This window comes from Streptomyces olivochromogenes, assembly GCF_001514115.1.
GTDB classification, from domain to species: Bacteria; Actinomycetota; Actinomycetes; order Streptomycetales; family Streptomycetaceae; genus Streptomyces; species Streptomyces olivochromogenes.
On sequence record NZ_KQ948460.1, the window covers coordinates 225,413 to 281,689 of the forward strand.

51 protein-coding genes and 1 pseudogene (1 of these 52 running past the window's edge) are annotated in these 56,277 nt (G+C 71.1%); 16 read left to right on the top strand and 36 right to left on the bottom strand.

Annotation, left to right across the window (positions count from 1 at the left end; translation table 11 throughout):
• Positions 1-149: 149 nt before the first annotated feature.
• Entirely contained in the window at positions 150-671 is a 522-nt protein-coding gene (locus AQJ27_RS26835; RefSeq protein ID WP_067374031.1) for a MarR family winged helix-turn-helix transcriptional regulator, read from the bottom strand.
• Between the two features lie 95 nt (positions 672-766).
• On the opposite strand from AQJ27_RS26835, the gene AQJ27_RS26840 reads away from it, so the two are divergent.
• Positions 767-1,234, top strand: a complete 468-nt coding sequence (locus AQJ27_RS26840) for a cupin domain-containing protein (RefSeq protein WP_067374033.1) — start codon at positions 767-769, stop codon at positions 1,232-1,234.
• A gap of 41 nt (positions 1,235-1,275) precedes the next feature.
• Positions 1,276-2,172 carry an alpha/beta hydrolase gene (locus AQJ27_RS26845; protein WP_067374036.1) on the top strand — a complete coding sequence of 299 codons (897 nt, stop codon included), beginning with the start codon at positions 1,276-1,278 and terminating at the stop codon, positions 2,170-2,172.
• Between the two features lie 13 nt (positions 2,173-2,185).
• On the opposite strand, the gene AQJ27_RS26850 is transcribed toward AQJ27_RS26845, so the two are convergent.
• From AQJ27_RS26850 to AQJ27_RS26860, 3 genes are read right to left on the bottom strand one after another with little or no spacing between them, the layout of a single operon-like run.
• Positions 2,186-2,845, bottom strand: coding sequence for a DUF5063 domain-containing protein (locus tag AQJ27_RS26850; protein WP_067374040.1), 660 nt, complete (start codon positions 2,843-2,845; stop codon positions 2,186-2,188).
• Complete coding sequence (recR, locus tag AQJ27_RS26855) at positions 2,838-3,437, bottom strand: recombination mediator RecR (protein WP_067374043.1); 600 nt, start codon at positions 3,435-3,437, stop codon at positions 2,838-2,840. The genes AQJ27_RS26850 and recR overlap by 8 nt, the downstream gene beginning before the upstream one ends.
• 57 nt (positions 3,438-3,494) lie before the next feature.
• Positions 3,495-3,836, bottom strand: coding sequence for a YbaB/EbfC family nucleoid-associated protein (locus AQJ27_RS26860; protein ID WP_075033091.1), 342 nt, complete (start codon positions 3,834-3,836; stop codon positions 3,495-3,497).
• Positions 3,837-4,152: 316 nt separating this feature from the next.
• Here AQJ27_RS26860 and AQJ27_RS26865 point away from each other — a divergent pair, with 316 nt between their 5' ends.
• Positions 4,153-4,893 carry an SLATT domain-containing protein gene (locus AQJ27_RS26865; RefSeq protein WP_067374046.1) on the top strand — a complete coding sequence of 247 codons (741 nt, stop codon included), beginning with the start codon at positions 4,153-4,155 and terminating at the stop codon, positions 4,891-4,893.
• A 537-nt stretch (positions 4,894-5,430) separates the two neighbouring features.
• Here the strand turns inward: AQJ27_RS26865 and AQJ27_RS26870 are convergent.
• From AQJ27_RS26870 to AQJ27_RS26880, 3 genes are all read right to left on the bottom strand, one after another.
• On the bottom strand, positions 5,431-7,383 hold the full coding sequence (locus AQJ27_RS26870) for a serine/threonine-protein kinase (protein WP_067374049.1): 1,953 nt from the start codon (positions 7,381-7,383) through the stop codon (positions 5,431-5,433).
• Positions 7,384-7,467: 84 nt separating this feature from the next.
• On the bottom strand, positions 7,468-7,956 hold the full coding sequence (locus AQJ27_RS26875) for a MarR family winged helix-turn-helix transcriptional regulator (RefSeq protein WP_067374052.1): 489 nt from the start codon (positions 7,954-7,956) through the stop codon (positions 7,468-7,470).
• Positions 7,953-8,591 (bottom strand): type 1 glutamine amidotransferase family protein, encoded by a 639-nt coding sequence (locus AQJ27_RS26880; protein ID WP_067374054.1) that lies wholly within the window; start codon positions 8,589-8,591, stop codon positions 7,953-7,955. The genes AQJ27_RS26875 and AQJ27_RS26880 overlap by 4 nt, the downstream gene beginning before the upstream one ends.
• Before the next feature lie 177 nt (positions 8,592-8,768).
• Here AQJ27_RS26880 and AQJ27_RS26885 point away from each other — a divergent pair, with 177 nt between their 5' ends.
• From AQJ27_RS26885 to AQJ27_RS26895, 3 genes are all read left to right on the top strand, one after another.
• The gene (locus AQJ27_RS26885; protein ID WP_067374057.1) at positions 8,769-10,124 is read left to right on the top strand and encodes an aspartate aminotransferase family protein; all 1,356 of its coding nucleotides are present in this window, start codon (positions 8,769-8,771) and stop codon (positions 10,122-10,124) included.
• Between the two features lie 247 nt (positions 10,125-10,371).
• A complete protein-coding gene (locus AQJ27_RS26890) occupies positions 10,372-11,067 on the top strand; it encodes a GntR family transcriptional regulator (RefSeq protein ID WP_067374060.1) in 696 nt (231 codons plus the stop codon).
• Between the two features lie 158 nt (positions 11,068-11,225).
• Positions 11,226-11,876: a hypothetical protein gene (locus tag AQJ27_RS26895; RefSeq protein WP_067374063.1), complete on the top strand. Its 651-nt coding sequence runs from the start codon at positions 11,226-11,228 to the stop codon at positions 11,874-11,876.
• 107 nt (positions 11,877-11,983) lie between these two features.
• Here AQJ27_RS26895 and AQJ27_RS26900 read toward each other — a convergent pair whose 3' ends face one another.
• From AQJ27_RS26900 to AQJ27_RS26910, 3 genes are all read right to left on the bottom strand, one after another.
• On the bottom strand, positions 11,984-12,877 hold the full coding sequence (locus tag AQJ27_RS26900; protein ID WP_067374066.1) for an esterase/lipase family protein: 894 nt from the start codon (positions 12,875-12,877) through the stop codon (positions 11,984-11,986).
• A 245-nt stretch (positions 12,878-13,122) separates the two neighbouring features.
• Positions 13,123-14,955, bottom strand: coding sequence for a bifunctional metallophosphatase/5'-nucleotidase (locus AQJ27_RS26905; RefSeq protein WP_067374069.1), 1,833 nt, complete (start codon positions 14,953-14,955; stop codon positions 13,123-13,125).
• Positions 14,956-15,362: 407 nt separating this feature from the next.
• Complete coding sequence (locus tag AQJ27_RS26910; protein ID WP_067374072.1) at positions 15,363-16,646, bottom strand: adenylosuccinate synthase; 1,284 nt, start codon at positions 16,644-16,646, stop codon at positions 15,363-15,365.
• A gap of 191 nt (positions 16,647-16,837) precedes the next feature.
• Here AQJ27_RS26910 and AQJ27_RS26915 point away from each other — a divergent pair, with 191 nt between their 5' ends.
• Complete coding sequence (locus AQJ27_RS26915) at positions 16,838-17,797, top strand: diacylglycerol kinase (RefSeq protein ID WP_067374075.1); 960 nt, start codon at positions 16,838-16,840, stop codon at positions 17,795-17,797.
• 173 nt (positions 17,798-17,970) lie between these two features.
• On the opposite strand, the gene eutC is transcribed toward AQJ27_RS26915, so the two are convergent.
• Positions 17,971-18,735 (bottom strand): ethanolamine ammonia-lyase subunit EutC, encoded by a 765-nt coding sequence (gene eutC, locus AQJ27_RS26920; RefSeq protein WP_067374078.1) that lies wholly within the window; start codon positions 18,733-18,735, stop codon positions 17,971-17,973.
• Positions 18,732-20,126, bottom strand: a complete 1,395-nt coding sequence (locus AQJ27_RS26925) for an ethanolamine ammonia-lyase subunit EutB (protein ID WP_067374081.1) — start codon at positions 20,124-20,126, stop codon at positions 18,732-18,734. The genes eutC and AQJ27_RS26925 overlap by 4 nt, the downstream gene beginning before the upstream one ends.
• Before the next feature lie 217 nt (positions 20,127-20,343).
• On the opposite strand from AQJ27_RS26925, the gene AQJ27_RS26930 reads away from it, so the two are divergent.
• Positions 20,344-21,864 (top strand): APC family permease, encoded by a 1,521-nt coding sequence (locus AQJ27_RS26930; protein WP_067374084.1) that lies wholly within the window; start codon positions 20,344-20,346, stop codon positions 21,862-21,864.
• Positions 21,865-21,920: 56 nt separating this feature from the next.
• Here the strand turns inward: AQJ27_RS26930 and AQJ27_RS26935 are convergent, their stop codons facing one another.
• Complete coding sequence (locus AQJ27_RS26935) at positions 21,921-22,436, bottom strand: GbsR/MarR family transcriptional regulator (RefSeq protein ID WP_067374086.1); 516 nt, start codon at positions 22,434-22,436, stop codon at positions 21,921-21,923.
• Between the two features lie 98 nt (positions 22,437-22,534).
• On the opposite strand from AQJ27_RS26935, the gene AQJ27_RS26940 reads away from it, so the two are divergent.
• From AQJ27_RS26940 to AQJ27_RS26950, 3 genes are all read left to right on the top strand, one after another.
• Positions 22,535-23,488 (top strand): ABC transporter ATP-binding protein, encoded by a 954-nt coding sequence (locus tag AQJ27_RS26940; protein ID WP_067374089.1) that lies wholly within the window; start codon positions 22,535-22,537, stop codon positions 23,486-23,488.
• Positions 23,485-25,110 (top strand): ABC transporter permease, encoded by a 1,626-nt coding sequence (locus AQJ27_RS26945; RefSeq protein ID WP_067374092.1) that lies wholly within the window; start codon positions 23,485-23,487, stop codon positions 25,108-25,110. The genes AQJ27_RS26940 and AQJ27_RS26945 overlap by 4 nt, the downstream gene beginning before the upstream one ends.
• Positions 25,111-25,180: 70 nt before the next feature.
• Complete coding sequence (locus AQJ27_RS26950; protein ID WP_067374094.1) at positions 25,181-25,450, top strand: hypothetical protein; 270 nt, start codon at positions 25,181-25,183, stop codon at positions 25,448-25,450.
• Here AQJ27_RS26950 and AQJ27_RS26955 read toward each other — a convergent pair.
• The 8 genes from AQJ27_RS26955 to AQJ27_RS26990 form a co-directional block, all read right to left on the bottom strand.
• Positions 25,434-26,699: a cytochrome P450 gene (locus AQJ27_RS26955; RefSeq protein ID WP_079065273.1), complete on the bottom strand. Its 1,266-nt coding sequence runs from the start codon at positions 26,697-26,699 to the stop codon at positions 25,434-25,436. The genes AQJ27_RS26950 and AQJ27_RS26955 overlap by 17 nt on opposite strands.
• Positions 26,700-26,825: 126 nt before the next feature.
• Positions 26,826-27,500: a response regulator gene (locus tag AQJ27_RS26960; RefSeq protein WP_067374101.1), complete on the bottom strand. Its 675-nt coding sequence runs from the start codon at positions 27,498-27,500 to the stop codon at positions 26,826-26,828.
• Complete coding sequence (locus tag AQJ27_RS26965; RefSeq protein WP_201264349.1) at positions 27,497-28,846, bottom strand: sensor histidine kinase; 1,350 nt, start codon at positions 28,844-28,846, stop codon at positions 27,497-27,499. The genes AQJ27_RS26960 and AQJ27_RS26965 overlap by 4 nt, the downstream gene beginning before the upstream one ends.
• A gap of 186 nt (positions 28,847-29,032) precedes the next feature.
• Complete coding sequence (locus AQJ27_RS26970) at positions 29,033-29,707, bottom strand: response regulator (RefSeq protein WP_067374104.1); 675 nt, start codon at positions 29,705-29,707, stop codon at positions 29,033-29,035.
• Positions 29,704-31,134: a sensor histidine kinase gene (locus AQJ27_RS26975; RefSeq protein ID WP_067374106.1), complete on the bottom strand. Its 1,431-nt coding sequence runs from the start codon at positions 31,132-31,134 to the stop codon at positions 29,704-29,706. Before AQJ27_RS26975 ends, AQJ27_RS26970 begins: the two co-directional genes overlap by 4 nt.
• A gap of 10 nt (positions 31,135-31,144) precedes the next feature.
• Complete coding sequence (locus tag AQJ27_RS26980) at positions 31,145-32,359, bottom strand: acyltransferase family protein (RefSeq protein WP_067374408.1); 1,215 nt, start codon at positions 32,357-32,359, stop codon at positions 31,145-31,147.
• A 133-nt stretch (positions 32,360-32,492) separates the two neighbouring features.
• Positions 32,493-33,461, bottom strand: a complete 969-nt coding sequence (locus AQJ27_RS26985) for an alpha/beta hydrolase (protein WP_067374414.1) — start codon at positions 33,459-33,461, stop codon at positions 32,493-32,495.
• A gap of 372 nt (positions 33,462-33,833) precedes the next feature.
• Entirely contained in the window at positions 33,834-34,712 is an 879-nt protein-coding gene (locus tag AQJ27_RS26990) for an alpha/beta hydrolase (protein ID WP_067374109.1), read from the bottom strand.
• A gap of 185 nt (positions 34,713-34,897) precedes the next feature.
• Here AQJ27_RS26990 and AQJ27_RS26995 point away from each other — a divergent pair, with 185 nt between their 5' ends.
• A complete protein-coding gene (locus AQJ27_RS26995; protein ID WP_079065275.1) occupies positions 34,898-35,602 on the top strand; it encodes a TetR/AcrR family transcriptional regulator in 705 nt (234 codons plus the stop codon).
• Between the two features lie 783 nt (positions 35,603-36,385).
• Here AQJ27_RS26995 and kynU read toward each other — a convergent pair.
• The 11 genes from kynU to AQJ27_RS27050 form a co-directional block, all read right to left on the bottom strand.
• The gene (kynU, locus tag AQJ27_RS27000; protein WP_079065276.1) at positions 36,386-37,672 is read right to left on the bottom strand and encodes a kynureninase; all 1,287 of its coding nucleotides are present in this window, start codon (positions 37,670-37,672) and stop codon (positions 36,386-36,388) included.
• Positions 37,665-38,513, bottom strand: a complete 849-nt coding sequence (locus AQJ27_RS27005; protein ID WP_067374111.1) for a tryptophan 2,3-dioxygenase family protein — start codon at positions 38,511-38,513, stop codon at positions 37,665-37,667. The genes kynU and AQJ27_RS27005 overlap by 8 nt, the downstream gene beginning before the upstream one ends.
• 217 nt (positions 38,514-38,730) lie before the next feature.
• Positions 38,731-39,144, bottom strand: a complete 414-nt coding sequence (locus tag AQJ27_RS27010) for a DUF3151 domain-containing protein (RefSeq protein WP_067374113.1) — start codon at positions 39,142-39,144, stop codon at positions 38,731-38,733.
• Between the two features lie 133 nt (positions 39,145-39,277).
• Positions 39,278-40,801: an MFS transporter gene (locus AQJ27_RS27015; RefSeq protein ID WP_067374115.1), complete on the bottom strand. Its 1,524-nt coding sequence runs from the start codon at positions 40,799-40,801 to the stop codon at positions 39,278-39,280.
• Between the two features lie 123 nt (positions 40,802-40,924).
• Positions 40,925-41,947 carry a class II fructose-bisphosphate aldolase gene (fbaA, locus tag AQJ27_RS27020; RefSeq protein WP_067374118.1) on the bottom strand — a complete coding sequence of 341 codons (1,023 nt, stop codon included), beginning with the start codon at positions 41,945-41,947 and terminating at the stop codon, positions 40,925-40,927.
• A 184-nt stretch (positions 41,948-42,131) separates the two neighbouring features.
• Positions 42,132-42,680: an orotate phosphoribosyltransferase gene (gene pyrE / locus AQJ27_RS27025; protein WP_067374121.1), complete on the bottom strand. Its 549-nt coding sequence runs from the start codon at positions 42,678-42,680 to the stop codon at positions 42,132-42,134.
• A gap of 10 nt (positions 42,681-42,690) precedes the next feature.
• Positions 42,691-43,479 (bottom strand): aldose epimerase family protein, encoded by a 789-nt coding sequence (locus AQJ27_RS27030; protein ID WP_067374124.1) that lies wholly within the window; start codon positions 43,477-43,479, stop codon positions 42,691-42,693.
• 136 nt (positions 43,480-43,615) lie between these two features.
• Positions 43,616-44,437, bottom strand: coding sequence for an SRPBCC domain-containing protein (locus AQJ27_RS27035; protein ID WP_079065277.1), 822 nt, complete (start codon positions 44,435-44,437; stop codon positions 43,616-43,618).
• 68 nt (positions 44,438-44,505) lie between these two features.
• On the bottom strand, positions 44,506-46,149 hold the full coding sequence (locus tag AQJ27_RS27040) for a polyamine aminopropyltransferase (protein ID WP_067374130.1): 1,644 nt from the start codon (positions 46,147-46,149) through the stop codon (positions 44,506-44,508).
• 121 nt (positions 46,150-46,270) lie between these two features.
• Complete coding sequence (locus AQJ27_RS27045; RefSeq protein WP_067374133.1) at positions 46,271-46,792, bottom strand: DUF2617 family protein; 522 nt, start codon at positions 46,790-46,792, stop codon at positions 46,271-46,273.
• A gap of 400 nt (positions 46,793-47,192) precedes the next feature.
• Positions 47,193-47,516 carry a hypothetical protein gene (locus tag AQJ27_RS27050; protein ID WP_201264348.1) on the bottom strand — a complete coding sequence of 108 codons (324 nt, stop codon included), beginning with the start codon at positions 47,514-47,516 and terminating at the stop codon, positions 47,193-47,195.
• A gap of 292 nt (positions 47,517-47,808) precedes the next feature.
• Here AQJ27_RS27050 and AQJ27_RS27055 point away from each other — a divergent pair, with 292 nt between their 5' ends.
• From AQJ27_RS27055 to AQJ27_RS58845, 4 genes and pseudogenes are all read left to right on the top strand, one after another.
• Positions 47,809-49,860: a PA14 domain-containing protein gene (locus AQJ27_RS27055; protein ID WP_067374136.1), complete on the top strand. Its 2,052-nt coding sequence runs from the start codon at positions 47,809-47,811 to the stop codon at positions 49,858-49,860.
• An 88-nt stretch (positions 49,861-49,948) separates the two neighbouring features.
• Entirely contained in the window at positions 49,949-51,169 is a 1,221-nt protein-coding gene (locus AQJ27_RS27060; protein ID WP_067374138.1) for a pyridoxal phosphate-dependent aminotransferase, read from the top strand.
• Positions 51,170-51,296: 127 nt separating this feature from the next.
• Positions 51,297-51,554, top strand: a complete 258-nt coding sequence (locus AQJ27_RS52560; RefSeq protein ID WP_079065292.1) for a type II toxin-antitoxin system Phd/YefM family antitoxin — start codon at positions 51,297-51,299, stop codon at positions 51,552-51,554.
• Positions 51,533-51,616 (top strand): annotated as a pseudogene (locus AQJ27_RS58845) (Txe/YoeB family addiction module toxin); the annotation flags it as partial. The gene AQJ27_RS52560 and the pseudogene AQJ27_RS58845, both read left to right, overlap by 22 nt.
• A 189-nt stretch (positions 51,617-51,805) precedes the next feature.
• On the opposite strand, the gene AQJ27_RS27070 reads toward AQJ27_RS58845, so the two are convergent.
• From AQJ27_RS27070 to AQJ27_RS27085, 4 genes are all read right to left on the bottom strand, one after another.
• Positions 51,806-52,864, bottom strand: a complete 1,059-nt coding sequence (locus AQJ27_RS27070) for a hypothetical protein (protein WP_244313873.1) — start codon at positions 52,862-52,864, stop codon at positions 51,806-51,808.
• A gap of 8 nt (positions 52,865-52,872) precedes the next feature.
• Complete coding sequence (locus AQJ27_RS27075) at positions 52,873-54,090, bottom strand: FtsX-like permease family protein (protein ID WP_067374144.1); 1,218 nt, start codon at positions 54,088-54,090, stop codon at positions 52,873-52,875.
• On the bottom strand, positions 54,087-54,812 hold the full coding sequence (locus AQJ27_RS27080) for an ABC transporter ATP-binding protein (RefSeq protein ID WP_067374147.1): 726 nt from the start codon (positions 54,810-54,812) through the stop codon (positions 54,087-54,089). Before AQJ27_RS27080 ends, AQJ27_RS27075 begins: the two co-directional genes overlap by 4 nt.
• A gap of 67 nt (positions 54,813-54,879) precedes the next feature.
• Positions 54,880-56,277: the 3' portion of a hypothetical protein gene (locus AQJ27_RS27085; RefSeq protein WP_235613624.1), read on the bottom strand. The gene runs 258 nt beyond the window's last position; 1,398 of the gene's 1,656 nt are visible here — the last part of the coding sequence; the start codon falls outside the window, past its right edge; its stop codon occupies positions 54,880-54,882.

Sequence of the window (56,277 nt, forward strand, 5' to 3'; positions counted from 1 at the left end):
TAAGCGACGGGCTTGCGACGTACCGCCACGGCCCCTCGCGTCGCATTGCGGCCCCGGGTCGCTTTGCGGCCTCGGGTCGCTTTGCGGCTCCGGGTCGCTTTGCGGCTCCGGGTCGCTTTGCGGCCTCGGTTGGTCGGTGGGCGCGGGGGTCAGTCGTGGTGTGTTGTGGGCTTGCGGCGGGGGGTTGCCGAGCGGGGTGGGGTCGTGCGCATGTGGGTGCGGACCCGGCCCAGTACGTCGCTGAGTGCGGTGATGTCGGAGCGGTTCAGGGGCGTGACGAGGAGTCTGCGTACGACCGCCACGTGGCCCGGCATCACCCGGCCCAGGAGCTCCTGGCCCTGTGGGGTGGCGGTGACGTTGACGCTGCGTTCGTCGTCCGCCGAGGGTGCCCTGGTGACCAGTCCCGCCTTGGCCAACTGGGCCACCTGGTAGGTCAGTCCACTGCGGCTGTGGACCAGGCGGTCGGCGATGTCGGTCATCCGCAGCTGCCCCTCGGGGGCCTGCCCGAGCACGGCGAGGATCTGGAACTGGGTGTAGCTGAGGTCGCCCTCGTCGCGCAGCTGCTGGTCGACGGCGTGCTGGAGCAGGCTGCTGACCTCCATCAGGGCGAAGTAGGCGGCCAGTTGCTCGGGATCCAGTCGCTCGGGATCGGGGGGCGGGGTGTGCGGCATGGCCAAGAGTTTACTTGCTGCGAATTCGAAGCAGACGTAAGGTCGCTGCATGCTTCGAATTCGTAGCATCTGCCACAGCGAAGGGGCGACTGGCCATGAGCATGGCTTATCTCGCGCAGGCCGATCAGCAGCAGAAGCTCGAGTGGCTCGACGGCGGCGTCTTCGCCGTGTTGCTGGACAGCGCGGCCACCGACGGGCAGCTGACCGTCGGACGGTTCAGCGTCAACAAGGGCGAGGCGCCGCCGTACCACCTGCACACCCGTGAGGACGAGGTCTTCATGCTGATCAAGGGCACCGCGCTGGTCTGGTCCGACGATCAGGAGATGGAGCTGTCCGAGGGCGGCATCGTCTATCTGCCCAAGAACGTCCCGCACGGCTACCGGATCACCTCCGACACCGCCGACCTGCTGATGATCTGCACCCCGGGCGGCATCGAGGGCATGTTCCGGCACGCCGGACGCGATCTGGCCACACCTCGGCCCGAGGGTTTCCGGATCGCGCCGGAGCTGCTGGCCGAAGCCGCCGACAAGTACGGGCAGGTCGTTCTGGGACCTCCCCGCTGACCGCCGCCCGCCCCACCCCGCTCACCTATGAGAGGTCCCTCATGACCCAGCAGCAACGCCAGGCTCTTGATGAGCTCCTGCGGCACGCCCCGTTCGACATCGGCGGTGAACTCGGCGAGCAGCGCGCCCTCTTCCACGAGATGATCGCGTCCGTGCCGCTGCCCGAAGACGTCACGGCCACACCGGGCCGGCTCGGTGGCATACCGGTCGTCACCGTGGAGACCCCGGGCACCGACTCTTCGGCCGTGGTGCTCTACTTCCACGGCGGCGCGTACGCCCTCGGCTCGGCCGCCGACTCCGTGGGCCTGGCCGCCGACGTGGCCCGGCGTGCCGGGGTCCGTGCCGTGTCGGTGGACTACCGGCTGGCCCCGGAGCATCCGTTCCCCGCGGCCGTGGACGACGCCGTGGCCGCCTATCGCGCCCTGCTCGCGGACGGGACGCCCAGCTCCGAGGTCGCGTTCGTCGGTGAGTCCGCGGGCGGCGGGCTGGTGGTGGCCACGCTCGTCGCGCTCAAGGAGGCGGGGCTGCCGCAGCCGTCGTCGGCCGTGGTCTTCTCCCCGTGGGCCGATCTGACCCTGTCCGGGGACAGCCTGACCGGCAAGGCCGACGTCGACCCCGCGCTGACCGCCAAGGGGCTGCAGATCCGCGCCCGCGACTACCTGGGCGAGACCGATCCCGCCACGCCCCTGGCCAGCCCGGTCCTCGCCGACCTGACGGGGCTCGCGCCGCTGCTCATCCAGGTCGGTTCGCACGAGATCCTGCTGGACGACGCCGTACGGCTGGCCGCCCGCGCCGCCGAGCACGACGTGGCGGTCGAGCTGCAGGTCTGGCCCCAGGTCCCACACGTCTTCCAGGGGTTCGCCGCGCTGCTCGACGACGCCGATGCCGCACTGACCTCCGCAGCCGCCTTCACCCGGGCGCACTGGCCCGCCGGCTGACCCCGGTCCGGGGCTACGTGGACGACCGGATGCCGAGCGGCCCGCCGATCTCCTCGGCCATGACCCGGCCCGCCTCCTCCGCGAGGACCTCCTCGCCGAGGTCCTGGTCGGTGTCGAGGCCGTTGAGGTCGTCCAGGGGCTGGTTCAGGCGGACGTGGGCCACCAGGGACTGGAGGGCGCGCAGGGCCGCCGAGGTGGTGGACCCCCAGTTGGAGAAGTAGGAGAACTGCCACCACCACAGGGCCTCGGTGGTGCGGCCCGCGCGGTAGTGGGCCATGCCGTGGCGCAGATCGGTGATGACGTCCGCGAGGTCGTCCGAGATACGGCAGGCCACCGGGGCCTTGCGCGGTTCGTACGGGTCGAACACCTCGGAGTAGACGTCGATCGGCTCCAGCATGACCGCGAGGCGCTCACGCAGGTCGTCGACGTCCGGCTCCGGCCCCAGGTCCGGCTCGTAGCGCTCGTCGGGGACGATGTCCTCGTGCGCGCCGAGACGGCCGCCCGCCAGCAGCAGCTGGGACACCTCCAGGAGGAGGAAGGGCACGGCGGAGTCGGGCTCGTCGCCCTTCGCCACTTCGGTGACGGCGACGATGAAGCTCTCGACCTGGTCCGCGATCTGGACCACGAAGTCGTCGGGGTCCTGGCTGGTCGCGTGCAGCGTGGCGTCAGACATCTAGGAGTCGTCTCCCCTCGAAGGCGCGGCCGAGTGTGACCTCGTCCGCGTATTCCAGGTCGCCACCCACCGGGAGGCCGCTGGCCAGGCGGGTGACCCTGAGGCCCATGGGCTTGATCATGCGGGCGAGGTACGTGGCCGTCGCCTCGCCCTCCAGGTTCGGGTCCGTGGCGAGGATGAGCTCCGTGACCGTGCCGTCGGCAAGACGGGCGAGGAGTTCCCTTATCCGGAGGTCGTCGGGGCCGACGCCCTCGATCGGGCTGATCGCGCCGCCCAGCACGTGGTACTTGCCCCGGAACTCGCGCGTCCGCTCGATCGCGATGACGTCCTTGGGCTCCTCGACCACACAGATGACGGTCAGATCCCGACGCGGGTCGCGGCAGATGTTGCACAGTTCCTCCTGCGCCACATTGCCGCAGGTCGCGCAGAAGCGGACCTTCGCCTTGACCTCCATGAGGCACTGCGCGAGCCGGCGGACGTCCGTCGGCTCGGCCTGCAGGATGTGGAAGGCGATCCGCTGCGCGCTCTTGGGACCGACGCCGGGCAGCCGCCCCAACTCGTCGATGAGGTCCTGGACCACGCCTTCGTACACGGACTGCCGCCCTTCCTGGAATCTTTCAGTACGTACGGTAGTTGGCCGCCGCCGGTCTTAGAAAGGCAGGCCGGGGATGCCGCTGCCGCCGAGGCCCTGGGCGAGCGGGCCGAGCTTCTGCTGCTGGAGCGCCTGAGCGTTCTCGTTGGCCGCCTGGACCGCCGCGACGACCAGGTCGGCGAGGGTCTCGGTGTCCTCGGGGTCCACGGCCTTCGGGTCGATGACAAGGGCTCGCAGCTCGCCCGAACCCGTCACCGTCGCCGTCACCAGACCGCCACCCGCCTGGCCTTCGACCTCGGTGCGCGCGAGTTCCTCCTGCGCGTTGGCGAGGTCCTGCTGCATCTTCTGGGCCTGCTGGAGCAGCTGCTGCATATTGGGCTGGCCACCACCGGGAATCACGATCAGCTCCTGGTTCGTACGGCTGTATGGACGGGGTTTTCCCGTTCAGCACGAGCCTACGTGGTTGGCGGGGCCGTCGCCCCAGCACTCTTTCGAGTGAGACGATCTCGAAGCCTATACCTGATCAAGACCCTCTTCTGGGCGGAAAAGCGGCGAAACCCGGGCCATCGCCACCCATTGGGCGGTAGGAAGGAAGCGGCGCTTCGGCACCACGCGTCACTTGACATCACACAACGTCACCAGACACAACGTCACCAGCGATATCCAACATCACCAGCTTCGTCCTTCGTCGTCCTTCGCCAGTAGGGAGTGCCGGGTGAGCCAGCCGGAGATGCAGCCCGAGGGGCCGCCCCAGGACGGGCGGGACGACGGAGCCGCGGGGCCCCGGCCCGGTGATCTGACCGGCCGGACGTTTCCGCTCGGGGACTGGGGGGAGCCGGCCGAGCGGCTCCATGAGCTGTACCGGTGGGTGGAGCGGGGGGCGCTCGACACGGCGTCCTGGTATCTCGCGGACCGGGTGTGGAAGCGGCGGGGGGCGCGGGTGCTGCGGGGTGGGGCGGCGGCGGGGGCGGTGGCCGGGGCCGCGCTTCCCCTGCTGGACCTCACCGGAGTGGTCGGCGGGGTCGCCCCCTGGGGGTATCTCGCGCTGCTGCTCGGGGTCGCGTGCGTGGCCGGGGACCGGTTCTTCGGGGTGACCTCCGGGTGGATAAGGGACGTGGCGACCGCGCAGGCCGTGCAGCGGCGGTTGCAGGTGTTGCAGTTCGACTGGGCGTCGGAGAGTGTGCGGGAGGTTCTGGGGCCGACGGAGGGGACCGCGAGCGAGGCGGCGGATCGGTGTCTGGGGGTGTTGCGTCGGTTTTCGGAGGACATGACGGAGTTGGTGCGGGTGGAGACGGCGGACTGGATGGTGGAGTTCCGGACGGGGCCCGCGCCGCTGGGTATCCAGTCGTCGCTGGCCGGGGCCCCTCGGTCGGAAGGTGCGCCGGCCGGGCGGCTGCCGTTGCCTCCGGGCACCCGCCCGAACATGCCCCGCCAGCGCCCCCCGGAGCCGCGCTAGCGTTTCCTCGCCCCCGCCGCCCCTACCCGTCCCATCCCCAGGGGCTCCGCCCCTTCAACCCCACCGGGGCCCAGGCCCCCGAACCCCCCACGGGACCAAGTCCCCGAACCCCCGCGGGGCTCCGCCCCTGCACCCCACCGGGGGCTCCGCCCCCTGGACCCCCATGGGGCTCCGCCCCAGACCCCCGCAGGACTACCGCCCCAAACCCCCACCGGCCCGCGCCCCAGACCCCCGCATCGGCCTGAACGGCCTCGTCCTCAAACGCCGGACGGGCTGAAGATGCGCGCAGCGCCCCTTCAGGGGCACGGGGAACTGCGCGACCAACCCCCACCGGCCCGCAGCCAAACGAACCGGACGGGGCAGGGGATGCGGGGCGAAGCCCCCGCCTTGGGGGCGCGGGGAACTGCGCGACCAACCCCCACCGGCCGTCAGCCAAAGAACCTCGGACGGGCGGGGGATGCGGGGCGAAGCCCCCGCCTCAGGGGCGCGGGGAACTGCGCGGCCCGCCCCCACCGGGCGGACCCAACTGACGCTTCGTCAGCCACTCTTCGTGTAAGTCAACGACTCGCCCGAGCCCGTGTTCACCCGGCGCAGCCGGCCGTCGGACAGAAGGGTGATCTGGGAGGCGGCGCCCGGGGAGCAGGAGGAGATCGGTGCGCCGCCGGTGACTTCGGAGGGGCCGATCACCAGGGGACCCCCGGCGCCGGGGGCGGCGGTCAGTTCGGCCTGGAAGACACAGTGGTAGGTGCTGCTGCCGGACGGACCGTCCGCGACGAGCGAGAGGACCGCGTCGCCCACCGCGCCCTGTTGGATGGTCAGTCGGCGGGTGTTGTGGCCCGTCGCGTTGTCGATGGAGGCGTCCCAGGTGCCGAGGAACCCCTCCGGGATCGTGCCGGCCTGGGATGCCTGGGGCGAGGGCGAATCGGAAGGGGAGGTGGAGGAAGTAGAAGGAGAGGGCGGGGGTGAGTCGGGGGCGGTCGGGCTCGTGGACGCGGCCGAGGACGCCTTCGCGTCGTCGGTGCCCTGGGCCGTGCCGCCCTGCATCAGCGCGTAGACGGAACCGCCCGCGCCGAGCGCGACCACCAGCGCCACGACGATCAGGGCGGCGGTGGAACGGCCGCTTCTGCGCGGCGGCTCGGGCTCGGGGACGCCCGCGGGGCCGTACGGCGTGGTGGGCATGCCCGGTCCGTACGGCGGCGTGGGGCCGTACGAGCCGGGTGCGCCCCAGCCGCCCTGCGGATAGCCGTACGCGGGCGGGCCCGTGGGGCTGGGGTGCTGTTGGGGATGGCCGTACGCGGGGTGCGCGGCGGGCGGTGCGGCCGGCGGGGGCGTCTGGTCGGCGCCCGCGCTCGGCGTCGGGAGGCAGTGGTCCGTCGAGGCCGGTCCTCCCGGCGGGGGCGGGGTGGCGGTGTGCTCCGGGGCGACCTCGGGAGCGGGGGTAGGGGTGGGGCTGGGTGCGGGGGTGGACTTGGACAGGTCCAGGGCCGCCGGGGCGGATCCCGGGGCCGGTTCCTGAGCGGGGGCGGTGGCCTGACGCGCGGGCGGCGCCGGAGCCGGTGCGGGGCGCTCGTCCGGGTTCTCGGTGTCCAGCAACCGCACGGCGTGCCGACCGAGTTGGGCCACCAGCGCGCTGGGCAGCCACGGGTCGCGGGAGCGTCCTTCCACGACGGTGTCCTCCGCTCCGATGCGCTCCAGGATCTCGTCGAGGCCGGGGCGGGCGGCGGGGTCCTTGCGCAGACAGTGCCGTACGAGGTCGGCGAGGCCCTCCGGTACGCCGTCCAGGTCGGGATCCTCCTGCGCGATGCGGAACATCGTCGCGTGCACCCCGCTGTTCGCCGCCCCGAAGGGCAGGGCGCCGGTGGCGGCGTACGAGAGGACCGAGCCCAGGCAGAAGACATCGCACGCGGGCGTGAGGCGGTCGCCGCGGACCTGCTCGGGCGCCATGAATCCGGGCGAACCGACGAGGGCGCCGGTGCGGGTGAGGCCGCCCTCGGTGACGGTCTCCAGGGCGCGCGCGATCCCGAAGTCGATGACACGCGGGCCGTCGATGGTCACGAGGACGTTGGACGGCTTGAGGTCGCGGTGGATGAGTCCGGCGGCGTGGATGTCCTTGAGCGCGTGGGCGAGTCCGGCCGCGAGAATGCGGACGGAACGTTCCGGTAGCGCTCCGTGGTCGTGGCTCACGACCGTCTGGAGGGAGGGTCCGGCGACATATCCGGTCGCGACCCACGGGACGGCGGCCTCGGTGTCCGCGTCGAGGACGGGGGCGGTCCAGAGGCCGCCGACCCGGCGCGCGGCCAGCACCTCCTGGCGGAAGCGGGCCCGGAACTCCTCCTGCGCGGCGAGTTCCTCGCGCACCAGCTTCACGGCGACGGTACGGCCCCGGTCGGAGCGGGCCAGATAGACGCGTCCCATGCCACCGGCACCGAGCCGCGCGAGCAGTCGGTACGCCCCGATCTGTTGCGGTTCCCCCGCCCCCAGCTTCTCCATCGTCGTGCCGCCCTCCCCCGTGCCTGCGCAACCGCCCGAGGCCGAGGATAGTGCGGCCCTACCAGGAGGTGGGTGGGGCGGTGTCTACGGTTCAGTAACAGCACCTGGCGTTTTCGTGACGTCCGTCGCGGCCCCGTCGATCTCGTCGAGAACCGCCGACAGTCGCTCCAGGATCCGTACGGTCTCGGCGAAGCCGTCCTCTCCGAGCGCCCGCGCCAGCCGGTCGGCGAGGGTCGCGTGGCCGGGGCCGATCGCGGCGACGGCGGTGCGGCCGGCGACGGTCGGGGAGAGCAGTTTGGCGCGGCGGTGGGCGGGGTTGGGCAGGTACTCGGCGAGGCCCTCGCCGACCAGCAGATCGGCGACGCGCTGCACGCTCTGCCGGGTGATGCCCATGACGCGGGCGATCCCGGCGACGGGGAGCGGCTCGGGGAGCACCGCGCCCAGCACCTGCCACCAGGCGGCGGTCAGCCCCGCGGGGCGGGCCAGTTCGTCCGCCACGGAGAGGAACTGCCCGTTGAGCCGGAAGACGCCGAGGGCGGCACGGCTGAGGAGGTTCTGCCGTTCCCGGCTCATCGGGCGGCCTCCCCGGCGGCCCCTGAGGCCTTCTCCAGTACGGCGTACGCGGACGCGTCGGAGTCGTGGAACAGGCGGTACCAGGCGTCCAGGACCTCCCCCTCGTACACCCCGAGGAGCCGCAGGACCTCCCGGGCGAAGGCGACGGGCTCGGTCGGTCCGGCGGTGACGAGCTTGCCGTCGGTGACGGCGTCGGTGTCGACGTACCGTCCGCCGCCCCGGTAGCCGGTGGCGGCGAGGTAGAAGGACACGGCGCTGGTGTGGTCCCGGTCGTCGAGGAGCCCCTCGCGGGCGAGCCCGGCCGTCGCCCCGCAGATCGCGGCGACCGGCACGCCCGCGTCGAGGAAGGCACGGGCCGTGCGGGCGAAGGGGGCGAGGTCGTCGGAGGTGTCCCAGAGGTCGGCGCCGGTGAGGATCAGCAGGGAACTGTCCTCGGGGCGGAGTTCGTCGAGCGCGAGGTCGGGCTGGATCCGGAGACCGCCGATCGTCGTCACCGGCTCCCGGGTGGGGCCGACGGTCCGGATCTCGCGGCCGGCGCGGGCGAGATACGCGGTGGCGTGACCGGTCTCCCAGTCGGCGTAGGTGTCGTAGACGGCGAGGTGGACGGGACTGCCGTGGTCGTTCGTCGCGCTCATCGCTCTCTCCTCGCATAGACCATGACTGCGCACTATGTCAGCATGCTGTCATTTCGACAGGATGCTGTCAATGAGCCGTTGTCGGCGGCCAAGCCCGACAGACTGTCGTGGAAAGCCCCCGGTCACAGACAGGACGCCGATGTCGCGCCCCCTCCGGGGACATTTACGCTTCGGCGCATGACCCCTCAGCCCAACCCCCAGGTCGGCGCCGCCGTGAAGGCCGCGGACCGCGCGCACGTGTTCCACTCCTGGTCCGCTCAGGAGCTCATCGACCCGCTCGCCGTCGCCGGCGCGGAGGGGTCGTACTTCTGGGACTACGAAGGCAAGCGGTATCTGGACTTCACCAGCGGGCTCGTCTTCACCAACATCGGCTACCAGCACCCGAAGGTCGTCGCCGCGATCCAGGAACAGGCCGCGACCCTGTCCACGTTCGCGCCCGCCTTCGCCGTGGAGGCCCGTTCGGAGGCGGCCCGGCTGATCGCCGAGCGGACCCCGGGCGACCTGGACAAGATCTTCTTCACCAACGGTGGCGCGGAGGCCGTCGAGAACGCCACGCGGATGGCCCGGCTGCACACCGGCCGTCCGAAGGTCCTCTCCGCGTACCGCTCGTACCACGGGGCCACCTCCACCGCGATCAACCTCACCGGTGACCCGCGGCGCTGGCCGAACGACAGCGGCGCGGCGGGCGTCGTCCACTTCTGGGCGCCGTTCCTCTACCGCTCTCCCTTCCACTCCGACAGTGAGCAGCAGGAGTGCGAGCGGGCGCTTCAGCACCTGGAGGACACGATCGCCTTCGAGGGGCCGGGGACCGTCGCGGCCATCATCCTGGAGACGATTCCGGGGACGGCGGGGATCATGACGCCGCCTCCCGGCTATCTCGCCGGGGTGCGGGCGCTCTGCGACCGGTACGGGATCATCTTCATCCTGGACGAGGTCATGGCGGGGTTCGGGCGTACGGGGAAGTGGTTCGCGGCGGACCACTACGACGTGACGCCGGACCTCATGACCTTCGCGAAGGGCGTGAACTCGGGCTACGTTCCGCTCGGCGGCGTCGCGATCTCCTCGGCGATCGCGGAGACCTTCGCCCGGCGGCCCTACCCCGGGGGGCTCACGTACTCCGGGCATCCGCTGGCCTGTGCCGCCGCCGTCGCCACCATCAACGTGATGGAGGAGGAGGGCATCGTCGAGCAGGCCGCACGGATCGGGGAGACGGTGCTCGGACCCGGGCTGCGGGAGCTGGCCGCGCGGCATCCCAGTGTGGGTGAGGTGCGCGGTACGGGGGTGTTCTGGGCGCTGGAGCTGGTCAAGGACCGGGAGACCCGGGAGCCGCTGGTGCCGTACAACGCCGCCGGTGAGGCCAATGGGCCGATGGTCGCGTTCGGGGCGGCGGCGAAGGCGCGGGGGCTGTGGCCGTTCATCAACATGAACCGGACGCATGTGGTGCCGCCGTGCAATGTCTCCGAGGGGGAGGCGAAGGAGGGGCTCGCGGCGCTGGACGAGGCGTTGTCGGTGGCGGACGAATACACCGTGTGACGCGCGGGGGGGGCGTGCGGGGGGCGTGCGGGGGCATGAGGGTCGGCTGCGGGCAGGTGGGGGCATGAGCGCGCGGTTCCCCGCGCTCCTCAGGGCGGGGCTCCGCCTCGCATGCCCCGCCCCCCCTCGGGGCGGGGCTGGGAGCCGCCCTCTCCGGCCCCTGAAAGGCTCGCGTCCGCGTAAGGTGACCGTGCTTGTAGAGAAGCGCACGCACGTGCACCCGTACGCGATGAGGGAGCGAGAGACCATGCCCGGCACCGGCGGCAACGGCGCCGTAACCCGTAGCACCCTGCGGCAGCAGATCGCGGACGCGCTCCGCGACGAGGTGCTGGCAGGCCGGCTCCGGCCCGGGCAGGCGTTCACGGTGAAGGAGATCGCCGAGCAGTACGGCGTCTCCGCGACCCCCGTCCGCGAGGCCCTCGTCGATCTGTCGGCCCAGGGCCTCCTGGAGGCGGACCAGCACCGCGGCTTCCGCGTGCACGAGTACTCGCCGGACGACTACCGCGGCATGATCGAGGCCCGGAGTCTCGTCACCGACGGGATGTTCCGGAGTCTCCTCGTCTCAGGCATGGCGCAGGCCGACGATCCGCGCACCCTCGCCGCCCTCGCCGCGGTCCGCCGCCGTGGCGAGGAGGCCCAGCGCGCCGCGACGGCCGGCGACCTGAACATCCTCATCGGCTACGACCTGCGCTTCTGGCGCGAGCTGAGCGCCCTGTTCGGCAACGCCTACCTCGCCGACTTCCTGCACCGCCTGCGCGTCCAGTCCTGGGTGTGCACGGTGCAGCACCTGCGCCGGGTGGAGGATCTGAAGGGCCACCTGTGGGCGGGCCACACGGAGCTCGTGGACGCGCTGGCCCGCCGCGACCCGGGCGCGGCGCACGCGATCGTCGCCGCCTACAACGAGCACTCCCTCGCCCTCATCGAGCGCCTGGCCGCCGGATGAGCGCGACGTGAGGTCGTGGCGGGAGGCGTGTGCGCCGGTGCGACAGGTGGGCGCGCGGGGTGTGGGCACGGGTTCCGCACGAGGGGGACTGAGGGCGGGTCCCACCCATTACGCTTCCCTGACCACCGTGCTTCCCAAGGAGCTAGAGGAGCCGTCTGTTGGCATGTGACCTGTGGCTGGTCCCGCTCGTCGACGTGTTGTGCCACACCCCCGACAATCCCTTCGCCGAGGAACTGGCGCTCTACGACAAAGCGCTGGGCGAGGCCGGACTTCCGCCGGTCCCGGTGTACGCGTACATGCCGGGGCTTTCCGGCGATGTGGCCCCGGTCGCCGGTTTCGACTACGACGCGCTGCACTTCCTGCGCCGGGCGTATCTGCTCCAGATGTGCGGCCTCGCGGTGACCCCGGTGGACGAACTGGGCGGTGACTACGAGCAGTTGCTGGAGATGTTCGAGACGAACGCCCAGCAGTCGCACCTCGTGTGGCACTACGACCACGCGGGCGCGTACGTCCCGGTCGACTTCCCGCACCCGCTCGCCAACGACGAACTCCTCGCCGGGGGCGGCCCCCTGGGCTCCTCCCAGTCGCTGCTGCGCGAGCTGGAGTTCGTGGCCCCGTCGATCGGTATCGACCCGGCGAACCCGCCGGCCGCCCCGCAGCCGCCCATGGCTCCCACGGAGCTGGAGGAACCGGCCGCGCCCGCCCCGTACGACGCGAGCCCGTTCGCGCGCGAACGGCATGTGTGGCTCGGCCTGCACGCGGCGGCGACCCGCAGCCTCGCCCAAGGGTCGATGATCATCTTCAGCTGAGGCGCACGCGGCCCGAAGGAAGGCCCAGGCCCCACCGGAGTCGGTGGGACCTGGGCCGCCTTTCTGTGTCGGTCACCGGGCGCCGAGCGGCGACCGCCGGGTACCGGCTACCAGGCCGCGGGGGCTCTCATGGCCTCGTAGGCGTAGCGGACCGGGGCGTGACGGTCGCGGTTGGGCGACCAGGTTCTGCCGTTGTTGTCGGAGAACTTGTAGGACCAGAGCCCGTTTCCGCCGGCGTTCTTGATGGTGCTGTGTTCGAGCCCCTGGCCGCTGTTGTAGACGACCTTGTGCTTGGCGTTCATGCCGGTGGCGGAGCCGGACGTGACGGCGTCGTCGTCACCGGCGCCGATGAGGGTCCAGTCCGTCTTCATCTTGGACTGCGGGTTCTGTCCGGCCCAGGAGAGGAAGCCGCTGCCCGGCCGCAGATCGCTGCACTGCTTGTAGGTGTAGGCGGCCGTGCACGCCGTCGCCCAGTTGGAGCCCGTGAACGGGCTGCTGAAGGTGACCGCGTCCTCGACGTAGATGTAGTCCGGCCACTGCGACGACGTCCGGCCGTACTTGTTCACGCCGGTGATCGCCGCCCGGATGACCTGACCGCCCATGGAGTGGCCGACCACGTCGACCTTCTTGCCGTGCTTGGAGTAGTTGTTGTAGATGTCCCAGGCGAGCAGACGGCCGAGTTCCTGGATCCGGGTCTGCAGGTTGCCGTTGACCTTGCGGGTGCAGTTGACGTCGTTCTTGTAGTAGCCCCAGGTGACGAACTTGCCCGTCCAGCCCTTCGTCCGAAGGTCGGACATGGCCTTGCCCCAGACCGACTTGCAGTCCTGCTTGGCGTGGTACGGGCTCCCGTGCTTCCAGTCGATGCCGTGGACGAAGTACACGGCGTTGCTCACACCCGCTTTCCGGGGCGGGGTGGCGGCGCTGGCCGGCCCCGCCGCCAGCGCCACCATGACTCCCGCGGTCGCCATGGCGACCAGAGCCCGAACGATCCGGTTCTTCAACAAGACTCCTCATGGAGTGACCGCCGCGGTGTGACGGTCGACCGAAGGCCGGACCCGCTGGGGGTGCGAGCTCCAAGTCCGGCGCGCCGTTTTGACGCGGGATCATCTTGTTGAACAGGCCATGACAGCGGCATCAGCCGCCCTACTCGTCACGGTTGAGTACACGTACTCATGCACATCCGTGACACCCATGACCGGATTTCTACATTCCAACTTGCCCTGAGCCAGAGCTTTTTGACTGACTGTCAGCTGGCTGTGAACACCGGCGTCCCGTCCTGTGTCAGCTTCCAGTTGGTGACCGCGAAGTCGGCCGGGTCGAGGGTGCCCTTGGACGTGACGTAGTCGATCATCAGCTGGCGGATCTCGTTGGTGGAGCTGTACGCGATGTCGGCGGCCGCGATGTGCGGGTAGCCGCTGCCGCCGTTGGCGCGGTAGTTGTTGACGGCGACGACGAAGACCTGGTCGTCGGCGACCGCCACGCCCTTGTAGGTGAGGTTCTTGATGCGGGAGCCCTCGGCCTGCGCGATGTCGATGTCGTACTCGACCCCGGCGGCGGTGTCGTACATGTAGTCCCAGAAGTTGTTGGCGTTGGTGAGGGTGGCCGTGTCCACCTTCGTGCCGGACGCGAACTGGTGGTAGTACTTCGCCGCGTACTCCAGGTAGTCCTTGAGCTGGGCGCCCGTGAGCTTCTTGCCGTACAGAGTGTTGTCGTAGATGTAGAGCCCGGCCACGTCGCGGATGGTGACGTGGCCCGCCGGGATGTCGGCGGTGCGGCTGAAGGGCGCCGCGACGGAGATCAGGGGGAGGGCGGCGTCGGCGGTGGACAGGCCGGAGGCCACCGTCGCCATCTGGACCTGGTGGATGAAGTCCATCACCGGAACGTCCTTCCAGCAGGCCTCGGCCGCGGAGAGGTCCGCGGTGCAGGTGCCCACCGGAGTGTTGACGTACTTCACGACCAGGTCGTGGTCGGCCTTGAGGAGCTTGGTGATCTCCGGGTCCTCCTCGACCGTGTTGCTGTTGAGGGTCTGCGCCTTGGTGCTCGTCACCTTCCACTGGCCGTGGTGGAGTTCGAGCTCGAAGTCGAAGACGGTCAGGCGCATGCCCCAGCAGTACGGCTCGGAGAGGACGACGTCCTTGCCGGTCTCCTCGTTCTTCACCGTGTACGACGAGACCTCGACGTGTGTGTGGCCGACGAGGATCGCGTCGATGCCGGGTACCTGCTGGGCGACGAGGTTCGAGGCGTTCTCGATGTACGGCAGCTCACTGCCGTACGACGAACTGCCGTCCAGGCCGGAGTGGTCGGTGAGGAACACGACGTCGCAGCCGAGGGCGCGCATCCGCGGGACGTACTTCTTCGCCTGCTCGACGAGCCCGGTGAACGCCATCTTCCCGGAGACGTTGTCCTTGTCCCACAGGGCGATGCCCGGGTTGGTGAGGCCGAGGATGCCGACCTTGATGTCCGGGGCGCCGGGCACACAGATGCGCTTCACGGTGTACGGCTGGAAGGCCGGACGCAGCGTCTTGGCGTCCAGCGCGTTGGCGCCGAGCAGCGGGAAGTCACACTGCTTCTCGAACTTGCGCAGGGTCTCGATGCCGTAGTTGAACTCGTGGTTGCCGAGGGCGGCGGCGTCGTAGCGCATGTGGTTCATGGCGACGGCCATGGGGTGCACGGGGGCGCGCCTGCCCTTGGCGGCGACGATGGGGTCCACGCGAGCGTAGTAGTACGCCAGCGAGGTGCCCTGGATGATGTCGCCGGCGTCGACGAGCAGGACGTGCTTCTCGCCCTTGGCGGCGCGCTGCTGCTTGATGAGGGTGGCGACGCGGGCGACGCCCACGGAGTTGCCCTTGCTGTCCTTGTACGCCGCGTCCGTGTAGTAGTCCCAGTCGAAGACGTGGCTGTGCAGGTCGGTGGTGCCCAGGATGGAGAAGGACCAGGTGCGGGGCGCCTTTTCGGGCTTGTGGTCCGCGGTCTGGGCCTGGGCCGGCGTCGCGGCGACAGCCCCCGCGACCGTGACGGCCGCCCCGGTGACGGCCGACTTCTTCACGAACTCCCGGCGGTTCATGGGATTGACGGGCATACGTGTCTCCTGGGACTGGCTGGGACTTGACTGACGGGAGCAACTGCGCGAGTCGTGCGGGGACTTCGGGCACTGCAGATGCGTTGGGTGCGCCACGTGCGCTTCGCGCACTCAGTGCACTACACGCGTAGATCGTCGTCGGGTCCCGGCCGGTCGGGAACCAGGAACAGGCCATGTCCAGGTCAATTAACGGTCAGCTCGGCCTGCCCGACGGCCACTCCGTGCCATGACGGCGCCCCCGTGAACCAGGGTGATGAGACACGTGTCGGTCGCACATTCCCCGGTGAACGCGAAGGCCGCCGCCCCCGGTTGGGGACGACGGCCTCTCACTGCACCCGAACGATCTGAACGATCCGAACGGCCTGAACAGTCCGAATGGTCTGAACGGTCTGAAATCTCCGAACGGATCAGATGAACGAGTTGATCTCGATCGTCTCGTCGCGGCCCGGGCCGACGCCGATCGCGGAGATCCGGGCGCCGGACATGTCCTCCAGCGCCTTGACGTACGCCTGGGCGTTCTTCGGGAGGTCGGAGAAGGACTTCGCCTTGGTGATGTCCTCGGACCAGCCCGGGAGGTTCTCGTAGATCGGCTTCGCGTGATGGAAGTCGGTCTGGGAGTACGGGAGTTCCTCGACACGCTTGCCGTCGATCTCGTACGCCACGCAGACCGGGATCTCCTCCCAGCCCGTCAGGACGTCCAGCTTGGTGAGGAAGAAGTCGGTCAGTCCGTTCACACGGGTCGCGTAGCGGGCGATGACCGCGTCGAACCAGCCGCAGCGACGGTCACGGCCGGTGGTGACACCGCGCTCGCCACCGATGCGGCGCAGCGCCTCGCCGTCCTCGTCGAGGAGCTCGGTCGGGAACGGGCCCGAACCGACACGGGTCGTGTACGCCTTGAGGATGCCGATGACCCGGCTGATCTTCGTCGGGCCGACGCCCGAACCGGTGCAGGCACCGCCGGCCGTCGGGTTCGACGACGTCACGAAGGGGTACGTGCCGTGGTCGATGTCGAGGAGCGTGCCCTGGCCGCCCTCGAAGAGCACGACCTTGTCCTGCTCCAGCGCCTGGTTCAGGATCAGGACGGTGTCCGCGACGTACGGCTTGAGCCGGTCCGCGTAGCTCAGCAGCTCCTCGACGACCTGGCCGGCCTCGATGGCGCGGCGGTTGTAGAGCTTGGTCAGCAGCTGGTTCTTGACCTCGAGGGCCGCCTCGACCTTCTGGGTCAGGATCGACTCGTCGTAGAGGTCCTGGATACGGATGCCGACGCGGTTGATCTTGTCCGCGTAGGTGGGCCCGATGCCACGCCCGGTCGTGCCGATCTTCCGCTTCCCGAGGAAGCGTTCCGTCACCTTGTCGACAGTGACGTTGTACGGCGTGATGATGTGAGCGTTTCCACTGATCAGAAGCTTGGAGGTGTCGACACCGCGCTCGTTCAGTCCGTTCAGCTCGGAGAACAGGACCGACGGGTCGACGACGACTCCGTTTCCGATCACCGGAGTGCACTCCGGCGTGAGGATTCCGGAAGGGAGGAGGTGGAGGGCGTACTTCTGATCACCCACGACTACCGTATGGCCGGCGTTGTTGCCGCCCTGGTAGCGCACCACATAGTCCACGGATCCACCGAGCAGGTCGGTGGCCTTTCCCTTGCCTTCGTCACCCCACTGAGCACCGAGCAGCACAAGTGCGGGCACAGGCGTACACCCCTTCCGGGCGGGGCATGTCCAAGGTCGGGGACGTACGCGGCTGGTTTTCGATACGGCTGCGTACGCCGGCGACCTCCTTTGGCCGCGACCGTCGGACCGGATGCCCCGGAATAGACGAAGCCCCTGGCGCAATAGCGCAAGGGGCTCTTGCACAAAGATGCTACCCGAGGAAGCGAGGCATGACCGAGGTGGCGGCTTCCGACCAGCTCCTTGTGGTCATCGACCCGGTCGCCCGTTGGACGGACGGCGAGTCTGTACGGATCGCAAAAGACGTGCTCAGCGCGGGTGCGGCGACGAAAGTATGCCTGCCGGAAGGGCCCGAGGAATTTGCCCGGGCGCTGGCCCGGAGAGGTTCCCGGCGGCCGGTCGTGGTGGGCGACGACCGCGCCCTCTTGCGTGCTGTGTCCCTTTTGCACCGACAGCGGGAGCTGGCCGGATGTGGGGTGTCGTTGGTGCCGGTGGGCGGTGTGCTGTCGCTGGCGCGGGCGCTCGGGGTGCCCGTCGGGGCCGTCGCGGCGGCCCGGGCCGTGCTCGACGGGGTCGAGCGGCGGCTCGATCTACTGGTCGACGAGAGTGACGGGGTGGTGTTGGGGGCGTTGCGGATACCGCCGCTGGGGGCGGGTGGGGGGCTGAGGGGGGCCGAGGAGGTCGACATGGGGAGTGTGGGTGGTGTCGGCGATTTCGGGCTTTCCGGGAGTTCTGGGGGTTCTGGGGGTACTGGGGTTTCTGGTGGCTTCGGGAGTTTCGGGGGTGGTGCTTCCGGGCTCGGGGGTCATGCGTGGCTGCGTACCTGTCAGTCACTGGTCCGTACGCTCGCGGCGCGGCCCGCGCGTGTGGCGTCCGTGCCGGGGCCAGGGCCTTCGCGGCTGCGGGTCGAGGTCGACGGGGTCACCCTGGTCGACCTGGATCAGCCGGTCGAGGCGGTGTCCGTGACGCCCGGCGTCGCCGGGGGTGCGGAGGTGGAGGTCCGGCCGGTTTCCGTGGGGGCGGAGGCTTCGCCGTTGCGGGTGGTGGGGCGGCGGGTGACTGTGTCCGGGGCGGACTTTCGGTATCGGGCGGATTCCGTGGTGTCCGGGCCTGTGCGGACGCGGACGTGGACGGTTCGGGAAGGGGGGTGGGGGCTCACGCTGCCGAGCTGAGCCCCCGGGGGTTTCCTCGCCCCCGCCGCCCCTACCCGTCCCATCCCCCAGGGGCTCCGCCCCTTCGACCCCGGGGTGTGGTGGTCGACTGCGGGTGGGTGGGGGCTGGTCGCGCAGTTCCCCGCGCCCCTCAGGCGGGGGCTTCGCCCCGCCTCTTCAGCGCGTCCGGCACGCTATGGCTGGGGCAGTGCGGAAGTGGACTCGTCCTTCAGGGATATGCCGGTGCGGCCGAGGTCGCGTGCCCTGCGCATCAGTGTCGCCAGCTTCGTCGCCGCGGCGGTGTGGGACAGGCCGAGGGGTGGGCGGATGTTGGAGAGACAGTTGCGGTCGGCGTCCGTGGTGCGACCCGGGCGCGGGTCGTACGTGAGATACGCGCCGAGCGAGTCCGCGGCGGACATCCCGGGCCGCTCCCCGATGAGGACGACGGCCATCTTGGCCCCCAACGCGTGCGCGATGTCGTCGCCGAGAGCCACCCGCGCCTGCTCGGCGAGTACGACGGGAGCCACGCGCCAGTCGGAGGGCAGCCGCTGTGTCGTCGCGCGCACGACGGCCGCCGCGTGCTCGTGCACCGCCCGGCTGGACAGCCCGTCGGCGACGACGAACACCACGTCCCAGCCGTCGCGGGGCAGATGCGCCCGGTCCACGTCGTGGAGCCTGCGTCCGAGGTCCGGGCGCTGGAGATAGGTGAGCCGGTCGGGGGCGGCGCTGCGCACCCGTATCGTCGCCGCACCCGCCAGCGCGGACGCCACCACGTCCGGGTCGAACGGCGAGTGCACCGCGTCCCGCGCGGCGGCGTGCGCGGCCTGCAGTTCGAGCCGGTGCCGCGTGGGCAACGCCGAGCCGGCCCGCCCGAGCCCGATCCGGGCCTGGGTGTGCCGACGCAGGGAGTTCCAGAGAGCGGCGTCCGACTCCAGTGCCATCACTTGACGTTCCGTCATGCCGCCAGCCCCCGCCCGATCGCCGTCAGTGGATGGCCCGTACCCGCCACGTCCCGTATCCCGCCACCGTCGTCCAGCAGGCCGATTCGCCCCAGCCACGCCTCGAACTCCGGTGCCGGGCGCAGCCCGAGCACCTCGCGCAGGTACAACGCGTCGTGGTACGAGGCGGATTGGTAGTTGAGCATGATGTCGTCTCCTCCAGGGGTGCAGATCACGAAGGAGGCGCCGGCGACACCGAGCATGGTGAGCATCGTGGCGATGTCGTCGTCATCGGCGTCGGCGTGGTTGGTGTAGCAGATGTCGAGGCCCATGGGCAGGCCGAGGAGTTTGCCGCAGAAGTGGTCCTCCAGGGCCGCGCGGAGGATCTGGCGGCCGTCGTACAGGTACTCCGGGCCGATGAAGCCGACCACCGTGTTCACGAGCAGTGGGTCGTAGCGGCGGGCGACCGCGTAGGCCCGCGCCTCCACCGTCTGCTGGTCCACCCCGTGGTGCGCGTCGGCGGAGAGCGCGCTGCCCTGCCCCGTCTCGAAGTACAGGGCGTTGGAGCCGACCGTGCCCCGGGCCAGCGAGCGCGCCGCCTCGTACGCCTCGTCCAGGAGTCCCAGCGTGACCCCGAACGAGGCGTTCGCGGCCTGCGTACCGGCGATGGACTGGAAGACCAGGTCCACCGGGGCGCCGCGTTCCATCAGGTCGATGCTGGTGGTCACGTGGCACAGGACGCAGGACTGGGTGGGGATGGAGTAGCGGTCGATCACGCCGTCCAGGAGGTCCAGCAGGTCCCGTACCGCCTTGGGGCTGTCCGTGGCCGGGTTGATGCCGATCACCGCGTCGCCGGAGCCGAGGAGCAGACCGTCCAGCAGGGCCGCCGCCACGCCCGCGGGGTCGTCGGTGGGGTGGTTGGGCTGGAGGCGGGTGGCCAGGCGGCCCGGGAGGCCGATCGTGGAACGGAAGGCGGTGACGACCTGGACCTTGCGGGCGACCGCCACCAGGTCCGCGTTGCCCATCAGTTTCGACACCGCGGCGGCCATCTCGGGGGTCAGCCCGGGGGCGAGCGCGGCGAGTGCCGGCGCGTCCGCCGCGTCCGACAGCAGCCATTCGCGCAACTCCCCCACCGTGAGGCCCGAGACGGGGGCGAAGGCCGCCGCGTCGTGACTGTCCACGATGAGGCGGGTCACGTCGTCGGTCTCGTACGGGATCACCGGCTCGGCGAGGAACCGCGCGAGCGGAACCTCGGCCAGCGCCCACCGCGCGGCGACGCGCGCCTGCGCGGAGTCGGCGGCGAGCCCGGCGAGACGGTCGCCGGAACGCTCGGGGCTCGCGGCGGCGAGCAGCCCCGCGAGACCGGCGAAGGAGTACGTCCGGCCGCCGAGGGTGGCGGAGTAGGTGGTCATGCCAGGGACCGTACGGAGGGGCGTCGGGCGCGGTCCACGATCCGGCGCAGAGTTAACAAGGACGTTCGCTCCACCCGGACTCCTAAAGGTCTGGTTGACGCACATTTAACTTTCCAACCCGTGACAGGACTCATTTCTCGTGCAGCATTCCGGTTCGTAATCCACTCCGCCGCACCCAGGGTGCGGACGGCGAGCGAACGCGGGAAGGGGCCACTCGATGGCAGTGCAAGAGGGCGTGGTCCCTGAGGCGGCGGGCACCCCGGAGGGACCCGGAGGCGCAGTTCACCGGCTCAAGCCGAACGCGATCGGACTGCTCGGCGTGGTCTTCATGGCCGTCGCCACCGCCGCCCCGATCACCGCCATGACGGGCAACGTGCCCTTCATGGTCTCCGCCGGCAACGGCATCGGCGCCCCGGCGAGCTACCTCGTCGCAATGGTCGTCCTGGCCATCTTTGCGGTCGGCTTCACCTCGATGGCGAAGCACATCACCTCCACCGGCGCCTTCTACGGCTTCATCTCCTACGGCCTCGGCCGCACCGCGGGACTCGCCTCGGGACTCCTCGCGACCTTCGCGTACGTCGTCTTCGAGCCGGCCCTGATCGGCATCTTCTCGACCTTCGCCACCGGAACCCTCAAGGACCAGACGGGACTTGACGTGCCCTGGTGGGCGTTCGCGGTCCTGATGCTCGCCGTCAACGCGACGGGCACGTGGTTCGGGGTGTCCGTCGCCGAGAAGCTGCTCGTCGTACTGCTGGCCACCGAGGTGACGATCCTGGCCGCCATGGCCGTCTCCGTCGCCCTGCACGGCGGCGGTCCGCACGGCTTCACCTTCGGCCCGGTCAACCCGGTCAACGCCTTCAAGGGGACCTCGGCGGGCCTCGGCCTCTTCTTCGCCTTCTGGTCGTGGGTCGGCTTCGAGTCCACGGCGATGTACGGCGAGGAGTCCCGCGACCCGAAGAAGATCATCCCCAAGGCGACGATGATCTCCGTCCTGGGCGTCGGCGTCTTCTACGTCTTCGTCTCCTGGATGGCCATCATCGGCAACGGCGAGAGCGAGGCCGTCACGGCCGCCTCCTCCTCGAACCCGCTCGCCCTGTTCTTCAACCCCACCGAGCACTACGTCGGGCACTGGGCCGTCGACGTCATGCAGTGGCTGATGATCACCGGCTCACTGGCCTGCGGCATGGCCTTCCACAACTGCGCCGCCCGATACATGTACGCACTGGGCCGCGAGGGCGTCCTCCCCTCGCTCCAGCGCACGGTCGGCCGCACCCACCCCCAGCACGGCTCCCCGCACATCGCGGGCCTCGTCCAGACGGTCGTCAGCGCCGTCCTCATAGCCGCGTTCTGGCTGGCCGGCAAGGACCCGTACACCGGCACGTACGTCCTGCTCGCCATCCTCGGCACGATGGCCATCCTGGTGGTGCAGGCGGTCTGCTCCTTCGCGGTGCTGGCGTACTTCCGCAAGAACCACCCCGAGAGCAGGCACTGGTTCAAGACCTTCACCGCCCCGCTCATCGGCGGCCTCGCGATGCTCGGCGTGGTCGTCCTGCTGGTGTCCAACATGGGCGCCGCGGCCGGCACGGAGTCCGGCTCCCTCGTACTGAAGGCGACCCCCTGGATCGTCGCCCTGATCGCGGCGGGCGGCGTGGCGTACGCGACGTACCTCAAGCGCCGCGCACCGCAGCGGTACGCCCTGCTCGGGCGGACGGTCCTGGAGGAGACCAAGGAGCGGTAGAGCCAAGGAGCGGTAGGACCGAGAAGCGGTAGGAAACATTTCTTCGGCGGGGGCTCTCAGCCCTCGCCGAAGTGCTGCTCCCGGTGGATCCGCCAGCGGTCCATCATCGACTCCAGCTCGCCCTCCATGAACTCGAAGAAGGCAAGGGTCTCCGCGAGCCGACCGCCCGCGGGGGTGTCCGCGCCCAGGCTGGCGACGCCTTCGCGCAGCGCGTCCTCCCAGCGCTTGATGATCGCCTCACGATTGGTGAGCGCCTCGTACCACTGGTCGCTGTGCACGCGGTACCGCTCGCGCCTCGAACCGGGCTCCCGCTCGCGCGACACCATGTGCACCTGCGCCAGATAACGCACGGCACCGGAGACCGCCGCGGGGCTGATCCGCAGTTGCTCGCCCAGTTCGACCGAGGTCAGAGCGCCGGTGTCCGAGGCGAGCAGCGCCCCGAAGACCCGGGACGGCATCCGGGGCATCCCGGCCTCCACGAGTTGCGCCGCGAAGTGCTCGACGAACCGCGAGACCGCCTCCGCGTCCCGGCCCGTCGCCCCTGCCGCTCCCACCGCCTCCGGCTCTGTCATCCCCCGATTGTATCCGAGTGTTTATACAATTCGTTAACTTCACAAATTTCTGAAAGAAGCGTACGTTCTGAAGCATGACGAAGGGCAGGGCCAAGGGAATGACGAAGGCCACGACAAAGGCGATCACCGTCTCCGGGCTGCACAAGTCGTTCGGCGGGACACACGCGCTGGACGGTCTCGACCTGGACGTCGAGGCCGGCGAGGTGCACGGCTTCCTCGGCCCGAACGGCTCCGGGAAGTCCACCACCATCCGGGTCCTGCTGGGCCTGCTGCGCGGCGACGCGGGCTCGGCGCAGGTGCTCGGCCAGGACCCCTGGGCGGACGCGGTGGAGCTGCACCGCCGGGTCGCCTACGTTCCCGGCGACGTCACCCTGTGGCGCAACCTCTCCGGCGGCGAGGTCATCGACCTGTACGGGCGGCTGCGCGGGGGGCTCGACCCGGCGCGCCGGGCGGAACTGATCGAACGCTTCGAACTCGACCCCACCAAGAAGGGACGCACCTACTCCAAGGGCAACCGGCAGAAGGTCGCCCTCGTCGCGGCCTTCGCCTCGGACGTCGACCTGCTGATCCTCGACGAGCCCACCTCGGGTCTCGACCCGCTGATGGAGGAGGTCTTCCAGCGGTGCGTCGAGGAGGAACGCGACCGCGGCCGGACCGTCCTGCTGTCCTCGCACATCCTCAGCGAGGTGGAGGAGCTGTGCGACCGCGTCAGCATCATCCGCAAGGGCCGCACCGTCGAGAGCGGCACCCTCGCCGACCTGCGCCATCTGACCCGTACCAGCGTCACCGCCGAACTCGCGGGACCGCCCAACGGGCTGGCGCACCTGCCCGGCGTGCACGACCTCGACATCCGGGGCCACCGGGTCAGGCTCCAGGTCGAGACCGACAAACTCGACGCCGTACTGCGCTCGCTCACCGACTCGGGCGTACGGTCGCTGACCTCGACGCCGCCGACCCTGGAGGAACTGTTCCTGCGGCACTACCAGGACGACGTCCAGGACGACGTCCTGGACGACGTTCGGGTGAACGGCGAAGGGACGATGGCGCGATGACCACCGCGACCACCGCGACCGCTGCCGTACGGGGTGGGGTACGGGCCCGGAGTGCCCGCCAACTAGCCGGGACCGGCACCCTGTTGAGGTTCTTCCTGCGCCGCGACCGGCTGATGATGCCGCTGTGGGTCGGCGTGATCGGCCTGCTGGTGCTGTCCATGCCGAACTCCCTGAAGTCCGTCTACGGCACCGTCGCCGAACGCGCCGACCTCGCCCGCCAGATGCTCACCAACAGCTCCCTGCGCGCCACGTACGGGCCGGTGTTCGACGACTCGCTCGGCGGACTCACCGCCTGGCGCATCGGCGGCTACGCCGGTCTGTTCGCCGGGATCATGAGCCTGCTCGTCGTCGTACGGCACACCCGCGAGGAGGAGGAGAGCGGGCGCCAGGAACTCCTCTCGTCGGCGATGGTGGGGCGCCGCGCCCCGCTGACGGCGGCGCTGCTGGCCGCCCTCGTCGCCAACGGCGTGCTCGCGCTGCTCATCGCGGGCGGGCTGGCAGGACAGGGCGGCGGCGGGGCGCTGGCCCTCGGGCTCGGCGTCGGGGGCGTCGGCATGGTCTTCGCCACCATGGCGGCGATCGTCGCCCAGCTCACCGAGAGCGCGCGGCTCGCCAAGGGGCTGACGGGCGGGCTGCTCGGCGCGGCGTTCGTACTGCGGGCGGCGGGCGACTCGTCGACGGACGACGGTTCCTCCGTGCTGACCTGGCTGTCGCCGCTGGGATGGCTGGAGAACGAACGCCCCTTCGCCCAGGAGCGGTGGTGGGTGCTGCCGCTGTTCGTCGCGGCCGTGGTGATCCAGGGCGCGGTCGCCTACGAACTCGCCGGGCGGCGCGATGTCGGGATGAGCTTCCTGCCGACCCGGCCGGGGCCCGCGCGGGGGCGGCTCGGGTCGGCCGGGGCGCTGGCCTGGCGGCTGCAGCGGGGGGCCGTGCTGGGGTGGAGCCTCGGGTTCCTCGCCGCGGGTGCCGCGTTCGGCGGGATCACGAAGGGGGCCGCCGATCTCGTCGGGAGCAACGACAAGACCCGGCAGATCATCGAGCGGATGGGCGGGCAGTCCGGGATCACGGACGCGTTCCTCGCGACGATGGTCGGCATGCTGGGGATGGTGGCCGCGCTGTACGTCGTCTCTTCGGTGCTGCGGTTGCACGGTGAGGAGACCTCACAGCGGGCGGAACCGGTGCTGGCGAACGCGGTGGGGCGGCTGCGGTGGGCCTGCGGCCATCTGGTCGTCGCCTTCGGCGGCGCGGCGCTCATCATGGCGCTGGGCGGGCTCGGTCTAGGACTCGGGTACGGCCATGAGCTCCGGCCCGTGCTCGGCGCCTGCCTCGTCCAGGTCGCGGCGGTCTGGACGCTGGGCGGCCTTGCGGTCCTTCTCTACGGGATCTCGCCCCAGCTGGCCCCCGGCGCCTGGGGCGCGGCCGGGGTGGCCCTCCTGCTGGGCTGGATCGGCCCCGCCCTGAACGTCCCCCAGGCCGTCATGGACCTCTCCCCCTTCGGTCACCTCCCCAAGCTGCCGGGCGGGGAGATGGCATGGACACCGGTACTGATCCTGACGGCGATCGCCCTGGCCCTGACCGCCACGGGACTGGCGGCGTTGCGGCGCCGGGACATGAGCACCTGAGGGCGGGCCCGCGCGTGCTGGGTGCGGGGACCGGGGAACCCCGGGTCCCCGCACCACGTCCGTGAGGGTCATGGGGCAAAGGATGCAGGCCGCGGGCGGATGTCTGATCGCTGTCGTCGGCGCGGGGGCGGGGCTGGCGGTCTGGGCCGTCAACAGCCGCGACCGGTTCCAGCGGTTCGAGCAGGGGCCCGACTGGAGCGTGCTCTATGCCGAGCTGCCCCTGATGGTCCTCGGCGGGACGACCGCCGCGCTGGGACTCTGGGCCCTGGGACTCCGGGCCCGGGGACTCCGGGCCCGGGGACTCCGGGCACTCAGCCGACGGGTCAGAGCACGACGCTGAGCCCTTCGAGCCCGCGGATCACGAAGTTCGGCTTGCGCTCCGGCTCCGCGGCGAGGGCGAGCGTCGGCGCCTTCTCCAGCAGAGCGCCCAGGGACGCCGCCAGTTCGAGGCGGGCCAGCGGGGCGCCGATGCAGTAGTGGATGCCGGCGCTGAAGGAGATGTGGGGGTTGTCGGTCCGGGAGAGATCCAGACTCTCCGGGGACGCGAAGACCTTCGGGTCGTGGTTGGCGGAGCCGAAGAGCAGCGCGATCTCCGCACCCCGGGGAACGGTCGTGCCGTCGATCTCGATCTCGTCCAGCACCCACCGTTCGAAGAGCTGGAGCGGGGTGTCATAGCGCATCAGCTCCTCCACCGCCGTGGGGATCAGCGAACGGTCACCGCGCAGGGCCGCCAACTGGTCGGGGTTGCGGAACAGCGCCCACCACCCGTTCACCGTGGCGTTCACCGTCGCCTCGTGCCCCGCGTTCAGCAGCAGGACACAGGTGGAGATCATCTCCTGTTCGGTCAGGCGGTCACCCTCGTCGTGCGCGGCGATGAGGCCCGAGATCAGGTCGTCGCCCGGCTCCTTGCGGCGCGCGGCGATCAGCTCCCGGAGGTACTCGGTGAACTCCACCGACGCCCGGACCGCCTTCTCCGCCGTCTCCTCGGAGGGGTTCAGCTCGTACATCCCGCAGATGTCCGCCGACCACGGCCTGAGCGGCGCCCGGTCCGACTCCGGGATGCCCAGCATCTCGGCGATCACGGCCACCGGGAGCGGCTCGGCGACATCGGTGAGCAGATCACCGCCGCCGGCCGCCACCAGGCCGTCGACCAGCTCGTTCGCCAGCCGGTCCACATACGGCCTGAGCTGCTCGACCGTGCGCGGTGTGAACGCCTTGGAGACCAGCCGTCGGATCCGCGTGTGGTCCGGTGGCTCCAGGTCCAGCATTCCGTGGTCGTTGAGGACGTGGAACGGCTCGTGCTCGGGCGGAGGTGCCGTCCGCCCGAAGTCCTCGTGCGTATAACGGTGCTGGTAGGTCCGGCCCAGGCGCCGCTCCCGCAGCAGCGCCGACACGTCCGCGTGGTGCGGGACCAGCCACTGGTCGGTGGGCTCGTAGTAGTGCACCCGGCCGCGCTCGCGCAGCTCCGCGTACGCGGGGTACGGGTTCGCCACGAACGCCGGGTTCCAGGGATCGAAGGCCGACGGTGTCTGCGGAGAGTGCTGTGTCTGCGGCGTCCGCGGGGACTGCGGGGACTGCGAGGCTGCCATGGGCGGACGCTAGCCCGACTCGCCCCGGCTGAACAGGGGTGTCTCGGCGGCCGGGCCACCGGCGAGGACCCCCGTACCCCGCCATCGGCCCGGCCGCCGCGCTCCCCCGGTCAGGGGCCACCCGGGTCACCTGGGTGTGATCAGCCGCGCCTCGTACGCGAACACCGCCGCCTGTGTGCGGTCCCGCAGGCCCAGCTTCACCAGGATCCGGCTCACATGGGTCTTGATCGTGGACTCGGCGACGAACAGCCGCGAGGCGATCTCCGCGTTCGACAGACCCTGGGCGATCAGGACCAGCACCTCCGTCTCCCGCTCGGTCAGCTCGCCGTAGGCCGCCTGGGCCGTGACCGAGAGCCGCGGAGCGTCCGAGAGCTTGGAGAACTCGGTGATCAGCCGCTTGGTCACGGACGGGGCGAGCAACGCCTCCCCCGCCGCCACCACCCGCACCCCGTCGGCGAGTTGACGCGCCGAGGCGTCCTTGAGCAGAAAGCCCGAGGCTCCCGCCCGCAGCGCCTGGTACACGTACTCGTCGAGGTCGAAGGTGGTCAGCACCAGCACCTTCGCGGCGCTGTCCGCGGCGACGATCTCCCGGGTCGCCTCGATGCCGTTCATCTCCGGCATGCGGATGTCCATCAGCACGACGTCCGGTCCGAGCTCACGGACCCGCTCGACCGCGTCCCGGCCGTTGACCGCCTCGCCGACCACCTCGATGTCCGGCATCGCGCCGAGCAGCACCGAGAAGCCCTCGCGGACCATCACCTGGTCGTCGGCTATCAGGACGCGGATGGTGCCGTTCGTCATCCGGACTCCTCCGCCGCCCGCAGCGGCACCGGCAGGAAGACCGTCACCTCGTAGCCCCCGTCGTCCGTCTCGCCCGTCGTCATCTCGCCGTCCAGCATCGTGACCCGCTCGCGCATCCCGGTGATGCCGTGCCCCGCGCCGTGGGTGGACTTCACCAGGGTCGTGGTCTGCGCGGGGCCGTTGACTATGCGCAGGCCGAGCCCGCCGAGAACGTAGCCGATCTCGACGCGGGCCGTCGCGCCCGGCGCGTGCCGCAAGGTGTTGCTCAGCGCCTCCTGGACGATGCGGTACGCCGACAGCTCCACGCCCTGCGGGAGTTCGCGCACCGCGCCCGTGACCGTCTTCTCCACACTCAGACCCGCCTCCCGCACATTGGCGAGGAGCGCACCGAGGTCGGCGAGGGTGGGCTGCGGGGCGTCCGGAGCCTCGTAGTCCGCGGCCCGTACGACACCGAGGACGCGGCGCAGCTCGGTGAGCGCCGCCACCGCGTTCTCGCGGATCGTGACGAAGGCCTGCTCCAGCTCGGGCGGTGGGTTCTCCACCCGGTAGGGCGCGGCCTCCGCCTGGATGGCGACCACCGACATGTGGTGGGCGACCACGTCGTGCAGCTCGCGGGCGATCGTGGTGCGCTCCTCCAGGAGAGTGCGCCTGGAGCGCTCCTGCGCCGTCTCCGACTGGTGGGCGGTCACCTCCTGCTCGGCCGCGCGGCGTACGTGCAGGACGGTGACGGCCAGGAGGGCGAGGGCGGAGAGGAACAGCAGCGGAGCCGCGTTGCCCTCCATCTGCCCGGCGCCGAAGAGGGACTCGGACATGAATCCGTACCACGCGGTCAGCGCCCACATCCAGGCGGCGGTGCGCGGCCGCGTCCGCAGCGCCACGACCGTCAGCACCACCAGGTGGGTGATGAAGGCGCCCGCCGGCCAGGGCCATTCGCCCCAGCTGCCGCTGAACACGGCCGCGAACGGTGTCGCCGCCATGGAGAACCAGAAGGCTCCGACCGGCCGGACGAGCGTCAGCAGGACCGGGAGCAGCGCAAGGAGGCTGGGCACCAGACTCCCGATGCCGGGGCCGCCTTCGTTCGCGGTGCTCGCGACGGCCATCGCGAGCAGTCCGCACGCTGTGATCACGGCGTGCGGAGTCCAGGCCGCGTACTCCCTGACGCGCTCGGGAAGGCGTCGGGCGAGCGGACCGTCCACCCGCATACGCGGCAGCGGGCGGTAGGCGAAGGCGTCGTGGAACAGGTCCTGCCGCAGCCCGCGCAGGGCGTCCGCGGCCAGCCGGAACTCCGGGCTGCGGGGCTTGGCCCCGCCCGGCGGCTTCATCTGCGTCTGGGTCGTCTCGGTCACGTTCAAAACGGTAGGCCGCCTGCCGGGTCGCGGTCGTCACCAGTGAGAAGGGTCCTGCGGGATCCGTCTCAGGTACTACGGGTATCCCCCGGGTGTCCCCCTGGACGGATCCGGGGGGACACCCGGGGGATGGGGTGGGCGCGGAAGTCCGTGGGCTGGGCAGCCGTGGACTCAACAGCCGCGGGCTCAGTAGCCGGACGGGCGCACGAGGCCCGACTCGTAGGCGAAGACCGCGGCCTGGGTGCGGTCGCGCAGGCCCAGCTTCACCAGGATGCGGCCCACATGGGTCTTCACGGTCTGCTCGGCGACGACCAGGCGCTCGGCGATCTCCGCGTTCGACAGGCCCTGCGCGATGAGGGACAGCACCTCCGTCTCCCGCTCGGTCAGCTCGCCCACGCGCTGCTTGAGCGGGGCGCGGGGTGTGGAGTCCAGGCGGGAGAACTCGGCGATGAGACGGCGGGTGATCCCGGGGGCGAGCAACGCGTCGCCGGCCGCCACCACCCGTACCGCCTCGGCCAGCTGGTCGGCGGACGCGTCCTTGAGCAGGAACCCGGAGGCGCCGGCCCGCAGCGCCTCGTACACGTACTCGTCGAGGTCGAAGGTGGTGAGCACCAGCACCTTGATGTGCGGGGTCTCGCCGGTGATGCGTCTGGTCGCGTCGATGCCGCCGAGCTCGGGCATACGGATGTCCATCAGTACGACGTCCGGGGCGAGTTCGGCGACCTTGGCGATCGCGTCCAGGCCGTCGACCGCCTGGCCGACCACCTCGATGTCGGGCTGGGTGTTGAGCAGCACGGTGAAACCCTGGCGGACCATCTGCTGGTCATCGGCGATCAGTACGCGGATGGTGCTGCTCGTCATCGGCTCTCGTCTCCTGTGCGGCCTGGGCAATCGACGTCGGTGGATGGGGAGGTGGAAGGGGGAGGGGACGGGTATGGGGAAAGGTCGGTGGAGGGGGCGTCGCCCGTGACCGCGCCGTCGCGGGGCAGGAAGGCCGCGACCACGAATCCGCCGTGTGCGGTCTCGGAGGTCACGAGGGTGCCGCCCAGCATCGCGGCGCGCTCCCGCATACCGAGCAGCCCGTGCCCCGCGCCCGGGGACGGCGGGGCGGGACGCTCGGGTCTGGAATTGATCACCCGCACCTGAAGCCCGCGCGGGAAGTGCCACAGCTCGACGCGGACCGCCGAACCGGACGCGTGCCGCAGGGCGTTGCTCAGTGCCTCCTGGATGATCCGGTACGCCGAAAGCTCCACGCCGGGCGGCAGCGGGAGCTGCTCGCCGGTGACCTCCGTGGTGACCTGGAGACCGGCGGCGCGGGTGTTCTCGACGAGGGCGTCGAGGCGGTCGAGCGTGGGCTGCGGGGAGTTGGGGGCGGCACCGGTGCCGGCACCGAGGCCGTACGGGTCCTCGGGGTTCTCGGAGCGCAGCACGCCGAGGACGCGGCGCAGCTCGGTGAGCGCCTCCAGGGCGTTCTGCCGGATGCCCTCGAGGTTCTCCTTCAGTTCGTCGGAGGGGTTCTCGACCAGGTGCGGGGCGACCTGGGCCTGGATGGAGATCACCGACATGTGGTGGGCGACCACGTCGTGCAGCTCGCGCGCGATCCGGCTGCGTTCCTCGAGGAGGGTGCGGCGGGCGCGCTCCTCCTCGGTCTGCGAGGCCTGTTCGACGAGCTGGGTGCGGGCTTCGCGGCGGCCGCGCAGGGCGATGCCGAGGAGGACCGCCGCGGCGAAGACGACGACCGCCAGGAACCCCGTCGAGTGGTACAGCTGTCCGCCGACCAGGCCCTGCATGACGTACGTCAGCAGGGCGGTCACGGACAGCGCGCCGATGGCCACCCGTGCGGGCAGCCGCAGCGCCAGCAGGAAGAGCACGAAGGCCTGCGCGACCAGCGCGGGCGAACTCCACGGCCAGTCGGGGCGCGACGCAGGAACGTCCGCCATCATGTGCGACCTGGCCCCGGCGGCGGCCAGGAGCGTGGCGCCCAGCGACAGCCACCACGCCGGCACGGGCCGCCGCAGGGCGAGGACGAGCGCCACGCCCTGTGCGGCCCCGGTCACCTCACCCAGCGGGAAACCGAGTCGATAGGTGTCGTTGAACTCGGCCACGCCCGCGAGTGCGAGCCCGAGCGCGATCAGGCACAGCACCACGTGCGGCAGCCGGCGCAGCAGGCGGGGCCTGGACAGCGGAGGCAGCGGGGCCGCCGACGGTGACGCGAGGGCGGTGAGGACCTCGCGCAGGAGGGTGCGGATCGGCTCGCTGTCCGGGGGCCTCGGCTCGGCGCTGGTCACGTGATCAACCCTAGGCACGGCGGGCCGTTCGCGACCCCGCCGGACCACCACGACGGTGGACGCGGACGACCCGGGAGGGACGGCCGGACCGGCGGCGCGGACCCTGCTCGTAGGAGCGAAAGGCGACCCAGCAGACGCTGAGCGCGAAGGCGAAGACCGGAAGCCAGGCGAGGCGGGCAGCCACCCAGCCCAGACCGTCGGGAACCATGTGCAGACCGGGCAGCCTTCCCACCAGCAGGCCCACGGCGGTGACCACCATCATGGACGTCTGGTGCCAGAGGAATATCGTCATCGCCGACAGATTGACCAGGGCCACCGCAGCCCATGCCAGGGGCCGCCGCAACCACCGGCGCAACGGCTCGCGCAGCAGAAGAGCGAGGCCGCACTGGGCCACGCCGAAGGTGACCGCGGCCAGCGTCGGCGGGTTCAGGTTCGAGACCGCCGCACCCGGGACGCCGACCATCGACGCCGGGTAGCCGGCCCACGTCACCAGCGCCGCGGTCGCCGCCGCGCCGCACAGGAGCAGCACCCAGCCCGCGCGCCGCCGGTCCAACTCGCCGCGCGTCCAGGCCGCGCCCAGCGTGTACGGGACCATCCAGCCCGCCGCCACGTTCACCCAGCCGAGCCAGGACGGGCCGCCCAGTCCGAAGCGCATCAGGTCCACGTGGAGAACGACGGCCAGCGGCCACAGCGGGTTGAGCCGGGTGAGCAGGGGCGTCGCGGCCGTCAGTCCCGCGAAGACCAGGAGGAACCACAGTGGGGACAGGGCGAGTTTGACGAGGGTGTGGACCGTGCCGACTCCCGTGCCCGACGCGAGCAGGCCGACGGTGGCCACCGTCCACAGGGTCACTACCGCGGCCACGGGTTTGAAGAGGCGCGTGAGGCGGGCGCGCAGCCACTGTCCGTACGTCGTGCCGCGCGCCCGCGCCGACGCGTAGCTCTTCGTCGCCACATGGCCGCCGACCAGGAAGAACACCGCGAGCGTCTGGAAGACCCAGGAGATGGGGGCCAGCCACGGCATGTGCTGCAACGGGCTCGCCGTGTGCAGCGCGCCGCCGTCCGCGACCAGGGCCGTCACCAGCCAGTGGCCCAGGACCACGCCGAGGATCGCGAAGGCGCGCAGGGCGTCGACCGCGCGGTCCCGCTCCGCGGGGGTGACGGCGTCGATACGGCGGGCGCCGTCTCCTATGGCGTGGGTGGCGGTGCGCAGGGCGGCCGTGCGCAGGGCGGCCGTGCGCGTGGGGGTGGAGGGGGGTATGGGGGTGGAGGGGGGTGTGCGTCGCTTCGGTGCGGTCGATGCGGTCGGTGGGGTCTGTGGAGTCGTTCGGCGGGTGGCTGCCTCTTCATGAATCGTCGACTCACGCACGGGTTACCTCCGAGGTGTCTCCGAGGACGATCCGGGCGAGGTTGTCCAAGGACACGGAGCCCGGTTTGAAGTAGTCGCTGTGGCCGCCGGTGCCCGCCGCGAAGACGTGGGCGCCGAAGGCCGGGGACACAGGGTCGGCGCCGAAGCCGACGGTGGTGCCGAAGAGATCGGCGTGCACGTGCGGCACGTTCACGATCCAGTCGTCGGCGCCTCGGGCCGCCCAGATCCGGGCGGAGGTGCGCAGTGCCGACACGGAGTCCGCGCCGGTGCCCGGGCTGCCGATGAGGGCGATGTCGTCCACGTCCAGCCCGCGTGCCGCGCGGCCGCAGACGACCGTGCCGTACGAATGGCACAGCAGGGAGACGTGCGCCTTCTCGCCGACGACGCCCCGCAGTTCGCGTATGAACCCCTTCAGCGGCGGGGCCGCGTCCTCGGCGCGGCCGGTCGTCAGGACCGTGGTGCTGACCGTGCCCGGTGTCTCGTAGCCGAGCCAGGCGATGACCGCCGTATGCGGACGTGAGGTGGATCCGTGGGTTCCGTGGCGATGGTCGAGGCTGTTGAGGCGGTCTTGGAGGGCTGCCGCTCCCGCTCGGAAGCGGCCGTAGGTCTCCAAGGTCGTGTCGGAACCCGGGACCAGGACCGCGACGCGGTCGGCGTGGGCGAGGTCGCCGAGGACCTCGACGGCCAGGCCCTGGCCGCGGCCGTCGAAGGAGAGGAAGCGGCGGGAGGGGGCGGCCATGGCGCGGTCCACGGCGGCGCGGGTGCGGTCGCCGTGGGCGGCGGCCATGCGGGACGCCTCCGCGGCGTTCGCCCGGTTCGCCATGTACGCCTTGTCCAGCGTCGCCGTCGTCGGCGGGGCGAGGGCGGCGGGGGTCGGGGCGGGGATCCGGGGGCGGGCCGCGGCGGAGACGGGGACGACCACGGCGGCCGTGACCAGGGCGGCGAGCAGGGTGCGGCTCAGGCGTCGGAGGAATCGAGCGCGGGGGGTGGGGGGTGAGGGCTCTCCCGGTTGAGCCGAGTGGACCGACGGGGCCGAGTGGACCGACGCGGCCGAGTGGACCGACGGGGCCGACGGGGCCGACTCGGGTGGTTCGGGTGGCTGAGGTGGGCTGGGCCGCTCACGAGCCGGATCAGGTGGTGTCGTTCGGGTGGCTTTCGCCCTTCCCGCCGCGGTCGGCTTCCCCCGGAGCTCCATGGCGTCCTTCCCATCCGGTCCGCCCGCTCATCGGGCGCCTCTGGATGGGAAGTTACGGATCGTGACGTGTCGTTCGCGTCCCGCCAGGGAGCTCATCTTGGAGGTAGCTCTCAGGTACTACGGGTATGACCGGGGGCGCTACCAAGCCAGTTGGGCGATCTCCTCGGCCACCACCGCGCACGCGTCCGCCGCCGGGTCGATCAGCGGGAAGTGGCCCACGTCCTCCAGGAGCGTCAGGCCGACCACCTCGCCCGCCCTCGCCGCCGCCTCCGCGTACGACTCGGCGACCGCCTCCGGGACGATGACGTCGGTGCGGCCCTGCACGAGGGTCGTGGCGATGCCGGTGGGGAGCAGGAACGCCGGGTCGGCGTACGGCTGCCGCTCCGCGAACCTCGCCTCGCCGCCGAGGAGTTGGCGGGAGGCTCCGGAGCAGACGTTCAGTTTCTCGGCGACCGTGAAGTCCGCGATCGGAGCGAGGGCCACGACACCGCGCAGCGGGGCGGGGCGGTCGGTACGCCAAGGAGAGTCGGCGGGCAGGACGTGGCGCGCGGCGGCCCACAGGGCGAGGTGGCCGCCGGCCGAGTGACCGGTGATCACCGTGCGGCGGAGGTCCACCCTCGGCAGGTGCTCGCGGGCGAGCGCCGGCAGTGCGTCGAGCGCGGCCGCGATGTCGTCGAAGGTGTCCGGCCAGCGGCCCGCGACCGGGCCCTCGCCGCCCTGCGCGGGGATCGTGGCGCCCCGGCGGTACTCCACGTTGGCCACGGCGAAGCCCCGGCGGGCCAGGAAGTCCGCGAACGGGGTGATGTGGCGACGGTCGTACGGGGCGCGCCAGGCGCCGCCGTGCAGGACGATCACCAGCGGGGCGGGGACCTCGGGGTCGGGTTCGCGCGGGGTGTAGAAGTCGATCACCTGGTCGGGATGGTCGCCGTACGTGGCGGTGACGTCGGGGTCGACCGGCGGGTGGGAGAAGGCCGAGGCCTCCTCGGCGGCGTCCCGTGCTGCGGCGTCGTCCGGCATGCTCCAACCTCTCAGCGGTGAAACGGATTTGGCGGACCAGGAGTGAATTCGGCCGTTGGCGGGGACGGTATCAGGCCCGTGACGTGCGTCTACACCCGGATGTCACGCTAGGTGAGGGGTAAACGGATCTGGTGTTTCGTTACGCTGGGTGGGGTTACTTGAACGGCATTGCTAAGGAGTCCGTCATGTCCGCCGAGTCCGGCACCGTGAGTCGTGGCGAGCCTGGCACCGTGGGTTCTGGTGAACCCGGCACCGTGGGTTCTGGTGAACCCGGCACCGTAGTTTCTGGTGTACCCGGCACCGTACGTCCTGGTGGGCGTACCGCCCGGGTTCGTGCGGCCGTGTTGCGTGCCGCGGGGGATGTACTCGCCGAGGAGGGGTTCGCGCATCTCGATCTCGCCGATGTGGCGCGGCGGGCGGAGGTCGGGAAGACGACGGTGTACCGGCGGTGGGGGTCGGTGACGGGGCTCGTCGCCGATCTGCTGAGTGACATGGCGGAGCAGTCGTCGCCGCGTGCGGAGACCGGGTCCGTACTCGGTGATCTGCGGGCCAACGCCGCGTTGGTGCGGGGGACGCTGGCCGATCCTCGGCAGGGGGCGTTGTTTCGGGCCGTGATCGCCGCGGCGACGTGCGATGTGCGTACGGCGGAGGCGTTGCGGCGGTTCTATGACGTGCGGGTGAGTGAGTGGGTGCCGTGTGTCGAGGAGGGGGTGGCTCGGGGGGAGTTGCCCGTGGGGACCGATGCGGCGATGGTCGTACGGGCGGTGTCGGCGCCGCTGTATTACTCGTTGCTGACTGTTGGGGTGGTGCCGGACGAGGGGGCTGCCGAGCGGGCGGCGGAGGGGGCGTTTGCTGCGGCGGTGGCGGGGGTGTACGTCGTTGGGGAGTGAACCGGGGTGGGGGTCGGCCGGGGGTTGATCGCCCCCGCCGCCCCTACCCTCCCCCAAGCTCTCGGCTTCGCTCGAGCAGGGGGGACCCCCATCATCCCCAGGGGCTCCGCCCCTTCAACCCCGCCAGGGGCTTCGCCCCCGAACCCGCAGGGCTCCGCCCCTGCACCCCGCCAGGGGCTTCGCCCCCGAACCCCCGCGGGGCTCCGCCCCTGCACCCCACCGGGGGCTTCGCCCCCTGCACCCCACCGGGGGCTTCGCCCCCTGCACCCCACCGGGGGCTTCGCCCCCTGCACCCCACCGGGGGCTTCGCCCCCTGGACCCCCGCAGGGCTGCCGTCCCGGACCCCCGCAGAACTGCGCACCCGAACTCCCACCGGGGGCTGCCACCTCCTGGACCCCGCAGAGCTCCGCCCAAGAGCGGCCTCGTCCTCAAGCGTCGGACGGGCTGGGGGTGCGGGTCGGGGTGGGTGGGGTGTGGCCTCCGGCCTCGCCCCTCGAACACCGGACAGCCCGAGGGTTTTAGGGGCGCGGGGAACTGCGCGATCGGCCCCCACCGGCCCGCACCCCAACGACTGCGACCGGCCGGGCATCCGAGGCGCAGCCCCGGACCCAAGGGCGCGGAGAACTTCGCCGTCCGCCCCCACCGGCCCGCACCCCAACGACTGCGACCGGCCGGGCATCCGAGGCGCAGCCCCGGGCCCAAGGGCGCGGGGAACTTCGCGGTCCGCCCCCGCCCAGCCGCGGGCGAGCACGGCACCGGGCTGCGCCGTCCCTTAATCCACCGTCAGCTCAGCGTTTCCCCCAGCAGTCGTGCCGCCCGTTCCACGTCCCCGAAGCCCACGTACAGGGGGGTGAAGCCGAAGCGGAGGACGTCGGGGTGGCGGAAGTCGCCGACGACGCCCCGTTCGATCAGGCGCTTCATCACCTCACCCGCGTCCGCGCAGCGCAGGGCGACCTGGCTGCCGCGTTCGGCGTGGTGGGAGGGGGTCAGGGACTCGACGCGACCCCGGGGGACGTACGCGTCGACGCATTCCAGGAAGAAGTCGGTCAGGGCGAGGGACTTGGAGCGGACGGAGTCGATCGAAACGCCCTCCCACACCTCCAGCGCGGCCTCCAGGGCCAGCATGGAGAGGATGTCCGGGGTGCCGACGCGACCCCGCAGGGCGCCCGGGGCCGGTTCGTAGGCGGGGCTCATGCCGAAGGGATCGGCGTGGGAGTTCCAGCCGGGGAGCGGGGAGTCGAAACTGGGCTGGAGGGAGGAACGGACATAGAGGTACGCGGGGGAGCCCGGGCCTCCGTTCAGGTACTTGTATGTGCAGCCGACGGCCAGGTCGACCCCGTGGGCGTCGAGGTCCACCGGCAGTGCCCCGGCGCTGTGGCACAGGTCCCAGACCGCCAGGGCGCCCGCGTCATGGATCGCGGACGTGAGGGTCGGGAGGTCGTGCAGACGGCCGGTGCGGTAGTCGACGTGGTTCAGGAGGACCGCCGCTGTGCGGGGGCCCAGTGCGGAGGGGACTTCCGCCGGGTCCACGGGGCGCAGTTCGCAGCCTGTCAGGCGGGCCGCGGACGCCGCGATGTAGCCGTCCGTCGGGAACGTCGTCGCGTCGACGATGATCTCGTCACGCCCGTCGGAGGACAGGGCGGCCAGGCGGACCGCTCCCACCAGGGCCTTGAAGACGTTCACGCTCGTGGAGTCGCCCACCACGATCTGGCCGGGGGCCGCTCCGACCAGCGGCGCGATGCGGTCGCCGATCCGTTCCGGCGCCGTCCACCAGCCGCTCTCCTCCCAGGAGCGGATGCGCATTTCGCCCCACTGGCGGCGTACGACGTCGTCGACCCGGCCGGGGACCGCCGCCGGGAGCGCGCCGAGCGAGTTCCCGTCGAGGTACACCACGTCGTCCAGGACGAACTGCGCGCGCAGCTTGGCGAGTTCGTCGCAGGCATCCAGCTCGGCGGCCCTGACACCCAGTTCGGACCGCTCAGAGACACCCGGTTCGGGCCCTTCGGAGACACCCAGTTCGGGCCCTTCGGAGACACCCAGTTCAGACCGCAGTTCAGACCGCTCAGACATGAGACCTCGCCGTCCACAGCTCGGGGAACACGTTCTTCTGCGCCCGCTTCTCCAGCCACGCCACCCCGGCGGAGCCACCCGTGCCCGTCTTCGCGCCCATCGCGCGGCGCGTCGCGACGAGATGGTCGTTGCGCCATCGCCACACCAGTTCGGCGACGTCCGTCAACGCCTCACCGAGGCGGGCGAGTTCGTCGTGCTCGTCGCCCGCGTACAGGGCCGTCCACACCGCCTCCACCTCCGGCGAGGACTCGTAGCGCCGGGACACGTCCCGGACCAGCACGGACTTGGGGACCGCGTGGCCGCGGCGCGCGAGCAGCCTCAGGACCTCGTCGTAGAGGCTCGGTTCGTGCAGTGCCTTCTCCAGTTCCGCGTGCACGCGCGGCGCGCCCCGGTGCGGGACCAGCATGGACGCGGACTTCTCGCCGAGCAGGAACTCCATCCGGCGGTACATCGCGGACTGGAAGCCGGAGCCCTCGCCGAGGGCCGAGCGGTACGAGTTGAACTGGGCGGGGGTGAGCTGGGCGAGGGGCCTCCAGGAGGCGTTCAGCGCCTCCAGCTCCCGTACGGACCGCTTCAGCGCGGCCACCGCGACCGGCACCCGGTCCTCGCGGAGCGCGTTCGCCGCGGTCTCCCACTCATGGACGATGACCGTGAACCACAGCTCCATGACCTGGGTGGTGACCAGGAAGACCATCTCTCCGGGGTCGTCGGAGAGGGTGTGCTGGAGGTGGGTCAGAACGTCCGCCTGGACATAGTCCTCATACGGGGTCGTTCCTTGGAAGTCGAGATGCGGGGTCTCGGGCTCCTGAGCCTCGACGGGCTGAGCCTGCTGGGACGACATCGCTGTCTCCTGATGCGTACTCCGGGTAGCGGTCCGCCCCTGCCGTTTTCGACACGGGGGCCCCGGTCCCCACCGGGCATCCTCCACAATCGTCGCCCGAAACCGCAAGGTCCGCCCGGTCACATCGACCAGGCGGACCCGTACTACCTGCGCGTACACCCGGACGGCTACGCGACAGGTACACCCGGGGAGGGCTCTGTCACCCCCGGGGGAGGACTCAGCCCAGCGTCTGCGCCGCCGTCGGTGAGGAGTCCTTCAGGAACTGGCTGCAGCGCGCGTACTCCTCCTGCTCGCCGATCGTCTGCGCGGCGCGGGCGAGGGCGTGCAGGGCGCGCAGGAAGCCGCGGTTCGGCTCGTGCTCCCAGGGCACCGGGCCGTGGCCCTTCCAGCCGTTGCGGCGCAGGGAGTCCAGGCCGCGGTGGTAGCCCGTACGGGCGTAGGCGTACGACTCGACGACACTGCCCCGCTCGAACGCGTCGTCGGCCAGCTGGGCCCAGGCCAGCGAGGAGGTGGGGTACTTGGCGGCGACATCCGCGGGCGCCGTGCCGTTCGCGAGGAGCTCGCGCGGCTCCGGGTCGTCGGGGAGGTGAGTCGGGGGCGGGCCCCCGAGGAGGTTCTCGTGAATCGTCATACGTTCCAGTCTGCGGCACCCTCCGGGGGTTGCGCCGTACGGGGTACCCGGCGCCCGGGCAGCCGCCCCGGAGCCATGACGGGTGGACCCGCCGCCGCCCCGGAGCCACGACGGGTGGACCCGCCGCCCGGTCTCACTGGGACTGAGGCGGGAGCGGGCGCGGGCGCGAGGGTTCCAGCGGCGGGCTCGTCACACAGCCGTGCGTACGGCACTGAGGGCGCCGGCAGTCGGGGGCCGGGCGGCGGACGGTCGTGAAGGCCAGCACCGCCCCGACGACCAGCACCCCGGCACACAGGGGCATCGCGCGCCGGAAGGCGGCGTTGAAGGCGTCCGCCGAGCGGTACGCCTCCGGGCCCATCCCGGTCAGCAGAGGCAGCGCGGCCACCGCGATCAGTCCGGCCGCGCGGGCCGCCGCGTTGTTGATCCCGCTGGCCAGGCCCGCCCGCCCGGCGTCCACGGAGGCGAGGACGGTCGCGGTCAGGGGCGCGACCAGGGTCACCATGCCCGCGCCCATCACCACCAGCGCGGGAAGCACATCGCCTAGGTACGAGGCGTGCGGGCCCACCCGCAGCATGAGCAGCATGCCCGTCGCGCACAGCAGCGGCCCGACGGTGAGCGGGATGCGCGGGCCGATGCGCTGGGCGAGCTCGCCGGAGCGGGCGGAGAAGAGCAGCATCAGGACGGTCGTCGGCAGCAGTGCCGTACCGGCGCCCAGGGCCGAGTAGCCCGCCACGACCTGGAGCTGGAGCGCGGTCAGGAAGAAGAAGCCGCCGAAGGCCGCGTACACACACAGCGTGACCAGGTTGACGGCCGTGAACTGCCGCGACGAGAAGATGTCCGGCGGCATCATCGGGTCGGGCCGGCGCCGCTCGACGTACACGAAGGCCACGCCGGCCGCCACGCCCCCGACCGCCGACACCCAGACCAGTACGGAACCGCTGGTGGCCTCGATCAGGGCGTACGTCACCAGGGCGAGCGCCAGGGCGCCGAGGACGGCGCCGAGGACGTCGAAGCCCCGGCCGTGCGCACGGCCGTCGGACGACTCGGGGACGTGGCGCACGGCGATGGGGGCGCAGATCAGCGCCACCGGAACGTTGAGCAGGAAGACCCAGCGCCAGCCGGGGCCGTCCACCAGCCAGCCGCCCAGGAACGGGCCGACCGCCGCGCCGACGCCGCCGAAGCCCGACCACAGGCCGACGGCCCTGGCCCGGTCGTCCGGGTGGAAGGACGCCTGGATGATCGCGAGCGAACCGGGGGTGAGCAGGGCTCCGCCGATGCCCTGCAGGGCGCGGGCCGCGATCAGTACGCCCCCGGTCGGCGCGAGGCCGCACAGCAGCGAGGCGGAGGCGAACCACACCACACCGAGGACGAAGATCTTGCGCCGTCCGAAGCGGTCGCCGAGTGACCCGCCGAGCAGGATCAGGCCCGCGAGGGTCAGCATGTACGCGTTCACGGTCCACTGGAGTGCCGCGAGGCCCGTGCCCAGGTCTCGGCCGATCGTGGGCAGCGCGACGTTGACGACCGTCGAGTCCAGCATGGCCATGCTGGAGCCGAGGACGGTGGTCAGCAGGATCCACTTGCCGGTGGGACTGGAGATCCGCACGTTGGGACCCGGTCCCGCTCCCTCGCCCGATGTCTTCTGCAGAGGCGCAGCCATACTTCGGAGCATACGGAAGGGCCCGGCACCGTGGGTGGTGCCGAGCCCTTTCTCGTACGGTCCGGACCGGAGGAACCCGGTTACCGACCGGGGGAACCCGGGGGAACCTAGGAACCCGGGTGACTACTTGAGCTTGTTGCCCGCGGAGCGCAGCATCTCGCACGCCTCGGTGACACGGGCCGCCATGCCCGCCTCGGCGAGCTTGCCCCAGGTGCGCGGGTCGTAGGTCTTCTTGGAGCCGACCTCGCCGTCGACCTTCAGGACACCGTCGTAGTTCTTGAACATGTGGTCCGCGACGGGGCGCGTGAAGGCGTACTGGGTGTCGGTGTCGAGGTTCATCTTCACGACGCCGTTCTCCAGCGCGGTGGCGATCTCCTCGGCCGTGGAGCCGGAGCCGCCGTGGAAGACGAAGTCGAACGGGGACGGCTTGCCGTACTTGGCGGCGACGCCGTCGTTCAGCTCCTTCAGGAGGTCGGGGCGCAGGACGACGTTGCCCGGCTTGTAGACGCCGTGCACGTTGCCGAAGGACGCGGCCAGCAGGTAGCGGCCCTTCTCGCCCAGGCCGAGGGCCTCGGCGGTGCGCAGCGCGTCGTCGACGGTGGTGTAGAGGGAGTCGTTGATCTCGTGGCTGACGCCGTCCTCCTCACCGCCGGTCGGGGTGATCTCGACCTCGAGGATGATCTTCGCGGCGGCGGCCTTGGCGAGCAGCTCCTGGGCGATGGCCAGGTTGTCGGCGAGGGTCTCGGCGGAGCCGTCCCACATGTGCGACTGGAACAGCGGGTTCTCGCCCTTGGCGACGCGCTCGGCGGAGATGTCGAGCAGCGGACGGACGTACGTGTCCAGCTTGTCCTTGGGGCAGTGGTCCGTGTGCAGCGCGACGGTGATGTCGTACTTGGCGGCGACGATGTGCGCGAACTCGGCGAGCGCGACGGCGCCGGTCACCATGTCCTTCTTGTGCTGGCCGCCGAGGAACTCCGCACCACCGGTGGACATCTGGATGATGCCGTCGCTCTCCGCCTCCGCGAAGCCGCGCAGCGCAGCGTGCAGGGTCTGGGAGGAGGTCACGTTGATGGCCGGGTAGGCGAACTTGCCTGCCTTCGCCCGGTCGAGCATCTCGTTGTAGACCTCGGGGGTTGCGATGGGCATCTGTCCGCTCCTTGTATGTGCGGGTCTGCGTACCGCTGCTGCGGCACGACGGGACTGGTGCTTACGGCCCTGACCTAGGGGGGCGACGTCATCGTCGTCCCCATCTTTCCAGACTTGACCGGATGCTCCAGACACCCTGTCCGGGATACGGGACCCCGAGTTCCGCGGGGTCCCGTGCCGGGGGCTAGTCCAGGCCGAGATCCGTCTTGGAGTAGGCGAAGAGGTACGGCACTCCGGCCTTCTCGGCGACGGCCTCGGCGGCACCGGTGTCCCGGTCCACGATCGTGGCCACGGCGACGACCTCGGCACCGGCTTCGCGCAGCGCCTCCACCGCGGTCAGCACCGAGCCACCGGTGGTGGAGGTGTCCTCGACCGCCAGGACACGGCGCCCCTTGACCTCGGCACCCTCGATGCGACGCTGGAGGCCGTGGGCCTTGCCGGCCTTGCGCACGACAAAGGCGTCCAGCGTCTTCCCGCGCGCGGCACAGGCGTGCAGCATCGCGGTCGCGACCGGGTCCGCTCCGAGGGTCAGACCGCCGACGGCCTCGAAGTCGAGTTCGTCGGTCAGGTCGAGCATGACCTGACCGACCAGCGGCGCGGCCACACCGTCGAGCGTGATCCGGCGAAGGTCGATGTAGTAGTCGGCTTCCTTGCCCGACGAGAGGGTCACCTTGCCGTGCACCACGGCCTTGTCCTTGATCTGCTGCAGCAGCGCGCCGCGTACGTCACTCATGTCCGCCAGCTTAGAGGCGCCGCCAGCTCCAGGTCATGGTCGCCTCGAGGGGGTCGATGGGGGTGACCAGGCGCGGGTGGGTGTTCAGCCCGTTGGGCGGCCCGGTCTGCGGTTCGACGCAGACGGCGGCCTCCTGCTCGTCGTAGACCACCACCCACTCCTCCCTGCTGGCGACCTTCAGCTCCAGCTGCCCCGGCCAGGTGAGCGTGACGCCGACGCCGTCGGGCATGCCGAAGCAGTCGTCCCAGGGGCTGGGCTTCGGCTCGATGCGGTGGCCGGTGGGCAGGTGGTCCTCGCCGCGTTCCTCCTGCCAGGCCGGGGTGAAGTCGACCTGGACGTCTTCTTGGCCGAGGTTCCTGTTGAACCACGGGTGCCAGCCGATCTGGGCGGGGAACGAGTCCTCGTACGTCTCCACGGACATGGTGACCGTGAAGGCGTCCTCGGTCAGGGTGAAGAGCTGGGTGACGCGGCCGGGGTGGGGCCAGGGGGCCAGGAGGTCGTACGTGATCACGGCCTCGGACGTGCCGGTGCGGGCGGTGCGCCAGGCGCCGTCCCGGGCGGTGCCGTGGATGGCGTGCGGTGGGGCGTTGAGCGGCATCTGCTGGACCGTGGCGCCGTCCAGGAAGCGGCCGTCGCGGATCCTTCCGCACCACGGGACCATCGGGAAGCAGCCGAACTTCTGGCCCTGCCGCAGTAGTTCGACGTCGCCGATTCGTAGACTGCCGATCCGTCCGCCGTTGCCGGGTGTGACGGTCACTTCCGCGTCGCCCGCGGTCAGCGTGATGTCTTCGTTACTCACGGAGTTGACCCTACTGGGCCGGATTCCTTGTTGGGGTTGTCGGCCGCGGGACGGTGGGGGCTGATCGCGCAGTTCCCCGCGCCCCCAAGGGTGGGGGCTTCGCCCCACATCGCCCCGCGCCCCTGGCGGGGCGCGGTCAGCGGCGTTTGCGCAGGGCTCGGGTGACGGCGATGGCCGAGGCCAGGGCGACGGCCGCGGCGGGGGCCGCCCAGCGGAGCGTGGCGCGGGCGTCGGCGGTCTCCGGCGCCGGGACGGGGGCGTAGCGGCCACGCGGCGGGGCGTGGTCCACCTCCTCCGCGCTGCGGCCGATCATCGTCCGCCGCGCGTGCGCCGCCTCGGCCACGGCATCCTCCCTGTTCACACGGCTCGGGGCGGGCGGGGCCGGTTCCTCCTCCTCGAAGAGGGGGGCGGGCTCGGCCTCCGGGGCGGGCTCGACCTCCGCTTCCGGCTCCTGCTCAATCTCCGGCTCCGGCACCGGCGCAATCTCCGGCTCGGTCTCGCGTTCCGGCTCCCGTTCGGCCGCGCCCTGTGGCGCCTCCGTCACCTCCGCCAAGTTCTCGACGAACCGGTTCAGCAGGCGGCCCGTGGTCGCGGAGACCGCGTCCGGGGCGAGACCCGCCACGCGCCCGTCCGCGGTGGTGGTTCCGGTGATGGTGACGGTCGTACCGCCCTCGGAGGGAGTGAGGGTGAGGACGAGGGCGAGTTTCACGGTGCCGGGGCCGCGCGCCTCGGTGGCGTCGCCCTCGACGGCGTACGAACCGTCGTCCCGGGCGGTGACCCGGACCGTCCCCCGGTAGGTGATGGTGTGGCCGCCGACGCGGACTTTCAGGCGCCCGGAGACGGGCGGCGTCCCGGCGTCCTGCTGGAGTCCGGGGACCGCCCGGGCCACCCGTACGGGATCGGCCAGCGCCTCCCTCAGCCGTTCGGCCTGAACCGGAACGAACACCTCATGCTCCATGTCGGCCGAGCCTACCCAGGACGGCCCGCACCGCACCCTCGTATCCGGGGATTCGTCCATCCGCCGTTTCAGTCGGCGTAGCGCGGATGGACCAGTGTGGAGGGCGCCAGGCCGGGTACGCGGGTACGCCACGCGGCGTAGGCGTCGGCGGTGAGGGACGGCTGCGTGAGCGTACGCAGGCGCGGGCCGTGCGGGTCGAGACGCAGGGGCGGGCCCGTGGCGGAGGCCAGGATGAAGCCCCAGTCGCGGGGGGCGCTCGACGCACCCGCCGTGCGGTCGGGGCCGGCCGCGAAACTGGAGTCCCGGCCGCCGACGCAGTAGGGGGCGGTGCGCAGGCCGGCCGCCCGGAGGGTGGACTCGACCGTCCAGAAGACGCGGGGGCGGGAGGAGACGGGGCCCGCGTGGACCGCCAGACGGCCACCGGGGGCGAGGACGCGGCGCGCCAGGCCGTAGAACTCCTGCGAGTACAGCTTGGTGCTCGCCGTGATCCCGGGGTCGGGCAGATCCGAGATGACCACGTCGTACGTCGATTCGGCCCCGCGCAGCCAGCCGAAGGCGTCGGCGGTGAACACGTGCACGCGCCGGTCGCCGAACGCGTGCGCGTTGAGCGCCGACAGAGCCGGGTCGGTACGCGCCAACCGCACCACCCCCGGGTCGAGTTCGACCACGTCGACGCGGCGCACACCCGGGTCGCGCAGTACCTCGCGGGTGGCGAGTCCGTCGCCGCCGCCGAGGATGAGCACGCGCGCGTGGGGGCCGTTCATCGCGGGGTGGACCAGCGCCTCGTGGTAGCGGTGCTCGTCGCGGCCGCTGACCCGCAGGCGTCCGTCGAGGAAGAGGTCGAGCGGGCGGCCGTGCGTACCGCCGGTAAGCACGACCTCCTGGACGCCGGTCTGCAGGGCGACCCGTACGTCCTTGCCGTAGACGGCGCGCCGGGCCGCGCGTTCGAAGTCGCCGACATGGGCGGCGGCCGCGGCGAGCAGGGCGAGGACCAGGACGTTGGCGATGAGCAGGAACCAGCGTCCGCGCCGGCTCAAGTCCCCCCGGAACAGCCCCAGCACGAGGGCTCCGCCGGCCAGCGCGTTCACGGTTCCGGTGAGCAGCGCGCCCTCCAGTTGCCCGAGGAGGGGAAGCAGGAGGAAGGGGAAGGCGAGGCCGCCGACGAGGGCGCCGACGTAGTCCGCCGCGAAGAGGTCCGCCACCGCACCGCCCGGGTCCTGGCGGCGGATGCGCTGTATCAGCTCCATGAGGAGGGGGACTTCGGCGCCGATGAGGAGGCCGATGGCGAGGGAGAAGGCCGCCAGGAGGTAGCGCGAGCCGCTCGTCCACACTCCGCCCCAGTCGCCGGTCCACGCGAACACCGCGTACAGGGCCATCGCGCTGCAGCCGCCGATCAGGGCGAGCGCCGCCTCGACGGCGCCGAAGCCGGCCGCGGCGTGGGGGCGCAGGCGTTTCGCGGCGAGGGATCCGATGCCCATGGCGAAGACCATCACGGAGAGGACCACGGAGGCCTGGGTGACCGAGTCGCCGATCAGGTACGAGGCGAGGGCGACGAGTTCGAGTTCGTACACGAGTCCACAGGCCGCGCAGACGAACACGCCCGCGAGGACCAGGAACCGCCCGATGCCCGGGCGGACGGGCAGCCGCGCCTGGCCCTGGACGCCCCAGGGCGGCGGCGCGCCGGGGGGAGCAGGCGCGTGCGGTTCGATCACGCGTGGAACGCTACGTCACGCCACCACGACGCTTCGTCACCCACACGTGTGGAAGTGCCGTCCCGATGTGTGGCGTCCGGCGCTGATGACGAGTTCGTCGGCCGCCGAAGCACCACCCCCCTCAAAGCGCCCCCGCCGTCACCCGTACCCCCACCCTCGTGCGCGTCGCCACCAGTTGGCCGTCCTGCGGGTAGGCGTGCCACGTACGCCAGTGGACCTGCCCCTCGTAGCGCTGGGCGAGCAGCGCGGTGAAGGCGTGCGGGCTGCCGGGGAAGACGCCGGCGAGTCCGTTGGGGTGGTCGGAGACCAGGGCCAGTAACTCCTGCGCCCGGCCCGCGAAGGACCCACAGGAGAGTGTCTCGACGCGCGCCGCGAACTCGTACTCCCAGTCGCCGACCCGCTTGGCCACCCCGAGCGGAAGCGGCGTGCTGCTGCCGGCGATGCACGCGACGGTTTCCGAACAGCTGCCCCGCTCCTCCTCCAGGAGGACCTGGTGGGACGCGCCGAGGAGCCGCAACTGCAGTCTCGCCCCGTCGAGTTCGAGGTCGAGGGTGGCGAGCGCGGGGAGCGGTTCGCGCCCCAGGGCCCAGGCGAGGTCGGCCGCGCGCGTGTCGGTGTACGAGGTGTTCAGGGTCGTGAGCATGGGTCGGCTCCGCTAGCACGCAAAAAGGGAGGTGGGGATCCGGCGCACCCGGTCGGTACCTCGGTACCGGGGGATCGGCCCGGTCAGCCCGGTCTGCCCTGTGGGGAAGGGACGATCCGAGGGCTGCTTTGGTGTTTTAGAGGGAATCATGAACTGTGGCGCCACCACAGCGTTTTTACCCAACTTCGTAGGGTTTCCATCCCCCCGAGGGCTCCACAGTTCAACTGTTCAACCACGGCGTGCGCCGGGGCGCGCGGAACGAAGCGCCCCGGCGCACCCCGTAAGGGCGCGGGGCGGTGGCATCTGCGCCTCCGCCGCGCGGGCGCGACCGACCCCGCCGACCCGCAGCAGAAGCCCCTCCCCCGACCCCACGCCCCACGCCCCACGCCCCCGGCGAAGGTCAGCTGCCTCCGCCGCACCCGCCGCCCCCGCAGGACGACCCGCCTCCGCAGGACGAGCCGCCCCCGCACGACGAGTGGCCGCCGCACGAGTGCCCCCCGTGGTGCCCGCCGGACGACCCGCTGCCGCAGGACGACGCGGCTCCCCCGGCCCCGCCGGCCCACCAGCTGCCGGAGCTGTCCGAGGACCCGCCCCGCGAGCGGCGGCCCCGCGCCGAACCCGACGAGCTCTTCGAGAGCCCGACCTTCTTCCGGCCGCGGGCGGCGGCACGCAACGACACGACGAACAGGATGAAGACGACCGCCAGGATGAAGCCGATGACCATGGCGTCACCCTCCTTTCGTTCCCCCGAAGCGACCCCCCGTGGGCGCCTCGCTTCTTGCGTGCCAGGGGGATGCCCTCGCGTCTCACCGGCCAAAGCAGAGTTGAGCAAGTTCAGAGGGTTGCCGCGTCCCGCAGTGGTGGAGCAAGTCGATCCAACCGATGGCCGACGCGTGGCGAGAACGTCCGTGAAAGAGGTGAGCGGCGGGGCAACCCTGCCCTCGCCTCATGGGTCACACAGGCACCATCTGTTTCGCCTGTTTCCCATTGGTCCGGAAGGGGCCCCACTCTCTGTGATGACTCGTACCCGGCTGACCGCGCTGGCCGCGACGGCCACCCTCGCCGCCACCGGCGGCCTGATCACCGCCTCCCCGGCCTCCGCGGCCGTCACCTGCACCTCTCCTGTCTGGAAGGCGCAGTACTTCGGCAACTCCACCTTCAGCGGCACGCCGAAGCTGACCGCCTGCGACTCCGCCATCAGTGAGAACTACGGATACGGCGACCCGACCGGCGTCACGCTGCCCAAGGACAACTTCTCCGTCCGCTGGTCCCTCACCCGGGACTTCGGCTCCGGCGGCCCCTTCCGGCTCTCCGCCGCCACGCAGGACGGCATGCGCGTCTACGTCGACGGCGTGCGGAAGATCGACCTGTGGAAGAACGTCTCCACCACCGCCCGCAAGACCGTCGACCTGACCGTCCCGGCCGGCAAGCACACGCTGCGCGTGGACTACGTCGCCTGGACCGGCACCGCCAACGCCGCGTTCACGTACGCCCCGCGCACCGAGGCCGCCGTCGACACGGTCAAGCCGCTCGCCCCGACCGGCCTCACCGCCGCGTACAACCGGGACACCACGAAGACCACCTTGCGCTGGGCCGCGAACAAGGAGATGGACCTGGCCGGCTACCGCGTGTACCGCCGGCTGAGCACCACCCAGTGGGCGAGGGCCGGCGGCCCGTCGCTGCTCACCTCCCCGTCGTTCGTGGACACGACGCCCGCCACGGGCCAGACCTTCCTGTACGAGGTCCGCGCCGTCGACAAGGCGGGCCGCGAGTCCGCCGGCAGCCCCGACGCCACCGTTGCGACCGTGGACCGCACGGGCCCGGCGGCGCCGACCGGTCTCAGGGTCACCAGCGACGCGTGGTGGGCCACCCTGTCCTGGCAGGCGGGCGCCGACGCCGCGAAGTACGAGGTGTACGCCGCCTCCGCGGCCACCGGCCCGTTCGAGCTGCTGGGCACGACGACCACGACGTCGTACCGCACCGACGCACCCATGAACACCGCCCGCTACTACCGGGTCCGCGCCCTCGACGCGCTCGGCAACCCGTCGGCGTACGCCACCGTCACCGGCGACGGCGTCGACCGGACGCCGCCGAAGTCCCCGACCTCCCTGGGCTCCGTGGTCGGCTTCGGCTACACCGACGTGTACTGGAATCAGCCCGACGGCTTCTACGAGGACTTCGACAACGGCGGGACCTACCACGTCTACCGCTCGACCGGCAAGACCCTCGACCCGGCCGCGCTCACCCGCGTGACCTGCGCCGAGGAGAGCGACGAGACCAGCACCGGCGGGAAGTGCCACGACCTGGGCATGCCCGCGGGCACGTACGTGACGTACGCGGTCGCGGCGGTGGACCCGGCCGGCAACGAGTCGGCGCTGTCCGCCCCGCTCGTCGTCCGCACCGGCGACCGCGTCGCGCCCGGCCCGGTCACCGGTGTGAAGGCCACCCCGCGTACCGACGGTGTGCTGCTGAGCTGGGCGGCCTCGACCGACGACGACGTCGAGAGCTACGTGGTCCGGAACGGCACCCGGCAGGCGGACGGCACGATCAGATGGCTCGGCACCAGCTCCTGCTGGGAGGGCACGAGCGACCCGCTCGCGGTGCTGTGCGGCGACGTGCCGGACGGCGAGACGTACGTGTACTCGGTCGTCGCCAGGGACCGCTGGGGCAATGCGCTGCTCCCGAGCGACCCGAAGGTCACGGTCGTCGAGGCCACCGAGCTGGACGTCCGCCCGTCCGTGACGGTCACCCGGGACTGGGACCTCGGCAGCATGGGCTACGACAGCCTGATCGGCGGACCCGGCGTGAAGGGGCCGTCCATCAACTGGAGGTGCGACAAGACGGCCGAGTGCGACACCGTCGCGGGCTACCGGGTCAGCCGGTGGAACGCGGCCACGAAGGCGTACGAGCCGCTGCACGCCGGACTGCTGCCGGCGGAGACCCGTGCCTACACGGACACCACGGCCGTGCGGGGGACCACGTACTTCTACACGCTGGAGGCGGTGCGCGCCGACGGCAGCGTCGCGGGCACGCACGTGTGGAGCTGCGTCCTTCAGGACCGCGTCTAGGGCCTGCCCACGTCTGCCGTCCGCCCCTCACCAGCGCAGGTACCGAATCGTGAACGTAAGTTGAGGAAGTCCAGAACTTCGGCGCAGGATGACCGGCATGACCTCCAACGGCCGCCGCCCCCTCCTCAACCGCCGACTCGCCGAGTTCGGCACGACGATCTTCGCCGAGATGTCGGCCCTGGCCCTGAGTACCGGGTCGATCAACCTGGGCCAGGGCTTCCCCGACACGGACGGGCCCGAGGAGATCAGGGAGGCGGCCGTACGGGCGCTGCGCGACGGGCGCGGCAACCAGTACCCGCCGGGCCCCGGCGTGCCCGAGCTGCGTACGGCGATCGCCGCGCACCAGAAGCACCGGTACGGACTGGCGTACGACCCGGACCGCGAGGTGCTCGTGACGGCCGGTGCCACGGAGGCCATCGCGGCGTCGCTGCTCGCGCTGGTCGAACCCGGTGACGAGGTCATCGCCCTGGAGCCGTACTACGACTCGTACGCGGCCAGCATCGCGATGGCGGGCGGAACCAGGATCCCGGTCACCCTGCGCCCGCACGAGGAGACCCGCGACGGAGTCACCCACCGGCGCTTCCGGCTCGACCTCGACGAGCTGCGCGACGCGGTCACCGACAACACCCGGCTGCTGCTCGTCAACACCCCGCACAACCCGACCGGCACCGTCCTGACCCGCGAGGAGCTCGGGGAGATCGCGAAACTCGCCGTCGAGCGGGATCTCCTCGTCATCACGGACGAGGTGTACGAGCACCTGGTGTTCGACGAGGCCGAGCACCTGCCGCTGGCGTCCTTCCCGGGGATGCGGGAGCGGACGGTCACCATCGGCAGCGCGGGAAAGACCTTCTCCTTCACGGGGTGGAAGGTGGGCTGGGTGACGGGCACGCCGGACCTCGTCACCGCCGTACGGTCGGCCAAGCAGTTCCTGACGTACGTGGCGTCGGGGCCGTTCCAGTACGCCGTGGCCGAGGCGCTGGCGCTGCCGGACACGTACTTCGCCGCGTTCCGTGCGGACATGCTGGCCAAGCGGGACGTGCTGGCGGCCGGGCTCACGGAGGCGGGGTTCAAGGTCTTCCAGCCGGCGGGCACGTACTTCATCACCACCGACATCCGGCCGCTCGGCGAGTCCGACGGCTTCGCCTTCTGCCGTGCGCTCCCGGAGCGCGCCGGGGTCGTCGCCATCCCGAACGCGGTCTTCTACGACCACCGGGAGGCGGGCGCGCCCTTCGTGCGGTTCGCGTTCTGCAAGCGGACCGAGGTGCTGGTGGACGCGGCGGAACGGCTCCGCAAGGCATTCGCGCACTGACCGCCGCCCTACGGGGAGCTTTCGCGCCGGAGGCCGCCCGGTCACGGCCGTCATTCCGGCGCTTGCCGCGCTACAGGGACAGACGTACAACTTCTTTCACGTGAAGGGAGGGCCGATCGCGAAGACCATGACGTATTCCGAGTCGCGCGCACGCTACGCCGAGGTGCTCAACGCAGTCACCGACGACCGCGAAGAGGTCGTCATCACCCGGGCCGGGCATGAGCCGGTCGTCATCGTCGCCCTCGAGGACTACGAGTCCCTGAAGGAGACGGCGTACCTCGCGGACATTGCCCGGAACGGCAACGAGGGATCGGCAAACCGGACCCGCTCAAGCACGGATTCCAGGGCTACTGGTCGCGCCGCGTCAACGACGAGCACCGACTGATCTACAAGGCCACCGAGGACGCCGTCCTGATCGCGCAGTGCCACTACCGCTACGAGAGCTGACAGGACTCAAGGATCGAGCAGGCCCGCGATGCGCGTTCGGCAGCGCCACCCTGCGCAGCTCCTCCCGGCCGGTCGCGGCCTCCGTCGTCCCGCGGATGACGAGGGGTGGAGGCCGAGTCGGCGTTCCGCCCTGGACAGCCGACCACGAGCAGCAGGGGAAGCCGTCGCGGAGGCCCCTTTCGCGCAGGCTCAGAAGCTTGTCAGCGTCCCCGGCAGGTTGAACGTCCGGGACGTCCCCTCGTCCAGGTTCACCACGGTCGCGGTGTTGTCCGAGACCATCACCCAGCCATCCCGCGTGTGCCGCAGCAGATACGAGTTGTCCATGCCCTTGACCGCCACGCGCCGCAGTTCACGCCCGCTCGTCCGGTCCAGCTCGATGAGGTCGCTGTCCTCCCCGCGGTTCACCGCGACCACGACGGCGTTCTTCGACGCCTGCACGGCATCGACCCGTCCGCCGTGCACACTCACCACCGTTGCCTCGTCCGCGTGCTTGAGGGTCACTTTCACCGTGCTTCCCCGGTTGTTCCCGGCGGGGGTACCGGCCAGGACCGGGGTGCCTGCCCGACATGCCAGTTGCTGCACCTGCACACCGCCGGCCCCGCCGGCCTGCCTGATCCTGCCGGTGGTGAGGTCGAGCACACTCACCTTCGTGTCGGATCCCTGTCCGGTAGCCAGGCACACCGTGTCGCTGGACGGATCGGACGCCGCCAGCGTGACCGATCCCGGCACCCGCACGTCCCGGACCTTCTTCCACGTCTTCGCATCGCGTACCAGCACACTGGTGGATTCGCTGTCCGCCGTGGCAGCGCCCTGATCGCTTGCGGCGCTTTCGGAGGAGCCGTGAACGGCCGCGACCAGGCTCTTGCCCGGCACGAGTTCACGCAGCCGCTCCGTAGTGTCATCGTCCTTCTCAGCCAGGGCGTGCCGGGCGGTGTCCAACGTGAAGAGCCGGTCCGGACGCTTTCCCTTGCGGGGCGTCGAAAGCCACCATGTCCCGTCGGCCAACTGCACGAGCTGAGGAGCCTGCACGTCGTCGTCGCCGTCCTTCTGCGGCACAACAGCCAGCGCCTGCGCGTGGTGGGCCTCGGGATCGATGCCGACCAGCACTGTGTGTCCGGCGACGCTCGCCGTCACAAAGGTCTGCGATCCCTTCCAGTCCGTTCCCAACTCCACATCGTTGGAACCGGAACAGGAGGCCAACAGGGCAGCGGACACCGCGAGCGCGGCGTACGACATCTTGCGCCGCATCACAGGGATCACCAATCCTTCATGGCTTCGGTGGGGGACATGCGCGCGGCACGACGTGCCGGGAGCACGGCGCCGGCGGCTACGACGACAACTGTGGCGACCGACAGGGAGATCAGCGTCGACGTCCCCGGCAGCGGCACCGCGTCGCGCACATACGGGGCGATGTCTCCGATACGCCGAAGACCGGCGGCCGCCGCGCTGGAGGCGCCCACCGCCAGCACCACACCGGCCGCGGCCGCCACCACCCCGGCGATCGCCATCTCCGCCACGAGCATGCCCATCACCGAGCGGCCACGGAAACCGACTGCCTTGAGAATGCCCACTTCCTGGGCCCGCTGCCGCCCCAGTGCACCCGTCACCGTGACCGCGCCGGCGAAGGCGAGCACGCCCAGGACGCCGAGCAGTACGTTCCCGGTCAGCCTGACCAACCGCAGCACTCCAGGAAGCGCCTGAAGCTGCTGCTGCAAGGTGACGGCCGGGTAGTTCATCCTCTGCACGGCCTTGAGCACGCCCGGTACCTGAGAGGCACTGTCAGCCACCACCGTCAGCTGATCCCAGCCCGACGTGCGCAGATAGTCGTCGGTCGTCTTGCCGGCCGCGGCCGCCGCCCACTTCACCACGGTGGCGTCGTCCGCATACGCGACGTCCAGGCCGTCGAACTGCCAGCTCGGGTCGTACAGGCCCACCACCTTCACCCGGTCACTCACCGTGTCCCCCACGCCGGGCCGCACATATCGGTGCGCGTCCACCGTCACCGTCCTGCCCAGCATCGAAGACAGGTCCACCCCGTGTGTGGAGGCGGGGAAGACCACCTCTCCACGGTGCAGCGGGAACAACTGCTTGCGTACCGACTTGACCACGGGGGGCGTCAGCGCCTCGCGGTAGGTCGTCGCGTACAGCAGATCGGCCCCCTCGGGGTTGTCCCGTACCGGCATGGACACCTGAAGCCTGTGCTGGACCGACTCCACGTGAGCGATCCCCGCCAGACGCTTCTCCGTCGCCTCCGTCAGCCGAGCCGTATCAGGACCCCCGTCCGGCGAGTCGACCGTGACCGACCGGTTCGCCGTCGACTCCCCGACCTTGCTGGTCGTCGTCCCCTGCGCGTTCGAGGCGATCCCGATCGCGCTCAGGCACACCGCGCCGACAACCGCGACCATCGCCACCAGCCCCAACAGCCGCCTGCGCAGCGCCTGTACGTTCCACCACGCCACCTGGAACAGGTTCACAGCTTGCCCTCCCGCGAACCCCGGGAGTGCGCCCAGGAGCGGCCGTTGGTCTCGTCCTGTGCCGAAAGAGCCGCGTTCCGGCCCAGTCGGTGAACGATGTCGGCCGCATCCGCGACCGCCTGGTTGTGCGTGACGACCAGCACTCCCCGCCCGCCTTCCGCCAACTCCCGGAACAAGCCGAGCAACAGGGCCTCGCTCTCGGTGTCCAGGTTTCCGGTGGGTTCGTCGGCCAGCAGCAGCGGTGGATCGTTCACCAGCGCCCGGGCCAGCGCCACGCGCTGCTGTTCGCCCCCGGACAGCTCGCCGGGCCGGTGCTCGCACCGGTCTCCCAGCCCCACGCGCTCCAGCAGACCGCGCGCCCGGGCCTCTGCCTCCCGGCGCCTGCCGGTGTACGGAAGCAGGACATTGCGCAGGGCGCTGTGCTGCGGCAGCAGGTTGTAGGACTGGAAGACGAACCCCAGACGTCGGCGCCGCAGGTCCGCGAGCGCGCCGTCCGACAGGCCGCGGGTATCGCGGCCCTCCAGATCCACCCGGCCGGTGTCGGGTTTCGTCAGCAGCCCGAGAATGTGCATGAGGGTGGATTTACCCGATCCGGAATGTCCGACGAGCGCGATGACACATCCCGGCGCGACAGCAAGATCGATGTCTTGGAGGACGTCGACCCGCTGGCCGCGCAGCGTATAGGACTTGCCCACCCCACTCGCCGTCAACAGCGTGCTCAAGGAGGTTCTACTCACTTTCTGTATCGAGGAGTTGTACGAGTTCTGTCTCAAGGAGTCCTGAGGAGCCCTACGAGGGCAGAGCCCCGAGCTTTCCGTCCAGTGCCTTGTCCAGGTCCCACACCGCCAACGTCGTCTTGAGGTCACAGCCCGGCTCGTCATCGGGTCGGTACAGGCCGGGCAGCCCCGGACAGCCCCTGTGCGCCTTGAACTGACCGGTGAGGTGTTCGACGAGGGACTCGTCGGCATGGCCGCCGAGCAGCAGGTAGGCGCGGACGATCACCGCACGGTCATAGACGCTTGCGCGAGGCCCCGGGTCGTCTGCCCACCGCCTGAGCGCGTCCGCGGTCAGCCAGCCGGGTATCCGGTCCCCCCGGCCGTCCTGGTGCAGGCCGACCACCAGCGTGGCGGCCGCCTGCGCACCTTCCAGACCGTCAACACTCCAGCGCGTGACGGAGGGAACCGGTACCGGTACGCCGGACTCCGCGCAGTTCCACACCGCACGCTGCCAGTCCGCCACGTTGTCCGCGGTGACCGTGGCCGGCACCGTCGACGGATCCTGGCACAGCGCGGCCTCCTGACGGGAAAGCGGCTCACCGCCGGCGCTGTGATCGAGCGCGGCCATGGTCAGCCGTGCGGCGCCGTCGCGGGGTGCGTCCTGGGAGCCGGCCTGTTTCTCGGCCGCGGCCAGCAGACGTTTGTCCCGCACAGTCCATCCGGCCACGCTCCGTAGCCGCTGCACGAACAGCGACGCGTCGGGCGTGCCGAGGTAGGAGGACGGGTCACGCACCGTTCCGTCCGGCATGCGCTCCCGCTCCAGGCGGCGGGTGACCGCCGGGAACGCCCTCTGGGGGCTGCCGGTGGCGCGCAGGATGTGCACCAGGCTGTAGAGCTGCTCGTAGTCGAGGCTTTCGACGTTGTGGGACAGGGCCTGCTGCCATGTCTTCCGGTTCACCTGCGGCTTCTCGCCGGCCGACTCCTGGAGCAGTACGTAGTTGTACGTGTCCTCCAGCAGGGTGGCGCGTTCCTGGTCCGGCCGCTCGGTGAACCCGCTCACGTCCGGAGCCCGCATGGACGTCAGGGAGGCGGGGACGGGCTTGCCGAGCAGATGAAGGCAGCGTGCCAGGACCGCGGCATCGGCCAACGTAGGCTTGCTGCCTGCCAGTTGGGCAAGCCGGCGGGCCGTGGCCACCTTGTCGGCAGCAGGAAGCTCCCCGAGGGATCCAGTGGCCGCCTCCACCTCCAGCGCGGCCCAGGTGGCACCGAGGCGCCCTTCGTCGCTCTTCTCCTCGAGCGCGGGATCTTCGTACCACCCCGTGCCGGTCCGCAGTTTCTCCACGCTCCGCGCGTCGCCCGGCCCCAGTACCCCCGACACCCCGGCGTCGCGCAGAGGGACAAGCCAGTACCTCCCCCACAGCGCAGAGGTCGTGACCGCGTCGGAGCGCAGCGCCGCGGCCGTCTTGGCGTC

Excerpts from the sequence above, each read along its gene's own strand:
- AQJ27_RS26835 (WP_067374031.1), bottom strand. The coding sequence starts at position 671 with ATGCCGCACACCCCGCCCCCCGATCCCGAGCGACTGGATCCCGAGCAA.
- AQJ27_RS26840 (WP_067374033.1), top strand. The coding sequence starts at position 767 with ATGAGCATGGCTTATCTCGCGCAGGCCGATCAGCAGCAGAAGCTCGAG.
- AQJ27_RS26845 (WP_067374036.1), top strand. The coding sequence starts at position 1,276 with ATGACCCAGCAGCAACGCCAGGCTCTTGATGAGCTCCTGCGGCACGCC.
- AQJ27_RS26850 (WP_067374040.1), bottom strand. The coding sequence starts at position 2,845 with ATGTCTGACGCCACGCTGCACGCGACCAGCCAGGACCCCGACGACTTC.
- AQJ27_RS26870 (WP_067374049.1), bottom strand. The coding sequence starts at position 7,383 with ATGGAGAAGCTGGGGGCGGGGGAACCGCAACAGATCGGGGCGTACCGA.
- AQJ27_RS26875 (WP_067374052.1), bottom strand. The coding sequence starts at position 7,956 with ATGAGCCGGGAACGGCAGAACCTCCTCAGCCGTGCCGCCCTCGGCGTC.
- AQJ27_RS26880 (WP_067374054.1), bottom strand. The coding sequence starts at position 8,591 with ATGAGCGCGACGAACGACCACGGCAGTCCCGTCCACCTCGCCGTCTAC.
- AQJ27_RS26885 (WP_067374057.1), top strand. The coding sequence starts at position 8,769 with ATGACCCCTCAGCCCAACCCCCAGGTCGGCGCCGCCGTGAAGGCCGCG.
- AQJ27_RS26890 (WP_067374060.1), top strand. The coding sequence starts at position 10,372 with ATGCCCGGCACCGGCGGCAACGGCGCCGTAACCCGTAGCACCCTGCGG.
- AQJ27_RS26905 (WP_067374069.1), bottom strand. The coding sequence starts at position 14,955 with ATGCCCGTCAATCCCATGAACCGCCGGGAGTTCGTGAAGAAGTCGGCC.
- AQJ27_RS26915 (WP_067374075.1), top strand. The coding sequence starts at position 16,838 with ATGACCGAGGTGGCGGCTTCCGACCAGCTCCTTGTGGTCATCGACCCG.
- eutC (WP_067374078.1), bottom strand. The coding sequence starts at position 18,735 with ATGACGGAACGTCAAGTGATGGCACTGGAGTCGGACGCCGCTCTCTGG.
- AQJ27_RS26925 (WP_067374081.1), bottom strand. The coding sequence starts at position 20,126 with ATGACCACCTACTCCGCCACCCTCGGCGGCCGGACGTACTCCTTCGCC.
- AQJ27_RS26930 (WP_067374084.1), top strand. The coding sequence starts at position 20,344 with ATGGCAGTGCAAGAGGGCGTGGTCCCTGAGGCGGCGGGCACCCCGGAG.
- AQJ27_RS26935 (WP_067374086.1), bottom strand. The coding sequence starts at position 22,436 with ATGACAGAGCCGGAGGCGGTGGGAGCGGCAGGGGCGACGGGCCGGGAC.
- AQJ27_RS26940 (WP_067374089.1), top strand. The coding sequence starts at position 22,535 with ATGACGAAGGCCACGACAAAGGCGATCACCGTCTCCGGGCTGCACAAG.
- AQJ27_RS26945 (WP_067374092.1), top strand. The coding sequence starts at position 23,485 with ATGACCACCGCGACCACCGCGACCGCTGCCGTACGGGGTGGGGTACGG.
- AQJ27_RS26950 (WP_067374094.1), top strand. The coding sequence starts at position 25,181 with ATGGGGCAAAGGATGCAGGCCGCGGGCGGATGTCTGATCGCTGTCGTC.
- AQJ27_RS26955 (WP_079065273.1), bottom strand. The coding sequence starts at position 26,699 with ATGGCAGCCTCGCAGTCCCCGCAGTCCCCGCGGACGCCGCAGACACAG.
- AQJ27_RS26960 (WP_067374101.1), bottom strand. The coding sequence starts at position 27,500 with ATGACGAACGGCACCATCCGCGTCCTGATAGCCGACGACCAGGTGATG.
- AQJ27_RS26970 (WP_067374104.1), bottom strand. The coding sequence starts at position 29,707 with ATGACGAGCAGCACCATCCGCGTACTGATCGCCGATGACCAGCAGATG.
- AQJ27_RS26990 (WP_067374109.1), bottom strand. The coding sequence starts at position 34,712 with ATGCCGGACGACGCCGCAGCACGGGACGCCGCCGAGGAGGCCTCGGCC.
- AQJ27_RS26995 (WP_079065275.1), top strand. The coding sequence starts at position 34,898 with ATGTCCGCCGAGTCCGGCACCGTGAGTCGTGGCGAGCCTGGCACCGTG.
- kynU (WP_079065276.1), bottom strand. The coding sequence starts at position 37,672 with ATGTCTGAGCGGTCTGAACTGCGGTCTGAACTGGGTGTCTCCGAAGGG.
- AQJ27_RS27005 (WP_067374111.1), bottom strand. The coding sequence starts at position 38,513 with ATGTCGTCCCAGCAGGCTCAGCCCGTCGAGGCTCAGGAGCCCGAGACC.
- AQJ27_RS27010 (WP_067374113.1), bottom strand. The coding sequence starts at position 39,144 with ATGACGATTCACGAGAACCTCCTCGGGGGCCCGCCCCCGACTCACCTC.
- AQJ27_RS27015 (WP_067374115.1), bottom strand. The coding sequence starts at position 40,801 with ATGGCTGCGCCTCTGCAGAAGACATCGGGCGAGGGAGCGGGACCGGGT.
- fbaA (WP_067374118.1), bottom strand. The coding sequence starts at position 41,947 with ATGCCCATCGCAACCCCCGAGGTCTACAACGAGATGCTCGACCGGGCG.
- pyrE (WP_067374121.1), bottom strand. The coding sequence starts at position 42,680 with ATGAGTGACGTACGCGGCGCGCTGCTGCAGCAGATCAAGGACAAGGCC.
- AQJ27_RS27035 (WP_079065277.1), bottom strand. The coding sequence starts at position 44,437 with ATGGAGCATGAGGTGTTCGTTCCGGTTCAGGCCGAACGGCTGAGGGAG.
- AQJ27_RS27045 (WP_067374133.1), bottom strand. The coding sequence starts at position 46,792 with ATGCTCACGACCCTGAACACCTCGTACACCGACACGCGCGCGGCCGAC.
- AQJ27_RS27050 (WP_201264348.1), bottom strand. The coding sequence starts at position 47,516 with ATGGTCATCGGCTTCATCCTGGCGGTCGTCTTCATCCTGTTCGTCGTG.
- AQJ27_RS27055 (WP_067374136.1), top strand. The coding sequence starts at position 47,809 with ATGACTCGTACCCGGCTGACCGCGCTGGCCGCGACGGCCACCCTCGCC.
- AQJ27_RS27060 (WP_067374138.1), top strand. The coding sequence starts at position 49,949 with ATGACCGGCATGACCTCCAACGGCCGCCGCCCCCTCCTCAACCGCCGA.
- AQJ27_RS52560 (WP_079065292.1), top strand. The coding sequence starts at position 51,297 with ATGACGTATTCCGAGTCGCGCGCACGCTACGCCGAGGTGCTCAACGCA.
- AQJ27_RS27070 (WP_244313873.1), bottom strand. The coding sequence starts at position 52,864 with ATGCGGCGCAAGATGTCGTACGCCGCGCTCGCGGTGTCCGCTGCCCTG.